The organism is Longirhabdus pacifica (assembly GCF_004115085.1).
Classification (GTDB): domain Bacteria; phylum Bacillota; class Bacilli; order Paenibacillales; family DSM-105158; genus Longirhabdus; species Longirhabdus pacifica.
Map to the genome: position 1 here is coordinate 1 of NZ_QXJP01000022.1, position 57,671 is coordinate 57,671.

At 37.1% G+C, this 57,671-nt stretch carries 63 protein-coding genes and 1 other annotated feature (1 of these 64 running past the window's edge); of the genes, 47 read left to right on the forward strand and 16 right to left on the reverse strand.

Going from position 1 to position 57,671, the window contains the following annotated elements; all coding sequences use genetic code 11:
* The coding region (locus D1Z92_RS13865; protein WP_164931619.1) for a helix-turn-helix domain-containing protein at nucleotides 1-129 on the reverse strand (129 nt) is incomplete at its 3' end.
* A 655-nt stretch (nucleotides 130-784) separates the two neighbouring features.
* On the opposite strand from D1Z92_RS13865, the gene D1Z92_RS13870 reads away from it, so the two are divergent.
* The 5 genes from D1Z92_RS13870 to D1Z92_RS13890 all read left to right on the forward strand — a co-directional run bounded on the left by D1Z92_RS13870 (nucleotide 785) and on the right by D1Z92_RS13890 (nucleotide 3,620).
* The gene (locus tag D1Z92_RS13870) at nucleotides 785-1,165 is read left to right on the forward strand and encodes an O-methyltransferase (RefSeq protein WP_128896274.1); all 381 of its coding nucleotides are present in this window, start codon (nucleotides 785-787) and stop codon (nucleotides 1,163-1,165) included.
* Nucleotides 1,166-1,418: 253 nt separating this feature from the next.
* Nucleotides 1,419-1,808: a hypothetical protein gene (locus D1Z92_RS13875; protein WP_128896275.1), complete on the forward strand. Its 390-nt coding sequence runs from the start codon at nucleotides 1,419-1,421 to the stop codon at nucleotides 1,806-1,808.
* Entirely contained in the window at nucleotides 1,798-1,983 is a 186-nt protein-coding gene (locus D1Z92_RS13880; protein WP_128896276.1) for a hypothetical protein, read from the forward strand. Before D1Z92_RS13875 ends, D1Z92_RS13880 begins: the two co-directional genes overlap by 11 nt.
* 33 nt (nucleotides 1,984-2,016) lie before the next feature.
* Nucleotides 2,017-2,904: an ABC transporter ATP-binding protein gene (locus D1Z92_RS13885; protein ID WP_128896277.1), complete on the forward strand. Its 888-nt coding sequence runs from the start codon at nucleotides 2,017-2,019 to the stop codon at nucleotides 2,902-2,904.
* 11 nt (nucleotides 2,905-2,915) lie between these two features.
* Nucleotides 2,916-3,620: a hypothetical protein gene (locus tag D1Z92_RS13890; protein WP_128896278.1), complete on the forward strand. Its 705-nt coding sequence runs from the start codon at nucleotides 2,916-2,918 to the stop codon at nucleotides 3,618-3,620.
* Nucleotides 3,621-3,643: 23 nt separating this feature from the next.
* On the opposite strand, the gene D1Z92_RS13895 is transcribed toward D1Z92_RS13890, so the two are convergent.
* Nucleotides 3,644-4,846, reverse strand: coding sequence for an iron-containing alcohol dehydrogenase (locus D1Z92_RS13895; RefSeq protein ID WP_128896279.1), 1,203 nt, complete (start codon nucleotides 4,844-4,846; stop codon nucleotides 3,644-3,646).
* Nucleotides 4,847-5,044: 198 nt separating this feature from the next.
* Nucleotides 5,045-5,319, forward strand: a binding site (T-box leader).
* A gap of 45 nt (nucleotides 5,320-5,364) precedes the next feature.
* Between D1Z92_RS13895 and trpS the strand changes: the two genes are divergently transcribed.
* Nucleotides 5,365-6,375: a tryptophan--tRNA ligase gene (gene trpS, locus D1Z92_RS13900; protein ID WP_128896280.1), complete on the forward strand. Its 1,011-nt coding sequence runs from the start codon at nucleotides 5,365-5,367 to the stop codon at nucleotides 6,373-6,375.
* Between the two features lie 46 nt (nucleotides 6,376-6,421).
* On the opposite strand, the gene D1Z92_RS13905 is transcribed toward trpS, so the two are convergent.
* Nucleotides 6,422-6,610, reverse strand: coding sequence for a DUF5325 family protein (locus D1Z92_RS13905; protein ID WP_128896281.1), 189 nt, complete (start codon nucleotides 6,608-6,610; stop codon nucleotides 6,422-6,424).
* Nucleotides 6,611-6,795: 185 nt separating this feature from the next.
* A complete protein-coding gene (locus tag D1Z92_RS13910; RefSeq protein WP_128896282.1) occupies nucleotides 6,796-7,794 on the reverse strand; it encodes a metal-dependent hydrolase in 999 nt (332 codons plus the stop codon).
* 361 nt (nucleotides 7,795-8,155) lie between these two features.
* On the opposite strand from D1Z92_RS13910, the gene D1Z92_RS13915 reads away from it, so the two are divergent.
* The gene (locus D1Z92_RS13915) at nucleotides 8,156-8,458 is read left to right on the forward strand and encodes a hypothetical protein (protein ID WP_128896283.1); all 303 of its coding nucleotides are present in this window, start codon (nucleotides 8,156-8,158) and stop codon (nucleotides 8,456-8,458) included.
* Nucleotides 8,459-8,662: 204 nt separating this feature from the next.
* On the opposite strand, the gene gerQ is transcribed toward D1Z92_RS13915, so the two are convergent.
* Both gerQ and D1Z92_RS13925 read right to left on the reverse strand, forming a co-directional pair.
* Complete coding sequence (gerQ, locus tag D1Z92_RS13920) at nucleotides 8,663-9,157, reverse strand: spore coat protein GerQ (RefSeq protein WP_240666748.1); 495 nt, start codon at nucleotides 9,155-9,157, stop codon at nucleotides 8,663-8,665.
* A gap of 60 nt (nucleotides 9,158-9,217) precedes the next feature.
* Nucleotides 9,218-9,640: a cell wall hydrolase gene (locus D1Z92_RS13925; protein WP_128896284.1), complete on the reverse strand. Its 423-nt coding sequence runs from the start codon at nucleotides 9,638-9,640 to the stop codon at nucleotides 9,218-9,220.
* A gap of 318 nt (nucleotides 9,641-9,958) precedes the next feature.
* Between D1Z92_RS13925 and cyoE the strand changes: the two genes are divergently transcribed.
* Both cyoE and D1Z92_RS13935 read left to right on the forward strand, forming a co-directional pair.
* On the forward strand, nucleotides 9,959-10,888 hold the full coding sequence (gene cyoE, locus D1Z92_RS13930) for a heme o synthase (RefSeq protein ID WP_240666749.1): 930 nt from the start codon (nucleotides 9,959-9,961) through the stop codon (nucleotides 10,886-10,888).
* 10 nt (nucleotides 10,889-10,898) lie between these two features.
* Nucleotides 10,899-11,513, forward strand: coding sequence for an SCO family protein (locus D1Z92_RS13935; RefSeq protein WP_128896285.1), 615 nt, complete (start codon nucleotides 10,899-10,901; stop codon nucleotides 11,511-11,513).
* A 51-nt stretch (nucleotides 11,514-11,564) separates the two neighbouring features.
* Here the strand turns inward: D1Z92_RS13935 and D1Z92_RS13940 are convergent, their stop codons facing one another.
* A complete protein-coding gene (locus D1Z92_RS13940) occupies nucleotides 11,565-11,933 on the reverse strand; it encodes a ribonuclease M5 (protein WP_128896286.1) in 369 nt (122 codons plus the stop codon).
* Nucleotides 11,934-12,236: 303 nt separating this feature from the next.
* Here D1Z92_RS13940 and D1Z92_RS13945 point away from each other — a divergent pair, with 303 nt between their 5' ends.
* The 7 genes from D1Z92_RS13945 to D1Z92_RS13975 all read left to right on the forward strand — a co-directional run bounded on the left by D1Z92_RS13945 (nucleotide 12,237) and on the right by D1Z92_RS13975 (nucleotide 19,464).
* The gene (locus tag D1Z92_RS13945; protein ID WP_128896287.1) at nucleotides 12,237-12,671 is read left to right on the forward strand and encodes a hypothetical protein; all 435 of its coding nucleotides are present in this window, start codon (nucleotides 12,237-12,239) and stop codon (nucleotides 12,669-12,671) included.
* Nucleotides 12,672-12,710: 39 nt separating this feature from the next.
* Nucleotides 12,711-13,409, forward strand: a complete 699-nt coding sequence (locus D1Z92_RS13950) for an HAD-IA family hydrolase (protein WP_128896288.1) — start codon at nucleotides 12,711-12,713, stop codon at nucleotides 13,407-13,409.
* 16 nt (nucleotides 13,410-13,425) lie between these two features.
* Nucleotides 13,426-15,501: a peptidoglycan D,D-transpeptidase FtsI family protein gene (locus tag D1Z92_RS13955; RefSeq protein ID WP_128896289.1), complete on the forward strand. Its 2,076-nt coding sequence runs from the start codon at nucleotides 13,426-13,428 to the stop codon at nucleotides 15,499-15,501.
* Between the two features lie 343 nt (nucleotides 15,502-15,844).
* Nucleotides 15,845-16,822, forward strand: coding sequence for a metal ABC transporter solute-binding protein, Zn/Mn family (locus D1Z92_RS13960; RefSeq protein ID WP_128896290.1), 978 nt, complete (start codon nucleotides 15,845-15,847; stop codon nucleotides 16,820-16,822).
* 18 nt (nucleotides 16,823-16,840) lie between these two features.
* A complete protein-coding gene (locus D1Z92_RS13965) occupies nucleotides 16,841-17,599 on the forward strand; it encodes a metal ABC transporter ATP-binding protein (RefSeq protein ID WP_128896291.1) in 759 nt (252 codons plus the stop codon).
* 24 nt (nucleotides 17,600-17,623) lie between these two features.
* Nucleotides 17,624-18,553 carry a metal ABC transporter permease gene (locus D1Z92_RS13970; protein ID WP_128896292.1) on the forward strand — a complete coding sequence of 310 codons (930 nt, stop codon included), beginning with the start codon at nucleotides 17,624-17,626 and terminating at the stop codon, nucleotides 18,551-18,553.
* Nucleotides 18,554-18,555: 2 nt separating this feature from the next.
* Nucleotides 18,556-19,464, forward strand: a complete 909-nt coding sequence (locus tag D1Z92_RS13975) for a metal ABC transporter permease (protein ID WP_276318878.1) — start codon at nucleotides 18,556-18,558, stop codon at nucleotides 19,462-19,464.
* A 468-nt stretch (nucleotides 19,465-19,932) separates the two neighbouring features.
* Here D1Z92_RS13975 and D1Z92_RS13980 read toward each other — a convergent pair whose 3' ends face one another.
* Nucleotides 19,933-20,262, reverse strand: a complete 330-nt coding sequence (locus D1Z92_RS13980; RefSeq protein WP_128896294.1) for a hypothetical protein — start codon at nucleotides 20,260-20,262, stop codon at nucleotides 19,933-19,935.
* A 208-nt stretch (nucleotides 20,263-20,470) separates the two neighbouring features.
* Between D1Z92_RS13980 and asnB the strand changes: the two genes are divergently transcribed.
* From asnB to D1Z92_RS13995, 3 genes are read left to right on the forward strand one after another with little or no spacing between them, the layout of a single operon-like run.
* Nucleotides 20,471-22,339 carry an asparagine synthase (glutamine-hydrolyzing) gene (gene asnB / locus D1Z92_RS13985; protein ID WP_128896295.1) on the forward strand — a complete coding sequence of 623 codons (1,869 nt, stop codon included), beginning with the start codon at nucleotides 20,471-20,473 and terminating at the stop codon, nucleotides 22,337-22,339.
* Nucleotides 22,339-23,070: a Cof-type HAD-IIB family hydrolase gene (locus tag D1Z92_RS13990; protein ID WP_128896296.1), complete on the forward strand. Its 732-nt coding sequence runs from the start codon at nucleotides 22,339-22,341 to the stop codon at nucleotides 23,068-23,070. The genes asnB and D1Z92_RS13990 overlap by 1 nt, the downstream gene beginning before the upstream one ends.
* A 13-nt stretch (nucleotides 23,071-23,083) precedes the next feature.
* Nucleotides 23,084-24,703: a putative polysaccharide biosynthesis protein gene (locus D1Z92_RS13995; protein ID WP_128896297.1), complete on the forward strand. Its 1,620-nt coding sequence runs from the start codon at nucleotides 23,084-23,086 to the stop codon at nucleotides 24,701-24,703.
* 4 nt (nucleotides 24,704-24,707) lie between these two features.
* Here the strand turns inward: D1Z92_RS13995 and D1Z92_RS14000 are convergent, their stop codons facing one another.
* Nucleotides 24,708-25,934 carry a DUF2515 family protein gene (locus D1Z92_RS14000; protein WP_128896298.1) on the reverse strand — a complete coding sequence of 409 codons (1,227 nt, stop codon included), beginning with the start codon at nucleotides 25,932-25,934 and terminating at the stop codon, nucleotides 24,708-24,710.
* Between the two features lie 140 nt (nucleotides 25,935-26,074).
* Here D1Z92_RS14000 and D1Z92_RS14005 point away from each other — a divergent pair, with 140 nt between their 5' ends.
* From D1Z92_RS14005 to D1Z92_RS14020, 4 genes are all read left to right on the forward strand, one after another.
* Nucleotides 26,075-26,284 (forward strand): stalk domain-containing protein, encoded by a 210-nt coding sequence (locus tag D1Z92_RS14005; protein ID WP_128896299.1) that lies wholly within the window; start codon nucleotides 26,075-26,077, stop codon nucleotides 26,282-26,284.
* A 16-nt stretch (nucleotides 26,285-26,300) separates the two neighbouring features.
* Complete coding sequence (locus D1Z92_RS14010) at nucleotides 26,301-26,642, forward strand: thioredoxin family protein (RefSeq protein ID WP_128896300.1); 342 nt, start codon at nucleotides 26,301-26,303, stop codon at nucleotides 26,640-26,642.
* Nucleotides 26,643-26,874: 232 nt separating this feature from the next.
* Complete coding sequence (locus D1Z92_RS14015; protein ID WP_240666752.1) at nucleotides 26,875-27,192, forward strand: alpha-helical endospore appendage domain-containing protein; 318 nt, start codon at nucleotides 26,875-26,877, stop codon at nucleotides 27,190-27,192.
* Nucleotides 27,193-27,199: 7 nt separating this feature from the next.
* A complete protein-coding gene (locus tag D1Z92_RS14020; RefSeq protein ID WP_128896302.1) occupies nucleotides 27,200-27,691 on the forward strand; it encodes a hypothetical protein in 492 nt (163 codons plus the stop codon).
* A gap of 333 nt (nucleotides 27,692-28,024) precedes the next feature.
* Here D1Z92_RS14020 and D1Z92_RS14025 read toward each other — a convergent pair whose 3' ends face one another.
* The 3 genes from D1Z92_RS14025 to D1Z92_RS14035 all read right to left on the reverse strand — a co-directional run bounded on the left by D1Z92_RS14025 (nucleotide 28,025) and on the right by D1Z92_RS14035 (nucleotide 30,042).
* The gene (locus D1Z92_RS14025; protein WP_128896303.1) at nucleotides 28,025-28,330 is read right to left on the reverse strand and encodes an alpha-helical endospore appendage domain-containing protein; all 306 of its coding nucleotides are present in this window, start codon (nucleotides 28,328-28,330) and stop codon (nucleotides 28,025-28,027) included.
* A 55-nt stretch (nucleotides 28,331-28,385) separates the two neighbouring features.
* Nucleotides 28,386-28,691: an alpha-helical endospore appendage domain-containing protein gene (locus D1Z92_RS14030; protein ID WP_128896304.1), complete on the reverse strand. Its 306-nt coding sequence runs from the start codon at nucleotides 28,689-28,691 to the stop codon at nucleotides 28,386-28,388.
* A gap of 148 nt (nucleotides 28,692-28,839) precedes the next feature.
* A complete protein-coding gene (locus tag D1Z92_RS14035) occupies nucleotides 28,840-30,042 on the reverse strand; it encodes a glycosyltransferase (protein ID WP_240666750.1) in 1,203 nt (400 codons plus the stop codon).
* Between the two features lie 452 nt (nucleotides 30,043-30,494).
* Here D1Z92_RS14035 and D1Z92_RS14040 point away from each other — a divergent pair, with 452 nt between their 5' ends.
* Genes D1Z92_RS14040 through D1Z92_RS14050 form a run of 3 tightly spaced genes read left to right on the forward strand, consistent with a single transcriptional unit; the run spans nucleotide 30,495 to nucleotide 33,888 of the window.
* Nucleotides 30,495-31,424, forward strand: a complete 930-nt coding sequence (locus D1Z92_RS14040) for a COX15/CtaA family protein (RefSeq protein ID WP_128896305.1) — start codon at nucleotides 30,495-30,497, stop codon at nucleotides 31,422-31,424.
* Nucleotides 31,421-33,178: a UbiD family decarboxylase gene (locus tag D1Z92_RS14045; RefSeq protein WP_128896306.1), complete on the forward strand. Its 1,758-nt coding sequence runs from the start codon at nucleotides 31,421-31,423 to the stop codon at nucleotides 33,176-33,178. Before D1Z92_RS14040 ends, D1Z92_RS14045 begins: the two co-directional genes overlap by 4 nt.
* 20 nt (nucleotides 33,179-33,198) lie before the next feature.
* Complete coding sequence (locus tag D1Z92_RS14050) at nucleotides 33,199-33,888, forward strand: Cthe_2314 family HEPN domain-containing protein (protein WP_128896307.1); 690 nt, start codon at nucleotides 33,199-33,201, stop codon at nucleotides 33,886-33,888.
* 65 nt (nucleotides 33,889-33,953) lie between these two features.
* On the opposite strand, the gene D1Z92_RS14055 is transcribed toward D1Z92_RS14050, so the two are convergent.
* Nucleotides 33,954-34,196 (reverse strand): NifU family protein, encoded by a 243-nt coding sequence (locus tag D1Z92_RS14055; protein ID WP_128896308.1) that lies wholly within the window; start codon nucleotides 34,194-34,196, stop codon nucleotides 33,954-33,956.
* A gap of 132 nt (nucleotides 34,197-34,328) precedes the next feature.
* Here D1Z92_RS14055 and D1Z92_RS14060 point away from each other — a divergent pair, with 132 nt between their 5' ends.
* A complete protein-coding gene (locus D1Z92_RS14060; RefSeq protein WP_128896309.1) occupies nucleotides 34,329-34,592 on the forward strand; it encodes a YuzB family protein in 264 nt (87 codons plus the stop codon).
* Nucleotide 34,593: 1 nt separating this feature from the next.
* Here the strand turns inward: D1Z92_RS14060 and D1Z92_RS14065 are convergent, their stop codons facing one another.
* The 3 genes from D1Z92_RS14065 to mqnE (D1Z92_RS14075) all read right to left on the reverse strand — a co-directional run bounded on the left by D1Z92_RS14065 (nucleotide 34,594) and on the right by mqnE (D1Z92_RS14075) (nucleotide 38,148).
* A complete protein-coding gene (locus D1Z92_RS14065; protein WP_128896310.1) occupies nucleotides 34,594-35,658 on the reverse strand; it encodes an NAD(P)/FAD-dependent oxidoreductase in 1,065 nt (354 codons plus the stop codon).
* Nucleotides 35,659-35,839: 181 nt separating this feature from the next.
* A complete protein-coding gene (gene mqnE / locus D1Z92_RS14070) occupies nucleotides 35,840-36,940 on the reverse strand; it encodes an aminofutalosine synthase MqnE (protein ID WP_128896311.1) in 1,101 nt (366 codons plus the stop codon).
* A gap of 101 nt (nucleotides 36,941-37,041) precedes the next feature.
* Nucleotides 37,042-38,148: an aminofutalosine synthase MqnE gene (gene mqnE / locus D1Z92_RS14075; RefSeq protein ID WP_128896312.1), complete on the reverse strand. Its 1,107-nt coding sequence runs from the start codon at nucleotides 38,146-38,148 to the stop codon at nucleotides 37,042-37,044.
* A gap of 407 nt (nucleotides 38,149-38,555) precedes the next feature.
* Here mqnE (D1Z92_RS14075) and D1Z92_RS14080 point away from each other — a divergent pair, with 407 nt between their 5' ends.
* The 20 genes from D1Z92_RS14080 to D1Z92_RS14170 form a co-directional block, all read left to right on the forward strand.
* The gene (locus D1Z92_RS14080; protein WP_128896313.1) at nucleotides 38,556-38,915 is read left to right on the forward strand and encodes a HesB/IscA family protein; all 360 of its coding nucleotides are present in this window, start codon (nucleotides 38,556-38,558) and stop codon (nucleotides 38,913-38,915) included.
* Between the two features lie 284 nt (nucleotides 38,916-39,199).
* Entirely contained in the window at nucleotides 39,200-39,544 is a 345-nt protein-coding gene (locus tag D1Z92_RS14085; protein ID WP_128896314.1) for a hypothetical protein, read from the forward strand.
* Nucleotides 39,545-40,117: 573 nt separating this feature from the next.
* Complete coding sequence (locus tag D1Z92_RS14090) at nucleotides 40,118-40,627, forward strand: hypothetical protein (RefSeq protein WP_128896315.1); 510 nt, start codon at nucleotides 40,118-40,120, stop codon at nucleotides 40,625-40,627.
* A gap of 189 nt (nucleotides 40,628-40,816) precedes the next feature.
* A complete protein-coding gene (locus D1Z92_RS14095) occupies nucleotides 40,817-41,200 on the forward strand; it encodes a DUF134 domain-containing protein (RefSeq protein WP_128896316.1) in 384 nt (127 codons plus the stop codon).
* 302 nt (nucleotides 41,201-41,502) lie between these two features.
* Nucleotides 41,503-41,952: a hypothetical protein gene (locus D1Z92_RS14100; RefSeq protein ID WP_128896317.1), complete on the forward strand. Its 450-nt coding sequence runs from the start codon at nucleotides 41,503-41,505 to the stop codon at nucleotides 41,950-41,952.
* Between the two features lie 3 nt (nucleotides 41,953-41,955).
* Nucleotides 41,956-42,975, forward strand: a complete 1,020-nt coding sequence (locus tag D1Z92_RS14105; protein ID WP_128896318.1) for a phage tail sheath subtilisin-like domain-containing protein — start codon at nucleotides 41,956-41,958, stop codon at nucleotides 42,973-42,975.
* 33 nt (nucleotides 42,976-43,008) lie between these two features.
* Entirely contained in the window at nucleotides 43,009-43,446 is a 438-nt protein-coding gene (locus tag D1Z92_RS14110) for a phage tail tube protein (RefSeq protein ID WP_128896319.1), read from the forward strand.
* Between the two features lie 111 nt (nucleotides 43,447-43,557).
* Nucleotides 43,558-43,950, forward strand: coding sequence for a phage tail assembly chaperone (locus D1Z92_RS14115; RefSeq protein ID WP_128896320.1), 393 nt, complete (start codon nucleotides 43,558-43,560; stop codon nucleotides 43,948-43,950).
* A gap of 26 nt (nucleotides 43,951-43,976) precedes the next feature.
* On the forward strand, nucleotides 43,977-44,138 hold the full coding sequence (locus tag D1Z92_RS17370) for a hypothetical protein (protein ID WP_164931629.1): 162 nt from the start codon (nucleotides 43,977-43,979) through the stop codon (nucleotides 44,136-44,138).
* Nucleotides 44,139-46,196: a phage tail family protein gene (locus D1Z92_RS14120; RefSeq protein ID WP_128896321.1), complete on the forward strand. Its 2,058-nt coding sequence runs from the start codon at nucleotides 44,139-44,141 to the stop codon at nucleotides 46,194-46,196.
* An 11-nt stretch (nucleotides 46,197-46,207) separates the two neighbouring features.
* Complete coding sequence (locus tag D1Z92_RS14125; protein WP_128896322.1) at nucleotides 46,208-46,849, forward strand: LysM peptidoglycan-binding domain-containing protein; 642 nt, start codon at nucleotides 46,208-46,210, stop codon at nucleotides 46,847-46,849.
* The gene (locus D1Z92_RS14130; protein WP_128896323.1) at nucleotides 46,849-47,844 is read left to right on the forward strand and encodes an XkdQ/YqbQ family protein; all 996 of its coding nucleotides are present in this window, start codon (nucleotides 46,849-46,851) and stop codon (nucleotides 47,842-47,844) included. The genes D1Z92_RS14125 and D1Z92_RS14130 overlap by 1 nt, the downstream gene beginning before the upstream one ends.
* Nucleotides 47,845-47,879: 35 nt before the next feature.
* On the forward strand, nucleotides 47,880-48,350 hold the full coding sequence (locus D1Z92_RS14135; protein ID WP_128896324.1) for a DUF2577 domain-containing protein: 471 nt from the start codon (nucleotides 47,880-47,882) through the stop codon (nucleotides 48,348-48,350).
* Nucleotides 48,351-48,764 carry a DUF2634 domain-containing protein gene (locus D1Z92_RS14140; RefSeq protein ID WP_128896325.1) on the forward strand — a complete coding sequence of 138 codons (414 nt, stop codon included), beginning with the start codon at nucleotides 48,351-48,353 and terminating at the stop codon, nucleotides 48,762-48,764.
* Nucleotides 48,764-49,873, forward strand: coding sequence for a baseplate J/gp47 family protein (locus D1Z92_RS14145; RefSeq protein ID WP_128896326.1), 1,110 nt, complete (start codon nucleotides 48,764-48,766; stop codon nucleotides 49,871-49,873). The genes D1Z92_RS14140 and D1Z92_RS14145 overlap by 1 nt, the downstream gene beginning before the upstream one ends.
* Complete coding sequence (locus D1Z92_RS14150; protein WP_128896327.1) at nucleotides 49,870-50,460, forward strand: YmfQ family protein; 591 nt, start codon at nucleotides 49,870-49,872, stop codon at nucleotides 50,458-50,460. The genes D1Z92_RS14145 and D1Z92_RS14150 overlap by 4 nt, the downstream gene beginning before the upstream one ends.
* A complete protein-coding gene (locus D1Z92_RS14155; protein ID WP_128896328.1) occupies nucleotides 50,460-52,073 on the forward strand; it encodes a hypothetical protein in 1,614 nt (537 codons plus the stop codon). Before D1Z92_RS14150 ends, D1Z92_RS14155 begins: the two co-directional genes overlap by 1 nt.
* Nucleotides 52,074-52,317: 244 nt before the next feature.
* Nucleotides 52,318-52,869, forward strand: coding sequence for a YmfQ family protein (locus tag D1Z92_RS14160; RefSeq protein ID WP_276318879.1), 552 nt, complete (start codon nucleotides 52,318-52,320; stop codon nucleotides 52,867-52,869).
* Between the two features lie 288 nt (nucleotides 52,870-53,157).
* The gene (locus D1Z92_RS14165; RefSeq protein ID WP_128896330.1) at nucleotides 53,158-56,088 is read left to right on the forward strand and encodes a hypothetical protein; all 2,931 of its coding nucleotides are present in this window, start codon (nucleotides 53,158-53,160) and stop codon (nucleotides 56,086-56,088) included.
* A 71-nt stretch (nucleotides 56,089-56,159) separates the two neighbouring features.
* Nucleotides 56,160-57,671: the 5' portion of a hypothetical protein gene (locus D1Z92_RS14170; RefSeq protein WP_128896331.1), read on the forward strand. The gene runs 1,218 nt beyond the window's last position; 1,512 of the gene's 2,730 nt are visible here — the first part of the coding sequence; it begins with the start codon at nucleotides 56,160-56,162; its stop codon lies off the right edge, out of view.

Genomic DNA, 57,671 nt, shown 5'->3' on the forward strand with positions numbered 1-57,671 from the left:
GTAAGTATCAATCCAAAGTGCTAAAAACCTATTGAACACAAAACGAGAACAGCCGATTGTTTTGGCAATTAATATTTCTTGTTCTTGATTTGGATAGATACGAAACTTATAGGCTTTGTTGACTAACATTGTTTCCACCTCACTTTCTAGCAATATCTAAATTATACCAAACAATCTTAGGCTACGCCTACCTACATTCATCTCCCACTTACTCATTGGGCTACGCAATTCTCACTCGTTGAAATGGGAGTCTTCTGTCGGAAAAAGATAAATATAAAGAAAATTTCTATTCTCTTTGTTCTTATTTCAAACTAATTTCATATTAATTTCATACTATCGCCATACTTCATGATATGACAAAATTTGAGGCTGTATGCTTTATGAATAAAAAAATAAATGTTAAAAAGTAGTAAATTCTAATTAGAATATTTTCTTTTTTTCATCAAACAAAAATGAAAAGTCATGTTATATACAATATATTGTGATAAGATCGTTTAATTTAATTGGGTCTTTACTACTGTTTTTTTCTAATGATGTCAATCTAATGATGTTGCCATTCCTTTGAAAAAGATAAACAGAAGTAAATAAAATAGGAATTAATTCTTAAATATTTTTAGGAAAGTTAAATTAAAGTTAAGAATATAGTTTGTTCGACAAAATAGAGTGAAAACCAATACTTGAGAACTATGTAAAAAATTGTTGAAATAAGTAAAATTACAACTTATAATGAGCCTTATGAATTATATTTTTATTATTTATAGGTAAAAAGGAGTGTGTCTTAAGAATGATAAATAGGGAATTAGTGTTAAATAAGCAAGTTCAACTCGTATTTAAAGAAATGGTGGAAGAATTATCGCTTATTTCTTCAGGGACATTATTCATGCATATTCGAGATAATAACGTAGGTAAATTTGGTCTTAGTCATACTTTACTAGAGGGTAATGAAGTGGAGAAAGTAGCAAATCATGCTGACGGTTTAACAAGAGAACAACAGACACAGTTTTTACATATGGCTATAGGAACGTTGCATTATAGAAAATGGACACATGGAGAAATTGCTTTTGATTTTAGTGTAATCAATGAAAAATTAGTGATGTCAGCCAGATTTGTCTCAAACTACAACATGTCCAATATATGGAATGGTCAACGTTCCGTAAATGGATGACTGTATCATTTTTCAAGAAATAACACGATGTAAAATACAACAAGATAAATTGGATTGACTAATGTGGGGCAATCGTCACTTTTATCAAAATAGGCAGGCGAATCAAGCGTTGTCCCCATTTAATTTTTATCTTTTTTTTGTTTTGTGTATGATAAATCAGAAAAAAATGATCTTTTTTATGATATAGTATTGCGTAGTAATGCGCTCTAGTTTATATTTTATTCATAACCTACTCGAAGGGTGTTGAAAAATTTTGGAATATCAATTGAATTTATTTGGATATAAAACAAACTGCTTAGTTAATGTACATAACGAATCCATTAGTATTACGCTTCCAGATGAAAATCAGAAGGTTTTACAAAACTATTTGCGTCGTGTGTTAAAAAAATACGGTCAGCATACTGAAAATGACGCTTTAGAAGTTTTAATCAGTAAAGCCATTCAAGTAGAAAATCATTTAGGAACGCACATGAGTGAGCCGAAAGTGAAACTACCGTATGAGGTGCTTCCAGAAATTAAAGAGAAATTAATTGAAGCTGCGACAATACAAGGACTGTCAGCTACTCAATTATTAATAAGAATCATTGAAACACAATGCGAAAGTATTTTAAGTGAGGGAGAGGGAATAGAACATGGGATATAAAAATAAAGTAAAATTCCATTATGACATACCTGTATATGTGAAAGAAGTATTAGCAGAAGCAGCTAGAAAAAAAGGGATGACGGCTACAGAATTACTTTCCAAAATTATTGAGAGCGAATATGTTAGGGTGATGGAAGAACGAAACATTGTACTAACGGAACCGATACAAAAGTAAACTTTTCTGTATAACTACAAATGAGGAGCACGTATGGATACAATATTAGAGCTCAAGCATGTGAAAAAGAATTTCAAGAAAAAAGAAGTGTTAAAGGATATTTCTTTTACATTGCATGCAGGAGAAATCTTAGCCATTACAGGTTCTAATGGAACAGGAAAAAGCACACTGCTTAGAATGATAGCTGGAATTTTAACGCCTACCGAAGGTGAAATCATCACACCTAAAAGTATCAAAAAAGGATTTGTACCCGATCAGTTTCCTTCCTTAAGATTTAATGCTGAAAACTATTTGACTTATATGGCCAGAATAAGCGGCCTTAACGAGAAAACAACACAGCTTAAAATTTCTGAATGGTTAAAATTATTCGGTCTATATTCAGTGAGAAAACAAAAGATGGAGCATTTTTCAAAAGGAATGTTGCAGAAAGTAAATATGATTCAAGGTTTAATAGAGCAGCCGGATCTTTTGATATTAGATGAACCTTGGTCTGGATTAGATGTAACAACGCTTAAAGATTGGCAGCAAGTAATGAAACAATTAAAAAAAGAAAACTGTACTATGATTTTAACTAGTCATCAAAAAGAGCTGTTAGATGCTACTGCGGATCGAATCATCGTATTAGAAGACGGAAAAGTGATTTCTGATAAAAGTAATGAAAGTATAAGGAATGAAACAAACTTTGCCACCATTAAGATTAGCAAGCATGCATCATCTATTGAAAAGTTAAAAAAAATATCTGGAGTCCTATATGTTGAGGAAAGAAATAACCACATACATTTGGTAATAGAGTCAAATCAGAGTAATCCTATACTTTCCGCGTTAATGAAACAGCAATATACGATTTTATCTTTTCAAAACGATAACGATACAGGCAATGAATCTTCTATCCATGACAATGAGCAATATATTTCCAACTAGGAGTGTTCAAATTGTATCATCTTATTTCATATACTTTGAAAGATTATATTCAATCCTATCGCTTCTTTCCACCATTCGTTGTTCTTTTATTGTGTATTATTATCCAATATGGATCTAGTACGAGTCATGTGATGGAAAGTTATGCTGTGACATTAATTTATATGTTTTTTGTATCATCATGGATATGCTATACGTTGTTTGGAAGTGAGAATACCATCCAAAAGCAAATTACACTAGTGCATTGTAAAAATAATACCAGCTTATATTATGCAAGTAAAATACTTTCAGCATGGCTCTTATGTATGGTCATTGGTGTTTTTGTCGTTACATATCCCATTATATTCAATACATTCCATGAACAAGTCACACTTTATGCTCTTACTGTCGCTCTTCTTTCCCATTTTTGTATAGCGCTAATAGCCATTTCTTGTACTATATTTTTTACTTCTACTCTGCTAAATAAGATGAGTTATGGCATTGGAGGAATATTGTTTGTTGCTGTATTATCGTTAGCTCAAGGTGCTTTGTTCGAGCAATTTTCTTTTTATGTTTACGTTTCATGGATCATACCTCCATCTTATACGCTTATGGATGTTGTCATGCATGCAGGGGATACTTCTATGGTTAAGTTTAGCATCACGCTGCTGTTGTCTTTTATTTATTGTGTTTTGTTCATTGTCGTGTACTTGAGCGTGATGAAAAGGAAAATATTATAAATGAAATGGAACCTGTTTATTTTTTAGTTTGGTAGCATTTTTTTAATAATCATTTCACAGTCTTTTTTGTTCATGATTTTAGGAACGGGATAAGAGTGGTTTGCTTCCATCAGTGCTCGTTGTGCAATCAGTGGGATGTCTTCTTCTTTCAATGAAGATACTATGTTCGGAATATTCATTTGTTTATTCATCTGTTTAATGCGTTTAATAAACTTAACCGCTAATGCTGCACTCGATTCACTTGCCTCATGTATTTCAGCAGCAATAGCAAGTTCAGCTAGCTCTTCTTCAATCGTTTCTCCGTAATATTCTAGTATATATGGAAGGACAATGGCATTTGCAAGTCCATGTGGTATATGATAAAGACCACCAAATTGGTGTGCAATGGCATGAACATAACCAATGGATGCTCTAGTAAAAGCCATACCGGCATAATAGGAAGCTCGCAACATTTCTTCTCGTGCTTTTATATCCTCTCCATTGTGGTATACATGTTCTAGATGTTGAAAAACGATGCGTACCGCTTTTTTCGACAGATCTTCTGTATATGGGGTGCTAAAAACACCAATGAAAGACTCTATAGCATGCGTCAACACATCCATCCCTGTGGCTGCCGTAATGTGAGGTGGCAAGCCGATCGTAAGCTCAGGGTCCAGCACAGCTATTTTTGGAGTGAGTTTCACATCGCTGATTGCAAATTTTTCTTGGCGTGCTGGATCTGTTATGACGGCTGCAATCGTTGCTTCTGAACCTGTACCCGCTGTTGTGGGCACCGCATATAATGGAGGAATTTTCTTTCTTACTTTAAAATATCCTTTCATTTTTGTAATAGCAATTTCAGGATTGCTTACTCTAGCCGCTGCAATTTTAGCGCAATCCATTGGTGAACCGCCTCCAAAGGCAATGATGCTATCACATTTATTTTCTATATACATCTTCCTTGCGGCTTCTACATTTTCGATAGTGGGGTTTTGCTGTACTTGATCGAAGATGGTATAGCGTATTCCCGCTTCTTGCAAAGAAGAAAGTAACGAATCTAATAAACGAAGTTCTAGTAGACGCTCATCTGTCACGATGAACACATGCTGTAAATTCCACTTTTGCATTTGTACAGCAAGTTGTCCTACACTTCCCTTTCCTTCAATTAGAGTAGGGTTTTTGTATCGTATTAATTTTGATCCTGCTTTTAGTAAATGTTGTTTTGCTCTTATACTCCAATTCAACATCTTCACATCCTGTCTCTATGGAATGATACATGCTATATGTATAGTATATTTCTACTTTACCATTACATTTCCTTTTCATTTGTTGGTGTAACCTTTATCTTAATGATATGCAATTTAATTTAGTAAGGATGAGTAGAGAAAGGATGAAGTTTCGTTTGACAAAGGAAGATCGCATTCGATAAAATAAATGACATAATATGAAACGCGTCGATAGGAAGTAGTAAACAGGCATCTGTATCTAAAGCGAGCCGATGATGGTGGAAGTTCGGTGATGAGACCTGTGGAATGGATCCTTGAGCTTCAAGCTGAAAAGCACAGTGCTGCTTATTAGGTTAGACGTATTGTCCCACGTTATAGGACAACATGAGGTTTTCTAATGATGATGGTACGTATACATATTGAGGTGCGTATACATTATATTTTTTCGATTAGAAGACGAATAAGGGTGGTACCACGGACTTCTCGTCCCTTTATGGGGATTGGGGAGTTTTTTTATATTTAAGGGAGGTTACAACAAAATGAAGCGAGTTATGTCAGGAATGCAGTCAAGCGGCACATTAACGATGGGTAATTACATCGGAGCCATTTTAAACTATAAGAAATTGCAAGACGATCCAGAGAATGAATGTTTTTTTACGGTAGTGGATTTGCACGCTATTACCACACCACAAGACCCTAAGCTGCTCAAGGAACAGACGGAAGCAGTAGCAGCATTGTATTTCGCTTCCGGCATTGATGCGGATAAGTCTGCGGTATTTTTACAATCCCACGTACCTGCACATGCTGAAATGGGATGGATTATGAATACGTTAAGTTACATGGGTGAGTTGGAACGAATGACCCAGTTTAAAGATAAATCACAGAAACATCAGGAGTCTATTCCATCTGGTTTATTTACGTATCCCACACTAATGGCAGGAGATATGTTGTTGTATCAGGCAGATATTGTCCCTGTAGGTGAAGATCAAAAACAGCACATTGAGTTAACGAGAGACTTAGCGCAGCGATTTAACCAGCGATACGGTGAAACGTTCAAGATTCCTAGCAGTGAAATTCCAGAAGTGGGCGCAAGAATTATGTCATTGCAAGATGCCAAGAAGAAAATGTCCAAAAGCGATGAAAACCAAGGCGGTTTCATTACGATGGTAGATGAACCGAATGTCATTAAGAAGAAAATTATGCGTGCAACGACGGACTCCGGTAATGAAGTTCGCTTTGATAAAGAAGAAAAACCAGAAATATCGAATTTAATGACCATATACAGTTGCTTGTCTGGCATCTCCATAAAAGATATAGAGAAAAAATACGACGGACTCATGTACGGCGCATTTAAAAAAGATTTAGTAGATGTCGTAGTGGAACAATTCAGTCCGATACAGCAAAAATATAAAGAAATTCGGGAAAGTGGAAGCCTATATCATATGTTGCAACAAGGAGCAGAGAAAGCACATGCGGTTGCAGATCGTACGATAGAAGATGTAAAAGAGAAGATGGGATTTGTTTTACCGGTGAACAAATTGAAAAAGTGACGAAAAAGGTGTGTCGGCATGTATGGCCTGCACACCTTTGCACTGTTTAAGCATGTGGATTTTCTTTTTTTCTTCTTATTCGCGCTTTCAATATAAAACCAAATCCAACGATGAAAACATAAGCTATAGTGAGTAGCAAAGCAACCCATAGCGATCTGAAGCTTAACGCTACCGCAATGGAAAGTAGAACCAATAAAGAAAAGACAGAATATAAAAACGCGTACTTTTTGCTCATCGTAAGCTCCTTAACATGCAGTCTAGAGAATGAAAAACTTTCTAATATGTCTATCATATCGCATGTTAACCCATTACACTATGCTCATTTATGAAAACAGAATAAAAACAGATTTCTCCATCCTGTGATTAGAGGTAATAAGTTGGTTGAACAAGTCCATTCAACTTATCTATTGGATGCCTACCTTAGTGGGAGTCCTGCTGTAGGAAATTCATTTTTAATTTGTGTTTTGCTTTATTATTGCTAATCCAACCTACGTAACTATTGAGTTCATTGCCATGATGGTCCAAGTAAAGAATAGCAACAAAGGGGTACTGCTTACGAAAGCGATAGCGAACATCCACCCATTTAACTTCTATTCCCCAATCATGTTCCGTCACTTCCCCGCATGCAAGTGGGCTGAAATAAAGGAATGAAGCCACATCGTTGTTGGATTTAGATTTTTCCAAGGCAGGATGGTTAGAGCACTGTAACATATCGATCCAAAGTAGGTGTCGATGTTTCCACTCTCCTAAGAAGTATGTATCCTTTCCTCTGGTTTTGACTACGTTCCACTGTGAAAATCGAACGGTGGGAATAAGCAAGTACGTATCTCCCTCTTGGTATTGTTTATCCACTGTGGGTATGTATCGCATTAAATGTCGACGGTATAGTGTCCGCCAAATGTAATATACAATGGTCAAACTGTATAACACCACAAACATCGTTGCCGGTGGGAACGAGGTTGTCGCCCATAAGATAATAGCGATGAAGTGAGAAATAAAAATAAAAAGATCAAAAATATGAATGATATCCCATGATATCCACTTCTTTGTAAAAGGTCTGCATGCCTGCGTACCATACGTGTTAAATAAATCAGAAAAAACATGAATAACTACTGCAAGCGCAGTCCAAGCAAATACGTTCAGTAAAGGCAATGGATCAAAAAAGACGGCCAGCATTAATGTAATGGAAATACTCCAGAACAGTAAAGCAGGAATGGAATGCGATGCTCCACGATGATTCCTGATGTACATTGCATTTCCTTTTAGACGTAACAAACCATCTGTATCTGGCGCTTGAGAACCGAGAACAGTTCCTATCATGACGGCTGTCGTCACGGTACCACTTCCACTTACTACGGGATCTATTTGCGCTAAACCTGCTAAACCTATACCAACTACGAAATGAGTTGCACTGTCCACTCTATCCTTCCTCCAGTCCATGTTCGCTATTTAAAGTATACCTATTCTTCCCTTATTTTATCATCAGCAAAACAAGGAATGAAACCGAACTAAATAAGTTGAATGAATTTTTTCATCCAACTTATTACCTTTAACCATAAGTTGGAGAAATCACTACAGCATAACCTTTACGCCTGGCTACTGAGGCGTAAACTTGTATTCCATCATTTCTTCAACTTATATAAATATGATTTTTTAGTAAAGCCATGACGTATTCCACTTTTAGCTATAGCACACTATTCATGGAGAAGGTTTAGCCAGTTTACCTTTCGCTATATTACCCTTAAAATAGGAAAGAACATGAAAAGGTGGTGTAGGATCAATGAAGCATATCGTATTTGTGGAATATAGAATTATGGAACAACATAGACAAGATTATTTCAATTGGGTAGATCAATGCTATGGTGAGCAAGGATTAGTTGAAATCTATGAAGGAAGTGATCAGCGAAATAATTTTGTGGAAATATGGGATAAAGAAAAATTAAATCCTAATCATGTGGAAACATTTAAGCAAATGAGAATGACGACAGAAGAGTCCTCTGCATGGTTTCCTTTACATCATTGGGTAAAAGGGGGATTAGAAAAGCTTCACATATGGGAATTTAATCATATTGATCGTAAGTAAGTGTACGAACATAAAAAACAAAAGAAGCCACTCCTAAAGACGTTCCTCTAACCATAATGTAAGAGGAATGTTTTTTGAATGGCTTTAACGTTAAGTTGAAGTGATGTGTATGATGTGTGCATTAAGCAATGATGTGTAAGTTATGTGTATAAATTAATAATTTGGTTGATATGTGTATAACGTTATAATGTGTGTATAAAAGTACTATCCATTCGTCATGGTCGTTGTATCAGCAGATCCGAATGGGAATGTATACTCGAGTCTCTCGTCAAACTCAATGTAATCTAAATTAATCATTAATAGTAAGTATCTTTTTCCTGTTGCCCTGTCACTAATGATAATGTGATCTCTACCAGCTGCTTCTAACTCGCCGCGAAATACTTTTGCATTCCACTTTTCATTGTTTTCATACGTCATATAAATAGTAGCTACTTTTCCTAGATTTAATCGTAAAATGTTTTCGACATAGGATTGCTCTAACGGTAATTGACCGGGGGTGGCTGGGGTTGGCGGTGTAGCTGCTTGGAATGGAAAAATAGCCCCTCCACTTGGTGTTCCTGGTATGAAACTAGGGCTTACATATTGTTGCATGGACTGCATTGGCATCGTGCCGTAGCCATAGTTCATCGGATAAGTACCCGCTCCCATGCTTTGAGCAGCGTAATTTCCTTTCATTGGGTATTGCTGTTGACGAAACATACAATTCCTCCTTTTAAAAAGTAGTTATTCTATTTATACCAATGTATTCTGTAACCTTTTTTAATATACACTTGGGCAATTAGACAACGTAGGTGAGAAAAAGCAATGCACTTTATATCTTCCTGAGTTGTACTGGTTATACCATTGTACAGGGCAAGCACCACCTGGGCGGAAAAACCATAACGAATTCGTAGCTGGATGGAAACGTTCGCCATTAATGACGCGCTGGGCTAATGCAATGTCCCTCTCTCGTGCTCGTTGATAAAAATAACCTTTTTGTGTCGCCTCAAATCCACCTGGTGTTTGATAAACCATTCTTGGTATGCTGCGAATATCTACAAAATCCAAGCAATTAGCTAATACACGATTGACTCCGACATTCCCTACCATCAGCATGCCCAGCTCACCTTCGCCTTCCGCTTCAGCGCGCATGAGTCTTGCGAGTGTCCTTACATCTTCTGAACTTGCGTTTATGACCGCCATGAGTCTCCTCACATCCTTTCAGAGCAAACAATACGCACCACAGTTCCGACATGATCATTGTATTAAGATGTATGGGCAAACGTGACACTTTTATTTTACTAGGTTGCACCTTTACGCCTATCTACTGAGGCGTAAACATTTGCATAAATGAACATTAAACAAGTGTCAACAAATTGCCATATTTTCTTTTATGTTGTCAAAAAAGATAAGGGTTGTTATGATAATATTATAAATACCTAAAAGGGATCGTGTTCGCATATGCTCAACGGATGAGCATGTTTAGCAGCGAACACGTTTTGTCTGTAGAGGGGGATTGAAGTGAATAAAAATGTGACAACAGTCGATTCGATGTCACCAACAAAGGGAGAGCGAAAATCACTTCAAGCAACTTGGCGAGATTATGTACATGTAACGAAGCCAAGAATTGTAAGAACGAATTTAGTTGCCTCATTTGGTGGATTTTGGGTTGCTTCTGGTTGGTCTATAAATTGGTGGTTGCTATTATTTATGTTACTAGGTAATGGTCTTGTCATGGCATCTGCTTGTGTATTTAACAATTGGTTAGACCGTGATCTGGACACGATGATGGACCGAACGAAAGATAGACCGCTAGCTCAGAATAAAATCTCTCCACGAACGGTCTTTATATACGGCGTCATACTAGGCATAGTCGGTTTGAGCATCTTATACTTTATCAATGCCATCACCGCTTTGCTCGGTATAGTTGGATGGCTAGTATACGTTTTCGTATACACATTGTGGTTAAAACGAACATCCACATGGAGTACATCCATAGGCGGAATTTCAGGTGCAATGCCACCGATGATAGGGTATTGCGCAGTCAGCAACGAGCTGGATGCAGGAGCATGGATACTATTCGGAATATTGTTCTTGTGGCAGCCACCGCACTTTTGGGCATTGGGCATTTTAAGACGTGACGACTATAAAAATGCAGGATTTCCACTGCTTCCTGTTGTAAAAGGGATAACACGTACGAAATATCAAATGATTCCATATGTCATCGCATTAATACCGGTTTCTATATTATTTTATACTTACGGATATGTTGGAATGGTGTATTTGATTACAGCTATTATACTGGGTATCTTGTGGTTGATCATTTCATTATATGGATTAAAAGCAAAAAACACGGAGAAGTGGGCACGATTTAATTTTATTTATTCTCTTAATTATTTGACGATACTTTTTGTTGTCATGATCTTTAATACGACAAATGTAAATGGGTAGGTGATTTGAAATGCGTGAAGTGTTCACGAAGAAGTGTGGATGGATGGTCATCATGACATGCATGCTGGTCATTGCAGGCTGCAGTAGTGGTGAGGATTATGGCTTTCAAAAATTAAAGGAAGCGCCTTCTTTTGCATATACTAACATGGATGGATCTACGGTAACCCTCGACAATACGAACGGTAAGGCGAGACTTGTATATCATTTCTTTGCAAACTGCCCGGATGTGTGTCCACCAACGACGTTTCAGTTATCTCAAATTCAAGATAGTATAAAAGAAAAAGCGCCAGAAGCCTTTGGTGAAGATATTTTATTCCTTTCCATTACTGTTGATCCAGAAAACGATACACTGGAAACGCTACAAGAGTATAGCAAAAGTTATAATCCTGATCTCAATGGATGGTATTTTATGAGAGCAGAACAAGAGTATATGGTGGAGATGGCGACCGCATTCGGTATTGGTGTCGGAAAAACAGATACAGGTGGGGTATATCATCAAAATATTTTTGCTATACTAGATAAAGAAGGAAATGTTGTCAAATATCATCTTGTTAAAGAAAAAGAAATTCAAGACCTCGATATTGAAGGCATTGCGGATGAACTTATTTATTTAGCTGAACAATAAATTTCACTGTGAATAGAAAAGAAGTGAAAAGGATGTTTTTCAGGTGGCGTATTATTCTAAATGCCACCTGATATAGTTTTGGTTATCTGTACTTTCTGGATACAATATATATTCTTGCAGTCCACCTTTTTCTAACCTCTCTATTAAGTACTCTTCAGGTGTTCCTTCCACGCCGCAGTATCCTTTTTTCGTATAGAGATGTGTAGCATCTGGAAACAGATCACTAATCTTTGCTCTTATTTTTTTCCCGGAGGCATCATTATCTGTAAAAATATATACTTCATTGGAACCGACTTGCTTCCTGATTTGGTCTAAGCGATTGCTGCTAGGTGTTCCAAATGTACATATAATATCTATTTGTGGGGTTAATAATTTTTTGAGTCGTTTACGATCGTTTTTCCCTTCCACAACAATGACCATACATGTTCCTCCATCCTATCCATATTTCATCATGGTTACAGTAAATACTTCTACTTAGGTGTTATGTTTATTTTACCGTTCTATTTTTGTATTATCCATGTTTTATCTCTGTTACTCTATATAAGATGAAGAAATGATGTGAAACAAGTTTACGCCTCAGTAGCCAGGCTTATAGGTTTTGATGTAGAGATTTCTCCATCTTATGTATATGTTATGCATCGTGGTTTTGTCATTATTTTGGACTTTGTTATAATAAGTTGTAGAATAAAAGAAAATAGTAAACGCTAGTTAGGGGGTTATATAATGGCAAGTGTAGAACAATGGAGTTCTTTTTTACAGGAACAGTGGTATATTCTTATCCTTGTTTTTGTGTTGTTAGTTGTAGTCGTTAGTATTATTAAAACCGTGCTGAAGTGGGTCGTTATCGTTGCGATTATTTTGGGTACGTTTTATTATGTGTCGGAATATGAGATTGCAGACGATCTTGTAAAGGCTGCTAGTTCGGTTATGGATAATGTTCAACAAGAAGCAGTTGAACTGTTGAAGGGTGAGTTGGCTGAAGCACAATTTACCGCTCAACCTGATGGTTCATTTGAAATAGAGAGTAGTCAAATTAAACTGGAAGGTGCATTGGAATCGGAAGACCTTACGGTTCATTTTCAAGGGCAATCTTTTACGATAAAAAAACCAGAGTGGGTAAAAGATTTTGTACAAGAGCAGCTTGCAAACCAAATATAGAGATAAAAAATTATATCGTATAGAGGGAGAGGACCAATCATGTTGCACCATTATAAGGCGGTATTTTTAGACGCAGGGGACACGTTGATTACGATACCTAAAGTACATCATATTACGGTTCGATTTTTAGAGCAATACGGAATGAAGGTAGAAGAACAACAGATGAAACATGCATTGCAGCAAGCTTTGAACACACATTATTATCAAAGAGAAAAAGATGTACATGCTATTTGCTCACCAGATGAAGATCGACGATTTTGGGTGATGTTATACAAGGAAGTCCTCTCCACGCTTGGGGTAATACATCAATATGACCCAGATAAGATGAATCAAATTTGCCATGCCATGTATGATATGTTTTTACTGCCAGAACACTACCACGTATTTGAAGATGTAGCTCCTAGTATGCAAAAAATGAGAGAAATGGGCTTGCAAGTAGGCATTATTTCAAACTTTGCAGACTCATTACATCATATCTTAGCAGATAAAGGTATTGTAGATTTATTTGACACTGTGATTGTGTCTGCAGAAGTCGGGGTAGAAAAACCAAATCCGAAAATTTTTGAAATTGCCTTAGAACATACAGGACTTTCTCCACATGAGATGTTATATATAGGAGACCACGATATTAATGATGTTTGGGCACCAAAACAATTAGGTATAGACGCGATAAAAATTACCCGTTATCCACATCAAACGGGAGAAGGTATTACTTCATTAAAAGAATTGTTCAAATAAAGGGGTGATACAAGAAATGGTTGCGCATCAAAGAGATGAACAAAAGAAAAAGCAGCGTAAGAAGGTCAATTTTGCGTTTCGGTTGAATGTGTTTTTCTTTTGTATTTTCGTTTTATTTTCTATATTAATTATACGGCTTGCCATATTACAGTTTGTTGAAAGAGAAGAATGGACCGCGTTAAAGACAGAATTCCGAACAACATCCGTACCGATTCCTCCTATACGAGGTAAAATTTTGGACGCAGATGGAGAAGTCGTGGTGTACTCCACTCCAACGCAATCATTGTATTTTCAAATTGAACCAGATCAAAAACAAGAAGATGCTGAAGCTTTAGCAGTGGAGCTGGCTGATGTTTTTAATGCGTATGGTGATGACGATATCATCTGGACAGCTGAAGACATTGTGGAAAAGATGGATTTATTTTTTAGAAAAGATCTGATTAACACTCCACGAAAGTTAAAGACCGATCTGTCAGATCGTGAAATTGCTTACTTTACGGAACATCGTAATCAGTATCAATGGATTGAAATTGTGGAAGAGAGCACAAGACGATACGTAGAGGAAAACAATCAGTTCATCGCACCGCAGTTGATCGGCTATATGCGTCAATATAATATTGCTAAAAATAATGAATCTCCTCTATATGATCTATATCGTGATACAGAGAAAGACTATTTGTCCAAAGAATATGTAGGTTTAGACGGTATTGAGCTCATGTATCAAGAAGAATTAAGAGGAGAAAATGGCAATAAAATTTTCTATACCGATAAACAGCATCGTATTGTCGAGTTGAAAGAAGTCACCGCACCAGTAAAAGGGAGCGACCTTCATTTAACGATAGATAAAGACGTACAAATGGCAGCACAAACCGCAATAAAGGATCACTTGGAATACGTAAAGACGACGAATAATGCGGCATATAGCAGAGGAAGAGAAGCCATTGCAGGTTATGCTGTAGCAATGGAAGTGAAGACTGGTAAAGTTGTGGCCATGGCGAACTATGCAGAATCGCCAGATTATGAAGAAGACATCGTATATGATCCACACGTGTGGAACGATAGTATTAGTCAGGAAGAATATAATAAAATTCAATATTTATATCCTAACGGTTCCATTAAGGATGTACTTGCTAATTATCAAGATGATGCACAGCGGAGGAAACATCCTGGCTCTCTCGTGCCGCTAGGTTCAACAATGAAGCCACTAACGGTGTTAGTAGGATTGAATGAAGGGTTATTCACCCCCGATACGCAATATAGCGATAATGGCAAATTTATATATGGATTAGACGGTTCAAACATTAACAACTCGAATAATAGAGCCAATGGCTTAATAGATCCTGCAGAAGCGCTTCGCACCTCTTCTAATACGTTTATGGCAGAAATGATAGGGGAAAAGCTGTACAACAAACATGGGGGAGCGGAAGCAGTTCAAGTATGGGATAAATATATGAAAATGTTCGGCTTAGGAGACCTTACAGGTAGTGGATTGCCAAATGAAAATAAAGGACTTCGTGGTTATTTAAATACCGAAGCGAGCGGAAGTAATCTAGCAGCACTTGTCTTTGCTTCTTTCGGTCAGAATGCGAGATATACGACGCTCCAACTAGCGCAATATACGGCAACGCTTGCCAATAAAGGTACGAGAATGCAACCACAATTCGTAGAAAAAATTACGAGTTTCGAAGGGGAAGTATTGGAACAGTTTGAGCCAGTCATACTGGAACAAAATGAATTTCCTGAAGCGTATTGGGATGAGATTTATGAAGGGATGAGCAACGTAGCAGCTGGAGGTTTCAGTACGCCATACAATGGGGAGCCGCTTCCTTCCTATACCGTTGCTAGAAAGACGGGTACTTCGGAGCAGGCCGTTTCAGGTTCCATTATTGAAAATGGGGTGTTCATTGCTTTCGCGCCGATAGAAGATCCACAACTTGCTGTTGCTGTTGTTGTTCCAGAAGGTGGATACGGTGCATGGGCGTCAGGACCTATTGCCCGGGCAATATTCGATGCCTACTTTATAGAGCAAGGAGTTATCCCTGATCCTAATGAGCAAACAGAAGAAACACAAGACACTGTGGAAACGGAATAAGCTACAGGTACTGAACAAAATAGAAGCGAATGAACGTAAAGTGTGAACATATATGATGTAATATAATAGGAACATGTTAATACTAGAGATAGATTTCAATCAGTAAACGTATATAAGCTGTTTTATGGTAGTTACAAACGCCACAAAGCAGTTTTTTTGTATGTAAAAATAGACACAAAATAAAAGTTGCACAAGAGCAACTTTTTTGTGTATAATAAATAGTGTGAGTTAAGTGAAAAAAATAGGTACATATGCAAAAGCATAGAACAATGATGATTTTATTCATCAATATGAACAAAAAATATTATATAAGAGGAAGGAACATGGGAGAATGTCAAACGTAATGAAAGTGAAAGTAAATGGATGGAGAAGATTTGGAATAGCATCATTATTTTTAGCAGTGATGATTTTGGTTGTAGCAGGTTGTGGAAGCAATGAAACTAGTGATGAAGAAACAAGTGGAGATGAATCTACCACCGATAAAATAAAAGTAACAGCTACTATTGGAATGATTACAGATGTAACTCGTCATGTTGGAGGAGATCTTACTGAAGTTTCAGGATTAATGAAAGAAGGAACAGATCCTCATTTGTATAAAGCAACACCAGGTGATATTAAAAAATTAGACAACGCAGAAATTATTTTTTATAACGGGCTTTATTTAGAAGCGCAAATGGCGGAAATAATAGAGCAAATGAACAGTGATGAAAAGCCGACAGTAGCGGTTGGTGAAAAACTAGATACAAGCAAGTTGATAGCTGCAGATCCAGAAACAGGAGGGGAATACGATCCTCACGTATGGTTTGATGTAGAATTATGGACTAACGTAACGGAAGAAATTAGAGATGCATTGATTGCATTTGATCCAGACAATAAAGAAGAGTATACAAATAATGCGGAAGCTTATTTAGCAGAATTGCAGGAACTGGATGCGTATGTACAAGAGCAAATTAACACGATTCCAGAAGGGAAACGAGTATTGATTACAGCACATGATGCATTCGGCTATTTTGGTGAAGCATATGGTATTGAAGTTCGTGGGTTGCAAGGTTTAAGTACGGCTTCAGAAGCTGGATCAAAAGACACGGTAGACTTAGTAAACTTTATCGTAGATAACGAGAGCAATGCGGTGTTTGTTGAAACCAGTATATCTGACGAAGCAATCACATCTGTTATTGAAGGTGCTAAGAAAAAAGGACATAACGTAGTGATTGGTGGTTCACTATTCTCTGATGCGATGGGTGCGGAAGGGACAGAAGAAGGAACATATATTGGGATGGTTCGTCACAATGTAGATACCATCGTATCGGCGCTGAAATAAAAAAAGGAGATGTACACAATGAGTCAATCCCCATTAGAAATAAATAATATAAGTGTCGCATATCAGAAGAAGCCAGTGCTTCGTGATATTACCTTTAGTATACCGGAAGGGAAATTGATTGGTATCGTAGGTCCGAACGGAGCAGGGAAGTCTACTTTGATTAAAGCGATACTAGGGCTTATTCCTCGCTTAAGTGGAGAGGTTAAAATATACGGCAAGCCATATAAAGATCAATTGAAAAAGATTGGTTATGTGCCACAAAGAGAATCGGTAGATTGGGATTTTCCTACGAATGCGCTAGATGTCGTAACCATGGGTCGTTATGGTCATCTAGGTTGGTTTAAGCGACCTGGTAAAAAAGAGAAAGAAATTGCAATGGAAAGCTTACGCAAAGTTGGCATGCAGGATTATGCCAATCGACAAATTAGTCAGCTATCTGGTGGACAGCAACAGCGTATTTTCCTGGCACGTGCATTAGCACAAGATGCAACATTATATTTTATGGATGAGCCGTTTGTCGGTGTGGATGCAGCGACGGAAAAGGCGATTATTACGCTGTTGGATGAATTAAAGAAGCAAGGAAAGACTGTTTTGGTCGTGCATCATGATTTAGCTACGGTAAAAGAATACTTTGATTGGGTCATGCTGCTAAATGAAACGTTAAGAGCGATAGGACCTGCGGAAGAAGTATTTACTGCAGACATGCTGCAAGAGACTTACGGAGGAAGATTAGCAGTTTTAGATAAGCAAAAAGAGTCTTCTTTCGTTTTAGCATAAGGTGAAAGTAAGAGGTGAACGTTCATGACGTGGTTTGAAATATTAAAAGAGCCTAATATACAGTGGATATTATGGGCATGTACATTACTAGGTATTGGCAGTGGTGTCATAGGAAGTTTCGCCTATTTGCGTAAGCAAAGTTTGATGGGAGATGCACTTGCTCACGTGGCACTACCAGGAGTGTGTATTGCTTTCTTGTTATCAGGAGTAAAGTCCATTTTCTTATTCATGCTTGGCGCCATGGTGATGGGGATTATATCTACATTTATTATGAGCTATATTACGAGAAAAAGTAGAATTAAACAAGATACAGCGATTGCTATTATTTTATCTGTATTTTTTGGATTAGGTATCGTCTTGCTTACTTACATTCAGCATAATGCAAATGGTAATCAAAGTGGCTTGGATAAATTTTTATTCGGTCAAGCTGCTACGATGATTCGTTCAGATGTGATCGTTATGGCAATCATCTCTGCAATATTGATCGTCATTTGTACGCTGTTTTTCAAAGAATTCAAGTTAGCAAGTTTTGATGCTGGATTTGCCAAAGGTCTTGGCTACCCAGTCGCTTTGATTGAGCAATTAATCATGTTCTTAATTGTCATTGCCGTTGTGGTTGGTATTCAGGCTGTCGGTGTCGTATTAATGTCTGCATTGCTCATTACACCAGCTGTTTCTGCTCGTTATTGGACAGAAAAATTAGGTCTTATGGTTTTCCTTTCCGGTCTTTTTGGGGGAGTAAGTGGTGTAATCGGTACGATCATTAGTGCTAGTGGTAACAATTTACCTTCTGGTCCGCTCGTTGTATTATCTGCAACAGGCATCTTCGTTTTCTCTATTTTGTTCGCACCAAGTCGTGGCGTTGTATCTAAATTTTTATTAAGACAAAGTGTGAAGAGAAAAGTAGAGAAAGAGAAGCAAATGCAGCTAAGAGAAAGGGGTTCGTCAATATGAGTGTGAATGAGCTATGGGTCATTTTGACGGGCATCTTCGTCGCTGCAAGTTGTGGTATTCTCGGTTGTTTTCTTATATTAAGGAAGATGGCGATGGTCGGAGATGCGATTAGTCACTCTGTACTTCCTGGTATCGTTATTGCCTTTTTAATTAGTGGTTCTAGGGATTCTTTAGTAATGACACTAGGTGCTGCAGTATTTGGTTTAGTGACCGTATTCCTGATTCAATTATTCAAAAATAGTGGCGTGCAAACCGATGCTTCTATTGGCGTTGTCTTTACTGCACTATTTGCAGTCGGTATTGTACTCGTTAGTGTATATACAAGACAAATTGATTTAGATTTGGATTGTGTACTATATGGTGAGATTGCTTTTGTGCCATTTGATCGGATTACCCTTTTCGGCATGGATGCTGGACCAAAAGCAATATGGGGTACAGGTATTACGTTTTTTATTACGTTGCTTGTGGTGAGCTTGTTCTACAAACAGTTCAAGATTACATCTTTTGACCCCGCTATGGCAGCATCTGTAGGTATTCCTGTTGCGTTGATTCACTATATGCTAATGGGGTTAGTATCTTTAACGACTGTATCTTCGTTTGAAAGTGTAGGTGCCATTTTGGTTCTTGGTATGCTCGTGGTTCCTGCTGCTACAGCATATTTGTTAACAGAACGCTTAAGTGTAATGATTGTTTATAGTGTGGCAGTTGGTATTGTTAGTACAATTCTTGGATACTATGCTGCGGTATGGTTGGATGCCTCTATCGCAGGTTGTATCGTAACTGTAGCAGGGATTATTTTTGGGCTTACTTTTATCTTTTCTCCCTCTCACGGCATGATTTCGAAGTGGTGGAGAAAACGTAAAATCTTACAAGAAGATCATGCTAAACAAGCGCAGTTAGAAACAGCGTAAGTCATGATGTTTCTCAAAGTGGAGCACAACGTGATGATGGTAGTGAATTCATTTCAATTACAATGAATATGTAAAATGGCGTAAACAAACGATGCTTGTCGTTATGTTTACGCCATTATTATAGTGTTTGAAACTTAGCTAGTTTTTTTTCGTATTTTTGTATTAAAAAAGTCCTTCCATTACGACGAGATTTAGAACCAACAAACTTCACGTTTACAGGAGTTGTAACTCTAACTGTATCGATGACGTTAAAAACAGGTCCTGGTGAGGAGCAGCAAGCTTTTTTACTTGAAATGACGATCTTTAATCTAGGAGCTTCTATCTTCATTTTTATTCTGGATGCATTTACTGTCGTGATTGCTTGTACTTGTATCTACCTCAACTGAAAAAACCTCCAATAACTAGGATGGATTAAAGAAACGATACTTTGTCGTTATGTTTAATCCATTTTTTATTGCATATGAAATGTTAGCTAGCTTTCTTGCGTATTTTTGTAGTTAGATAAGTCCTTCTATTTCGACACGATTTAGCAGCTACATAATTGACAACCACAGGAGTTGTAACTTTAACCTTATCGATGACGTTGAAAGAGGATGTTGGCATAGTGAAGCAACCTTTTTTACTTGAGACGACTAGCTCAATTGCCGCAGCTTTTATTTTCATCTTTATTGTTGAATGCGGTTTAATTAACATGACTTTATTTTTAAGTTTTCCATTTCCGCTTCTCGAAGTATAGGTAGCGATCAATCTAAACGTTGTATTGGAAGTGTTGTTTTTAAATGAAATAAATCCAGACAATGTAATCACCTCACTTTATAACATAAGATGCATTTACTGTCGTCATTGCTTGTACTTGTATCTATCTCAACTGAAAAACCCTCGATTAACTAATGCTTCATTGTTTTTACTACATTTACTACAGCTCCTCAGTAGAATCCTTATTTTACATTGTGTTATAATTGAACATTAGAATGAATGACTTGAATGAGAAGGGATAGGGGTATCCATGTGTGGAATTACTGGTGTTGTAAGATTTGACCAACAGAAGATCTCACCACAACTTTTAACACCGATGATGAACGTCATCCAACATCGAGGTCCAGACGATGCAGGAGTGTGGACAGATCAAGGTGTAGGACTCGGTTTTAGAAGGTTATCCATTATCGATTTAGCAGAGGGTCACCAACCGCTATGTAATGAGGATGAGTCTGTATGGATCGTTTTTAATGGGGAAATCTACAATTATAAAGAGTTAAGACATGATCTCATGCAAAAAGGGCACCAATTTAAAACAGAATCAGATACGGAAACGATTGTTCATCTATACGAACAATACGGAAGCGATTGTGTAAAATATTTACGAGGCATGTTTGGCTTTGCCATTTGGGATAAAAGAAAAAAGCAGCTTTTCGCAGCGCGTGATCACTTTGGTATTAAGCCATTTTACTATACATATAATCAGAAACAATTTGTATTTGGTTCCGAAATAAAAAGCTTACTGCAAATGGAAGGCGTTAAAAATAATATCAATCAGGAATCATTGTATAATTACTTGACTTTTCAATACGTTCCGGAACCGCTAACGATGTTTCAAGGTATACATAAATTACGTCCTGGTCATACGCTTACTGTCACTTATGATGGCAAGGTGCAGATTGCACAGTATTGGGACCCTATGTTTGAACCAGAAGAGAAGCCTTTTGATTATTACGTGGAACAAATTAGAGAAACGTTAAAAGAATCAGTGAAGTTGCACATACAAAGTGATGTCGACAGAGGGTGTTTTTTATCTAGTGGAATTGACTCCACAGCCACTTCTACCCTTATGCGTCAAATAGAAGAAATGAAAACATTCTCCGTTGGTTTTGAAGGTGCGCAAAATGAAACGATTATCGCGAAGCAAACCGCTGAAGCAATTGGAACAGATCATTATGCGAAGCTTATTTCACAGCAAGACTTCTTTAACGTATTGCCTCATGCAGTGTGGCATCAAGATGAGCCTGTAGCAGATCCTTCCGCTATAGCCCTCTACCATGTGGCACAGTTAGCGAAGGAGCACGTGACGGTGGTGTTATCTGGAGAAGGCGCAGATGAATTATTTGGCGGCTATCGAATTTATCGCGAACCGCTAGCGTTGAGACCGCTCAGTTGGCTGCCTCTCCCTATGCGTAGAATGTTAGGATCTCTCGCAGGGATGTTGCCAGCAGGGGTAAAAGGTAGAAATTATTTGCTCCGTGCTTCGAAGACGTTAGAAGAGCGTTTTCTAGGTAATGCGCAGATTTTTAGTGATGATATGAAAGCGCAATTGTTGACGCAGCCTGTTTCGGGAGATTGGAAAGTACCGCATGATTTTGCGAAGCAATTTTACGATAAAACAAAGCATTTAGACGATGTATCCCGCATGCAGTATATTGATTTGAACTTGTGGATGCCTGGGGATATTTTAATGAAGGCAGATAAAATGACGATGGCTCATTCGTTGGAATTACGTGTCCCATTTTTGGACAAAGAGCTGTTTGAAGTGGCAAGAAAAATTCCGATGAAGTACAGAATTGCACAAGGAACGACAAAATATGTTTTCCGCAAAGCGATGGAAGGTATTATTCCAGACTTTATTTTAAATAGACCTAAATTAGGTTTTCCTGTACCACTTCGGGAATGGGTAAAAGGAAATCAAGGTAAAGTGATGTTAGAACAAATGCAAGCTAGTGGTATGGAAGATTATATCAACATGTCAGAAGTGGAAATGATGCTTCGCAATCATCAACAAGGAAATGGTGATTATGCACGGAAATTGTGGACAATCTATATGTTTGGCTTATGGCATCAAACTTATATGGGACAACAATTTGAAGCAAAGGCGGCGGGAATTTAATGGGTAAGTACCGATTGTTAGCGCTCGATATGGACGGCACCTTACTGAATAATGAGCATCGTATTTCAGCAGAAAATGAAAAGTGGATTAAGCAAGCTGTAGATGCAGGGGTTAAAGTTTGCTTCGCCACGGGTCGGAGTATCCGCAGTATGGGAGAATATATTGATCAGTTGCACTACACATCACCGATGGTTACGGTGAATGGAAGTGAATTGTGGGAATCTCCTGTTTCCTTGTTTGCACGATATGAACTGCAAAGGAATGCCGTGGAGAAATTTCATGCATTAGCTGTTCAACAAGACGTATGGTTTTGGGGATATGCTGTGGATGGTCTCTATAATAAAGATAATTGGGACGGTCCAGATCACCGTTGGCTTAAATTTGGTTACTATATCGAGCAACAGGATGTGCGGGAATACATTAGAGAACAAATTCAACAAGAGGGTACTTTCGAAGTGACGAATTCGCATCCATTTAATATTGAAATTAACCCTGAGGGTGTGCATAAAGCGAGTGGATTAGAAAAAGTAGGAGCCATGCTGGATATTTCTATGAAAGAAATGGTAGCAATGGGCGATAGCTTAAACGATGCAACGATGATTCGTAAAGCTGGTCTTGGTATAGCCATGGGTAACGCGCAGCAAGAAGTGAAGGATATGGCTGATCTGGTTACCGTTACGAATGAAGAGAACGGTGTAGCGAAGGTCATACAGGAAATTATATTGGCTTAGAGGGAGAAGGATAGTGAAACGCAAAGACTCATTAATTAAAGGGACCATTATTCTAGCTGTTGCTGCTTTCGTCGCTCGTTTTTTAGGTATTGCGCAAATGGTACCTTTACAAAACATGATGGATGACGATGGTATCAGTTGGTTTAAACAAGCCTACAATATTTACGGTATTTTATTGATGATTGCCACAGCGGGCATTCCAACGGCCATTAGTAAGCTTATTTCAGAGCGAAATGCACTGCGTAACATACAGGAATCATATAAAATTTTTCGTGCCGCAGTGTATTTCGCTATAGTAAGTGGAATTTTGTCTGCCATTTTATTGTTTTTCGGTGCAGAACGTTACACGCAATTTTCTAATAACCCTGATGCGTTATGGGCTGTAAGAGCGATTGCTCCTGCTTTATTTATTTTCCCGCTTATTGCGATTTTGCGAGGGGTATTTCAAGGAAATCAAATGATGCTACCCGGTGCGTTATCACAAATCGTGGAGCAAATTTTGCGTGTGTTTCCTGCGATTATTATCGCTTCACTGCTCTTATATACGTATCAAGTTGACATGAGATGGGTAGCCGCTGGAGCTGCGTTTGGCGGTGTGACAGGTGCAGTCGGAGCGATAGGTGTCATGAGTTATTTTTATTTTAAATACCGTCACCAGTTGTTTCCACCAGATAAGTTAAAATTGCGCAGACAAAAGCCTGTCATGTCATACAAAGATATTTATAAAACGATCTTTAAGACGTCAATTCCGATTACGATTGTATCTATTCTTGTGCCGACGATTTATTTCATAGATTCAACATTGACGATTAGATTGTTATCTGACCAACTTGGTTTACATAAATCGGAAGAAATGTTAGGGATTTTAACGGGACGCGCACAATCTCTTGCTGGTTTGCCTCCAATATTAGCTATCGCACTAAGTTTGTCTATCGTCCCTATTATTTCAACAGCTTATACACAAGGCAAATTAGATGAAGTAAGAGATAAAGCTGCGCAAGCACTTCGTCTTTCTATATTATCTGGCATGCCGCTCATTCTTTGGATCTGTATTTCCGCATTTCCTTTGAACACTTCGTTATTTACAGATGCGGATGGAAGTTACGTCATTATATTAAGTACGATAGCTGCCTTATTTCAAATTGTGATGATGACCGCAGCAGCCATACTAATGGGGCTTGGGAAAACGTATTTATCCGTACGATTTGTAGTATTCGGCATTATCATTAAATTGCTACTCAGCGTACTTCTGTCTCCATTTATCGGAATATATGGTATTGTACTAGCGACTTTATGTTGTTTTCTTGTCGTGATGTGGTTAAATATTCATGCGTTGAAGAAAATAGTGCATTTTCAATTGCTTGGAGCAAGGTGGAAAAACTTTATTGCAGCTTGCAGTATCACCGCGGTCATTGGTTTTATGATATTAGGCTTAGGGTATATGTTTATGGATACCTCGTTACATTATCGTATCGATTATTTTATTCATGCCACGCTAATCGGCGTGTGTATGAGTGTGACGTATGTGATTTCTTTAATAGTATGTAGAGCTATTACACAAGACGACATGGCTTCTTTTCCAGCTATCGCACAAAAAATAACTAGACCTTTATTCCGTCTTGCTGCTCGCTAGACTTTTACTGGTCATCGTTCAGTATCCCGATCTTCTCTCCAGCCAGCACAGATAATTCTAACGCGCTGAACATGAGAGAATGATCGTGGGTCATATCCAACATTTTTGGACGCTTTATGGATTTGAAATAATGCCAAGGATTTGCTTTCGGAAACCAATCAAAACGACGAATCTTTGGTAATCTCATATTATCCCACGCCTCATGCAGGGGTGGACTGTATAATTTTTTGTTTTTGTTGATTAATTTACCTCGATTCATTTTTTTCTCATACAGCAACAAGTTCAGATTTCGCTCAGATTGTACCATGGTGGACTGAAATAACGTAGGCCAGTAATCGCTGCGAGACCCTGAGTGCTGTATTTCATCAGAAAATAGTGCGCACCTTTTATGTACTTCAGGGTAATAGAACAATATAAAATACAACGACTTTCCAAACTCAATTCGTTCATTTATATTGGAGAATTGCTCTAATGTTAATCCGCATACACGATGTTGACTTGGACCTATAGCATACGGAAAAATGACTTGGTTAAATTGAAGTATGGATTGGATTTTAAATGGTAATGTTTCTAGTACGTGTACTTTAAAAAATGGATCTTGCACTACTCTTTCCTCAATATAATGCTGTTCATTAATGACTAGTGCCACCGTTAGCAGCATCGAATCTTTACGCTCCCAAAAGTCATCCCAGAACGGTTTCATGAACGTAGATATATGAAAGGATGGCAAGAGATGAAAAAGATTTTCCTCTCGCTGCCGACTATAATGATACAGCAGTAGCTGTGGATACGCATCTTGAAAAATAAGTGCATTCGCTGTTTCTAAAAATGTAAATATATGTTTTCGGGATACACTTGTGATAAGATGAGGTAAGCATTCCCCTCTTAGATCGGTCATACTCCAGCCCGCATTTCGTGACACCATATGCGCTAAATAAGCCCAATGTAACTCAGGATGTTGATCGTAAATGCGCTTATATGCCATCGTTCGTGTTACGTTGTTTACGTTTTGTTTTACTGTAGTGTCTTTTATATGTTGAATAAGTTCGTGTTGTAAGCACTCATGTTCTAGTTGTTGTTGGGGTAATACTTTTTGTTCTACTTCACTAAGTTCATTTTGGATGCAAGCAATACGTCTGGTGTTGAGAGATAGGCTATTTCTTTTTGAGGATAATGTTAAAGACCATGTTAACTGTTTCCATCGATGATGGAGGTAGGACAAAGGGAACAATTAGAATCACCTTATTTCTATACCGGTTTTGTGTTACTGATTGGTACCTATAGTATATCGATCATTCCGTATTCTCATGTATTTTTTAAACGTTAAATAAAGTTTGTTTGAACTGTTTTCTGCTTGTAGTAAGTTTTTTTATGATGCTACATACTAATCGTGTTATTTCATTCGAAATGGGTTCTAATCAAGCAACGGTGAATGGACAAACGTATACGTTACCGCGTACAATAGAAGATGAATCAGGTGTAGTTTATATTCCCATACGTTTTGTTGCCGAACAACTAGGGACAACGTTGTTGTGGGACGAGTTAGGCTACTCCATTATCATGGTGCAAAAATATAATTAAAGGAGAAGTGACATAGATGCAAAAATTACAAAGCGAACAACAATATGAGCAGTTTATTTCAGAAGATAAGTTGACAATGCTTGTTGTCAAGGCAGATTGGTGTCCGGATTGTCACTTTATTGATCCATTTATGCCAGAATTGATGGAAAAGTATAGTGACTTTACATTTGTAGAAGTGGATCGAGATGAATTTCCAGATCTTTGTGATCGTCTTCATGTCATGGGTATACCTAGCTTTATCGCTTTTAAACAAGGGAAAGAGCTCGTGAGATACGTCAACAAACTCAGAAAGACGAAAGAAGAGATCGAACGCTTCTTTACACAAGCGCGTGCGGTTGCTGAGGAAGTTAGCAAATAAAAGAAGTGAACAACTGAAGAAAATGACCTCATCACAGGGAACTATCGATGAACACATAATATAGCTGCCATTCTTCTTGCAGTATAAAAATATGAAGTAATATAAATGAAAGTCGGCCTCCATTAAAAAAAATGGGCGGTCGATTTTTTTTTTGTAACTTAGCACCAAAAATGGGCGGATGCCATATAGTAAATTGTAAATGTAAATGTAAGGGTGGTGAAGACAATTGAGTATGCCTTCTATTCCTGAATCAAAGTTTCGTCCTTCTTTTAAGGAAGTGATTGTGGATTTATTAGAGTCCATCGCATTAGAGGAAAATGCTTTATCCCATATCATGAATGCAGAAGCGGAGAAAATACAAGCATTTGTAGGAAAAGATTTAGATTTTCCATCAAATCCTTCCATTAAAGAGATTATTGTTTTTAATCAAGCTGTAGACAGTTTGCTGCACACGGTAGTGATGAAAGAGTGGCTTTTATTAAGAAAGTTAGAAAATGTCATGCGTATCGAAGCAGTAGAAGAAATTGTGATAGACGAAGAGGGGGAATAATGGTGAAGTGAAAACGATAGAGAACAAATTAGATCAGATGAATGGCGCTGTAAGTAAAACGATGACTGCTTTTAAAAAAGCGCAAAGAGCACTTGAAAAGATATTGTTATCGATTACAAAATTAATAGACGCTCTTCACAAAAATGGATTGTTCAGACATAGTTATCGTTTTTCTGCTATGATTGCAAAGCAGACTTCGCATTGTATGGAAATGTATCAACTTATACTTAAAATCATTAAAAAATACATCGACTTTTCAGCGGTTTTAAATGTAAAAAAAGAAGTGGTTCTACAGTATGAATACTCAGTAGGATTAAGGAAAATCATGAAAGTGATGCGTGCCAAAGCAACATACTTTGGAGACTACTGGAAAGAAATTCATGCGTCCATTCAGCAAACCATGAATATGGAAAGTAGTATACATCAGGGCCATGATAACCAAGGGTATAAAGGGAATACTACTTCTACCGTTTGGATATCCAATCACAGTCAACAATAGACTTGAGAGGTGAAATTTACTTCTCAAGTCTTTATTTATGTTGTTCATGATGTATGCTGTTAAGCAGCAGCATTCGAGCGTGATAAGTAATGATATGCAGGGTACAAAAAAACCACCACATAAATGTATATGGTGGTTACAATAGATGAATATGATGGAAATGAGGTACATACAACTTACAAGGTTATTCAGAAAATAAGTATGATGCTTTCCTTGATTATTGATTATGTGATAACACTGCAATCATGTTATCCTCTTATCATTTTTATAGTAACAGTAAGGGGGATATGAAGGGGGTGTGTCACCCCCTAGATGGCATTAGCTTTAATAATACTAGGAAATAGGGAAGCTGTTGATGATGTTTTCTAACTTGAATTCGAGCAATAATTCTTTCTTGATGACATCACGCAATGTTCTACGAACACTTTCATTTACAACTAATGTTGTTTGTACGGCTTCTTTTGGATCTTTATGATCTTCTAATAATTTTAAAGCAAACTGAATTTTCTCTGCTTCAGCATTGACGATGTGTGCTAAAGCTAATTCTTCTAAAGCGATGGAAGCAAGTAATAAAGGTACAGTTTGCTCCACAGAAATAGAAATGATAGGGGTAATATTCGGAATATTTGCTTGTGACAAAATCTTCACCTCATTTAATTTTTATCTCTAATGGATCATGTTGATGGAAACGATCTTAAGAGATTGGTAAGCCTGCTATAACATTCTCCAACTTGAATTCAAGCAGTAACTCTTTCTTAATGACGGCACGTAATGTTCTTCTCACATCTTCATTCACTTCAAGTGCAGTTTGAACGGCTTCTTTTGGATCTTTATGGTCTTCTAACAATTTTAAAGCAAACTGAATTTTTTCCGCTTCAGCATTGACAACATGTGCTAATGCCAACTCCTCTAATGCAATGGAAGCAAGTAATAAAGGTACCGTTTGCCCTACAGTAATCGAAATGATAGGAGTGATGTTTGGAATATTTGCCTGTGACAATGTTGTTCACCTCATTCCTTTATATCTACAATGCATCATATTCAACTAATCAAATAACGTTCAGTGTAATTGTCTCTATTCGTCATTTTTTTAAAACATAATGTCCACTTTTATTCTTTTATGGACGTAAGCACAGAAAATAGTCATATCAATTCATTTGCTGTTGAGAAGTTTCTGTTTGCTCTTTTTCATAAGGCAAGGCGGACGGAACAGTATCATGTACTTCTTGTGAATCCTGTTTTTGTTCCAATGCTGTTATTCTTTCTTGTGCACTTGTATAACCTGGATGAAGGGTTAGTGCTTCATGGTATGCTTGAATTGCTTCATCTACTTCGCCCAATTGTTCCAGACATCTTCCTTTGTAATACCAAGCTTGGAAACTGCCTAGTCCTTTGGTAATGAGATACTTTCGATTGTTTTCTCCAAGTTTTATACATTGTTTAAATGAGGCGAGTGCATCTTTAAATTCAGTAGAGGAATACAAAATCATCGCCTTGTAAAAATGAAGATCGACATAATCTGGATACATCTGAATTGCTTTATTGATACCAGGCCATGCTTTATCTGTGGCACCAATGGTGATGAAAATAGAATATTTAAGTTTATATACCATGGAATGTGGCAACTGTTGTGAAACAAGGAATAATAGAATGGAGTCATTCACATATTGCATTGCTTTTTCGTAATCTTTCATTCTGTAATACTCAACAGCAATATGGTACGGGGTCCATGGATTAGAGTCTTCTTCTAACTCTTTTTTTAATAGTTCAATGTTTCGCTCATGTTTATTTCTAGATTCAATGATTTCGTCCAAGTAGCCATAATGAAATAATTTTATAGGGAGTTCACCAGTTAGTTTTAGTTGTTCTGCGTAATCCCTTACCCCGTTAATCTCCAGTGCTTCATGAATGGCATTGTTAAATTTAATATGGCCCTCATTTCGAAAAAATCGTGGTTGGCCGATAGATATCGTTTGATTTTCGTCAACATGATCCCCGTAGTAGTTGATTAACTGCACGTTGAGTAATTTGTACTTCGGGTTATTGAAGAAAGGGTATAATGGTGCCAACTCTTTTTGTTCCAATTCTTCATCTGCATCGAGCCATAAAATCCAATTTCCTTGCGCTTGTTGTATCCCATAATTTCTTGCTGCAGAAAAGTTGTTTTCCCATGGGATTTCTAGCACCTTCGCGTTAAATTGCTTACAGATTTGTATGGTGTTGTCTGTTGAACCAGTGTCGACGATAATCATTTCATCCACGAGTTCTTCTACACTACTTAGGCACTGTGCAATGAATTTCTCTTCGTTTTTTACGATCATACATAATGATATTGATGGTTTATTCTCCAACTCTCCACCTCCAATGGTATAGACTAAAATACAATATATCTTATTACGCGGACGCCCCTTTTTGTGTCTGTTTCATCTGAACATTTTTTAGGAACTTAAGATGCAAACATTTTTTGAAATATTGTTGTACACATAGATTTAAGCATTAATACAAGATATAATGATGAATGATGCCTATTTAAAAGTTTTTATTTTTACGCCTGGCTTCTGAGGTGTAAACTTGAATTTTATTGTTTCTTTATCTTATATATAAGTTGAATTGAACGAACTTGTTCAAGCAACTTATTACAACTAAACATAAGATGGAGAAATTACAATACTACAACCTTTACGCCTGGCTTCTGAGGTGTAAACTTGAATTTTATTATTTCTTTATCTTATATATAAGTTGAATTGAAGAAACAAGTTCAAGCAACTGATATACAGAGTTATTCTACTGAAGAGGTGAACGTATGTACGTAAATATACGACGACTGGCGTTAGCGTCATGTATAGGGATGCTGCTCGTCGTTTTAGCAGGAGTAGTCGTGACCCAGACTGGTTCTGGAGAAGGCTGTGGAGATGATTGGCCGTTATGTGAGGGGAAGTTTGTTCCAGATAATACTAGAGAATCGATTACAGAATACAGCCATCGTTTTGTGACAGGAATCGAAGGGATACTTGTGTTACTTACCACTATATTTGTATTCAAAAGTATTAAATCGTTCCAAGCAAGATTCTACGCTGGTAGTGCACTATTCTTTACTATATTACAAGCTATATTAGGCTTATTAGCGGTCAAAAACGATACGTCTGAACTTGTGATGGCACTGCATTTCGGTATATCTTTGTTGGCATTTGCAAGTACGTTATTGTTAGTCCTTCATTTACGAGAAATGAGTCAGCAGCCGACGACATGGAATCAGAGAGATGATAAAGATCGCATCGTTACTATGCGTTTTATGTATCTGGTATGGGGAGCATTAATTTATACGTATGTTGTGATTTATTTAGGAGCATATGTAAGGCATAGTAATGCGGTATCTGGTTGCGGAGATGATTGGCCCTTATGTAATGGGCAATGGTTCCCAGGTTTTACAGGGGAAACAGGTGCAGCATTTATCCATCGTCTTGGAGCCATTACGCTATTCTTCGTGATCGCTATCGTCGCGCATATTGGGTATCGTCATTATTATAAGATTGCGTCTATTCGCAAGAGTAGTATTTATATTATCGTGTTTATCGTTGTACAAATCTTAAGCGGGGCTTTACTCGTGAAAACACTGTCTTTTCACCAAGTCTATTTATTTACCAGTTTACTGCACTCTATTTTTATTACGGCATTATTTAGTGTCCTTTGTTATTTAAGCATACAAGTATGGTTATGGAGGAAAGTAAAATGATTAAAGATTTGCCAACCTTAATTGAAATCCTAAAAAAAGAAAATGAAATCATAGAAATTAATGCACCAGTTGATCCAAATTTAGAATTGGCTGAAATACATCGTCGCGTTATTGATGAGCAAGGTCCAGCATTATTGTTTACGAATGTGAAGGGAAGTTCATTTCCTGTATTGACGAATATATTTGGTACACCGCGTCGTGTTAATCTGTCTTTCGGAACAAAACCAGAACAATTAATGCAACAATTCGTAGATGCGACTAAAACGTTATTGCCTCCAACTCCAAAAGCACTTTGGGGGCAGCGTTCATTAATTAAAGATGCGCTAAAAATTGGGATGAAGCAATTACCAGCGAGCAAAGCTCCGGTAATGGAAGTGTTGAAAACAGAAGATCCGCTAAAAGGACTTCCTTTTTTGACCAGTTGGCAAGAGGACGGCGGTCCATTTGTTACGTTGCCATTAGTCTATACAGAACACCCAGAAACGAAAGAACATAATTTAGGTATGTATCGCATGCAGGTGTTTGATGATCATACGACGGGGATGCATTGGCAAATACATAAAGGTGGAGGATTCCATCATTATGAAGCGGAGCAGAGAAATGAAGCGTTACCTGCTACGGTTTTCTTAGGTGGTCCTCCAGCATTAATTGCATCTGCTATCGCTCCAGTGCCAGAACATTTACCAGAGCTACTATTGACGTCGCTTATTATGGGTGAAAAGCTTCCTATGGCTAAAGATGAGCGCGGAACACATCGATTAACTGCACATGCAGAATTTGCACTTTGTGGACATGTTCCAGCTCATGAACGACGTTTAGAAGGTCCATTCGGAGATCATTATGGCTATTACTCTTTAGCACATGATTTCCCTGTGTTTAACGTCAGTCATGTGTATCATAGAAAAAATGCTATTTATCCTGCTACTATAGTAGGGAAGCCGAAACAAGAGGATTATTATCTCGGAGAATTTTTACAGCGATTGTTATCTCCAGCTTTTCCAATGGCTATGCCTGGTGTGAAGGATTTATGGACGTATGCAGAATCTGGATTCCATCCACTCGCAGCAGCTATCGTAAGGGAAAGTTATGCTCGAGAAGCGTTAGGAACAGCGTTTAGAATTTTAGGAGAAGGGCAATTAACGTTAACGAAATTTCTAGTCATTACTGACCAATCTGTTGCATTAGATAATTTCACGCCTTTACTTGAAAAAGTGTTAGAGCGTTTCGATCCTAGAAAAGATTTGTTGATTGTAAATAAAACATCGCATGATACGTTAGATTATACGGGTAAACGTTTAAATCGCGGTAGTAAAGCAATCTTACTCGGTATCGGTGATCCCGTTCGCACATTGCCAGGTACGTATAACGAGGGAGAATTGACAACGATAGATCAAATAAAAGTGTATTGTAAGGGATGCTTATTAATATCTGGGAAAAGCTATGAAGAAGATCCTACATTACCTGCAAGATTGTTGGAACAAAACAAAGATAAATTGTCTGCATGGCCGATGGTATGCATTGTGGATGATGTGTCACAAATTAAAGATCAAACGTCGTTCTTATGGACGGTATTCACCCGCTTTAACCCTGCGATGGACATTTATGCTGATTCTAATTTGGTCATGCACCATCTGCAATACACGTTGCCAATCGTTATCGACGCGAGAATGAAACCGGGTTATCCAGATGAGTTATTCCCTAGAGAAGATATTGTGAAAAAAGTCGACGATCGCTGGAAAGAATATTTTGCATAAGGATATAAAAGGAGTATGTGATGCTGAAAAGTTTGTTAGGACTAAAGGAACAAGCTTATTGTACTGAGCAAGTTGAGGCAGATCAGAAAATACGGCAGTTTTGCAATACAGTGAAAAAGATGGAGCAGCCTCCGGAAAAATACTATCGTTTGGAACTATGGGCAAGCGGATTTACGGATGCATTAAATGAATTGGAACAAAGCATATTTTGCTGTCGAACTTTTGGCGTACACATCCATTCTCATACAGAAGCAGCGATGGAAGCAGATGAAAAAACGTATTATCATCGCTACTTGTACTTTTATAAAAACGCTATTATTCGTATTTTTTCTATTCTCGATAAACTAGGATATTTCATGAATGAGCGCTATGATTTATATACGGAAAAAATCAAGCACCGATTTTCATATTACACGGTATTGCGACATATGGAGAAGCAAAAGAGGGTAAAGTACTTGTATCAGCAGCTTTATGCTCATAAGGTAGCGAATATAAATACGATGAAAAGATTGCGTAATCAGCGTAATATTGAAATCCACTATATGAATTTTGATATGATTAATGATCTCATTCGTAGCAAGCAACAACCGAGCATTCATAATGTCGTGGAGGATATTGAACGAGATGTATCCGAACTGCATGATGCATTTAAAATGACGTGTGCTATTTTAATCGATGTGTTCTCCCATGCAAGCAAAGATATGAGATAACATTAAAGAGGCTGCCTATATTACATAGGCAGCCTCTTATGATGAATCATTAGCTAGTCAAATCATTAGAATACTTGTTGTACTTCTTCAATACCTTCTACTTCTTCAACTAGTGCTCTTTCTATACCTGCTTTTAGTGTAATGGTAGAACTAGGGCAGCTTCCGCAAGCACCTACTAATTTCAATTTTACGATACCATCATCTACATCCACTAATTCGCAATCTCCACCGTCTCTTTGTAAAAAAGGGCGTAGTTTATCTAAAACTTCCATGACCTGGTCATATTGTGTTTTTTGATCAATACTCATTTGCGTCATCTCCTTCCTTGTATTATTATATTACAATATATCATAAATTAAAATGGTTATCATTTTGAAATAAGAATACTTCTCATTGGCTAGGACTACAAAAAATTTCAAAACAAAGGTTGTGTCACATAGATGAGAGCAATAATCGAATTTTGCAGCAACAACTTCCATCATGGAACAGATAAAGTGATGGAAAAGTTAGAGGGAAATCCTGAAATCGATACGATCGAATACGGTTGTTTGGATCAATGTGGTCAGTGTAGTTTAGAGCCATTTGCATTAGTAGACGGAAAAGTAATTAGGGCCGCTACAGCAGATGAACTGTATGAAAAAATCATGACCGCCATTGAAGAAACAAGTGATGTATCTTCTCCTTTCGATGAACTTCTCGATTAATTTACCCAAAGTGGCGTTTGGACATCCAAAGCACGCCACTTTTTAATAAACGTGGCACTTTCCCTATCATGACGGTTTTCTTGCCCATCATACCGAAACCGGATTTTTTTCCTAAGGAACCGAGAACACCTTTTAATTTAATTTGTCCTAGTGTAGGCGTTTCGTTTTTCCATAACGCTCGCAGCACTTCTACTACTTGTTTTCCTTGTGCTTCAGCTAGCTGAGCGCTTGGAGCAAAACTGGAACTTGCACAGTCACCAATGATATACGTATCGTCATGTTCAGGAAGTTGGTGGAATTCATTGGTTAAAATACGACCAGTGGGGTCTTTAGGGAAATTCATTTTCTGCACGACTGCAACGGGTTGAATGCCGGCAGTCCATACTGTTAAATGTGTGCTGATTTCTTGATCTTTATTCAATAGGCCATCTTCATACACTTCGGAAATGGAAGCATGAGAGATGATTTCTACCTCATTTTTTATAAACCATTCTGCGACATATTTTTGTAGTTTTTTAGGAAATGGGGATAGAACACAGGAACCACGGTCCATAATACGAACATTTAGGTCTGGGCGTCCTTCACGTAATTCTGCTGCAATCTCTACACCACTTAATCCCCCTCCTACGACCGTTACTTGACTATGGGGACAAAGGTTATTTATTTTTGTGTATGTTTCTCTGGCAGAGTATAAAGATTGAATGCTGCATGTATGCATATCTGCTCCGGGGATTTGATGGTATTTATCTGTACAACCTAAGGCAATAATCAAAATGTCATAGGACAATGCTTCGCCATCTTCAAAAAGAATGGATTTTTGTTGAACATTAATCTCATGCACTTCTCCATAATGTATGTTTAATTCTGAGAAGCTAGGAAATGCATTTCTAATTTCTACATCGGAAACCGTTCCACTTGCTAGTGCATAATATTCTGTTTTCAGGCCTTGGAATGGCATACGATCCACAAGCGTCACTTGATAATCATCTGGGATGTAACCGTCAAAAAGCTCGTTAATGACCGTTACTCCACCATAACCTCCACCTAATACAATGATGTTCTTCATCTCTCCAATCCTTCCTGTACATACTGTATAGACTGAAATAAACGATTTCAATCTATTTGTTTATCCATTAGTATTCATAATTTTTACTGAATGGATGAAGAAACGTGATACGTTATGCTATTTACTATGAAGCAAGCTAGCAAACGTACACCATTTCTCCATCTTGTTCTCATTGATAACGTTAGTACACTTTGATGGTATTGTAGAATGTATCGCGTTCAATTGCTTTCTTATTGGCACCTTGAATTAACCAAACTAACTCGTCTCTTGTTAGTCCTTCTTGTGTTAAAGCACCTGCTGCATGACTAATACGCTCTTTAATTAGCGTACCATGTACATCAGAAGCTCCAAATGTAAGTGCCATTTGAGTTAACTGTGTACCAATATTAATGAAATAAGCTTTAATATGGTCGAAGTTATCCAGCATCAGACGGCTAATCGCTATCGTCTTCATATCTTGAATTGCATAACTTCTACGCTTAATACCTGCAGACTTTTTAATGGGCTGTGCTGCAAGCGGAATAAACACCATAAATCCGTTTGTTTCATCTTGTACTTCTCTAAGTTTGATCATATGTTGCAAACGATCTTCCAGTGATTCAATCAGTCCATACAACATCGTTGCATGTGTTTTCATTCCTAATTGATGTGCTGTTTTATGCACTTCCGTCCATTGATCAGAGCTTGCCTTTGTCACGTTCATTTTTTTACGATAACGATCGGATAAAATTTCTGCTCCACCACCAGGTAACGTTTGCAAACCAGCATCTTGTAATTCTTTCAGCACTTCTATCGTACTTTTAGCGCTAAGACGAGTAAAAAATTCGATTTCAGCTGCGGTATATGCTTTTATCGTTACATTGGGAAAGTGTTCTTTTAACGCTCTTATTGATTCCACATAATAAGAAAAAGGTACGGTATTGTTGTGACCTTGTGCGATATGGAACTCTCTTATCCCTTCATGATAATGCTGATTGACGTAAGCAATCATTTCTTCAGGTGTTAACGTATATGCTCCTTCTTCACCTGGTTTACGTTTGAAATTACAAAAAGCACAATTATCTTCACATACGTTCGTAAAATATAAAGTCATGTTTTCTATAAAATAAACGTTATTATCGTTTTTTCTTCTATTCATTTCATTTGCTAATTGTCCAATCGTCAAAAGATCATCACTTTCGTAAAGAAACATGCCTTCTTCTAGTGACAGTCTTTCTCCGGCAAGTACTTTGTCTACGATGGATTGCATTTTTAAGTTTTCTTGCAATATATGAACCGCCATACTTTATCCTCCAGACGTTAGTTAATAAGCTGTTATTGCTTTAGGCTATTCATGTTAAATGGATATTCCATTACATTGATATCATCGTTACTGACATCACGTTAATATGTCTTGATTTTGCGGTACAGTGTATCTCTTTCAACAGGTTGTCGTCCTGTTTCTTTGATCATGTCGATGAACGTAGCAGCAGGAACCATATGTTTAGATTTGCTTCCAGCGGCATGAATGATTTGCTCTTCCATTACGGTTCCATCTAAATCATCTACACCAAAACTTAATGAAACTTGTGCCATTTTAAGCCCAATCATCATCCAAAAAGCACGAATGTGAGGGAAATTATCCAACATAAGGCGTGCTACAGCAAGTAATTTCAAATCGTATACACCCGTTGTATCTCTCGTTAACTTGTACTCTTCTGCTAGTTTTGTGTTAGCAGGATGAAAAGAGAATGGGAAGAAAGCTTGAAATCCATTCGTTTCATCTTGCAATTCTCGCAAACGAATAAAATGATCAATCACATGTTCAGGAGATTCGATGTGACCATATAAGATAGACGCATTCGATTTCATCCCCATGTCATGGGTAATACGATGAATTTGGAACCAACGATCAGAGTCTGTTTTATGGCCTGAAATAATTTTTCGAATTTCAGGATCAAAAATTTCCGCTCCTCCTCCGAGAATGGAACCAAGACCTGCCTCATGCAATCTGGTGATTGCATCTTCAATCGATAATTTAGCTACTCGAGCAATGTAATCGAGCTCAACAGCAGTAAAAGCTTGAATGTGAATATGCGGTAAGTGCTTCTTAATGATTCGCATCATATCTTCATAATAGGAAAAAGGAAGTTTTGCATTCACACCACCTACAATGTGTATTTCAGCAAAGTCTTTCGAAACCATATCTTTTACTTTTTCCTCAATCTGTTCTAGTGACAAGGTGTATGCGTTAGGGTTATCCGCTTTTAATCCAAAAGCACATAACTTACAATCTAAATAGCATACATTCGTATAATTGAGATGGGTATTAACGATAAAATATACATTATCCCCATGCATTTTTTGTCGAACCATGTCGGCCATTTGCCCGATTTCAAGTAGCTGATTCGACTTTAATAACGTTACACCGTCTTCAAATGTTAGGCGCTCCCCTTGGAGTACCTTTTGTTTAATTGAATCTAAAGAACTTTTCGCAACATGGACACTCATCATATGATTCTCCTTTACGGATTTACGATATCTACATCAACTTCAATATCCATCGAAGATATATAAATAAAATATACAATAGGTTAATAACATAAACGTAACCCAACCTAATATAAGATGAGAAAACATTTTCACACCAATGTACGACTGTACTACTAGTCGTGATCAATAAAGGGTATAATGTTTGGCATCTTCTTGACATGAATCTTGACATGAAAATATAAAATATGACAAATTCATATATAAATTATGAATAAACCATGAATTCGGTTTTGTACTATATAATATTATAAACCTCCATATGAAAGGGAGCAATAAAAACATATTGGACACTGCATAAAGTTTTTACGTCTCTTGAGTAAGTGTGCTTTTCCTTGGTATAATAAAAGTGGAAAGGAGGAGTTTGAATGATTCAAATTTCTATATCGGATCAAGCCGTAAAGCAAATAAGCGACATGTTAGCAGAAGAGGAACATAGCAACATGTTTTTGCGCTTAGGTGTAAATGAAGGTGGTTGCAGCGGTTTTTCTTATAGCCTTGGTTTTGACAATGAGCAAAGCGATGAAGATCTTGAACTTGAAATCAACGGACTTAAAGTGGTCATGGATGAAAAAAGTTCACCGTTAATCAACGGGCTAAGTATTGATTATAAGCAATCTGCCATGGGTGGAGGCTTTACTGTTGAAAATCCAAATGCGACCGCAACATGTGGTTGTGGAAGTTCATTTAGAACAGCAACAGAAGCAGGTAAACCAGAAGAATGTTAAATGGATTTATATAGATGGGATGATCGGGTGAATATTCACCTGATTATTTTTTTCTTACCTACACTGACAAGTTCTGAGCCGTTTTAAATTGGTAAAGGGATACATAAAATGAAAATTATCTAAATTTTCTTACAAATATAATGATTGAAAACACAATGAAGTGGACGTATAATTAGTAAGTGACACGGTATTTCATTCCAAATTGTACAATAATTTATTGCGTATTACTTCGTTACAACACATTTTATTGATCTGGTGTAAAATTTTATTAAGGAGCGATGAGGATGAACAAACAATCTATGTTAGACAGCATGCTACAAGAGGTACCTTCAAAGCGTATGAAAAAACATATTCAGCTAATTACGGATAGCGTAGATAACTTTTATAAAACGATAAATTATAGTTGGCATCAACATGTGGATGATAACAATCGCTATTACCTTGCAATGATTGTAACCGATGTAAGGGAGGCATTCTCTCAATTTCACTTTTACTATATGGATTGTGTGGATCAAAAATATGATGAGTACTCTTATATTTCGATGTCCGTAGAAGATGTGGAAAATTTAATTTTTTGCTCTAAAGAACTATTCACCATGTTTCAACAACAAAATGTTATAAATAATTAGATAAAATAAAAAAGATAAATAATAATAAATATTAATGGTTATTTATACACCTTAGATAAACTATATTTAAAGATAATAAATAATTATTTTCATTAAGCAGCCAAATCTATGTGCTGTTTTCTTCTTTAAGTTTAAAATAAACAATGAATGAATATCCGTCTAGTGTATATTTCATTTACTTTCTATTCTTTACTATCTCATCTATAATTTATATTTATTACTATATATTTTTCCCTACCTACTATCAAATATCTACTTTTTTCTAACTACTCACAACTACCTACTCATAACTACCGCTCATATTTGACTACGCTTACCTGCCTATCCATTACGAAGCTAACTTCCGTCAGCTCCCTTTTACGAAGCTCCCTGTAAACTACCCTCTGTTCTTTACTATCCATTGGAATTATTGTTTTTTTCATTGAACTTTTTATGTTACATTATTTCATCTAGAACTTCATGTCCAGTATTTTATTACATATTGTGCTCATTTCAGGATTTTATTGACTGGAAAAAAATTATGAGGTAGTATATTAGAACAAATGTTCTTATTTTGTTTGTAAACCATAAGGGGTGAAGTATATTATAGTATTAAGTGAACTGTCGGAGTTAATAGCAAAGTTAGAGCGTTGCTTGCGAAAAAACCAACCTTTTGTATATGATGATGTGCATTTTAGTTTAGAAGATCGGGAACAAAGAATAAAGTGCATTACCTATATTTTAAAAGATGTAGATCAAGAAGTTTGCGGAAGTGAGTATCATCTTTGGGTAGAGAAGTTATCGGATCTTATTTTATATGAAGAATTAACAGACCATCATCCATATAAATCGTTTTATGCTGAATATCCTGTATTAAGTAAGTGGCAAATCAGCTCTCGTAAAGATAGGGAATACAATATTGTATTAGCTTACAATATAGATATGAACAAGCAAAAATGCTGCGATCCTGTCAGGAGAAAACGAACAGCAAAAGAAGAGTGGGTTCGTGAGGTGAACGACCAGAAAAAACTAAGGGAACAAAATGCATACTATAAACAGCAATCACAAGATAGTGAAGTTGAAAGTTTTATCATTTATAGCTAATTCCACGTCAACGAACGTGGAATTTTTTTATGATTCTAACCCATTGTATCCAAAAAAAGTATTGACGAAAGAAACAAATGGAATTAAAATGAGAACAAATGTTCCGAACAAGTGTTCTTTCAAACCAATACAAGTTTAAATGTAAAATCAATAAAAATAAAAACTATTATAAAAATGAGGAGACATGCTATGACAATTTTAAATGTAGATATGATGGAGAAAGCACAATTTTATGTTGCTAAATATGCGTTGGATAATGTTGATGGGGTAAAACGATTACTTGCCGACCGTTATATTATAGATGAACGAAGGTTTAAAGGAGATACTGCTGCAAGCGATATTTTAATAGATTTGAGTCGTGCAATAGAAAAAGCAAATCTTAGTGAGAAGCAAGTCGAAGTCATTGCACTTATTTATGGGTACTGGCAATTAACACAGAGAGAAGCATCGGAAGTCATGGGAGTTTCACAGAAGCAAGTATGGAGATATGTACAAGCAGCAGTTGAGAAAATTGCCGATGTATTTGCAGAGTGGAAATACAATGAAATTGAAGTGTGGATGGAAGTCGAATAAAAAAAATAAAAAAAATTGCATTTAGGGGGTATAATTTTTGAAGTTCGTTACCTACTTATATGAACAATCAGAAACATCACCACAAGATGCTTTATTGTTCACTACACTGTAATGTCATCTACTTGGAATAGGTTATAGAATAAAACGTCGTTGATCACAGATCATAACGGCGTTTTTTCTATAGGAAGGAAAGGATTGGGAAGGGACAAGATGAAGACACATGATCAAGACAAAGCTTTGGATGAACAAATGTCGGAACATTTTATTCATCCCTTGTAAGTTGAAAAAAGGAGGTGATGAACATGTCCATTGAAACTAACTTTGCAGCTATGGAACAATTTTTGCAGCAAACCCTTTCAGCCAATCATGTTGTAAGGCATGAGAAGCCGAGTGTGGTGGAGGACGGAACGTTTGTCATACGATTTATGGAAGACAAAAGAGAAATCCAATCCCCCTATCAAATGAAAAGTACAAAACAATTTGCTATCGATTACTACGAGCAAAACATGAACAACGTACTAAAGCAAATGGACATGTTAAGTGACGCCTTATATGAGGCAAAGAGCATCGCACTACCTAACGCTAAACCTGCGATGAGAGTCCAATCGTTCACTTACTCTATTCCAGAAGATAACGTTGACATACAGTGTACAGGGGTACTAGCTGTTACCGAAATGCTTCCTTTCCAACAAGGAACGTACAGCAAAATCAAAAATGTTTATGCAACATATCAAAACAATGAGGAGGAATAAAACATGGCAGGAGGATCTTGGGATTCAACAGCATTACCAAAGCGTCCAGGTTTATATTTAAATTTTGTAGAGGCTGCAACAGCACAAATTCAAGGAGGTGCTCGTGGCATTATCGCTATGCCGATCATGACTTCATCCGGAACAGCAGTAGCGAAAACAATGTACACCGTTTCCAAAGAAAGTGAAGCAGCAACATTATTCGGAGAAGGGAACATTCAATCCATCAAATTTGCATTACAAGGTGGTGCAAAAGAAGTACTCGCTTATGCTATGGAAACTACGCCAGATTATGCTGCAATGCGTGATGAATTTGATAAGTACGAATTCAACGTATTCGTGTTTGACGGTACAGCAGATACAAGCGAGCAAGCAAGTGTAAAAACATGGATTGAAACAAACCGTTCCGAAGGGAAACACTTCATGGCTGTGCTCGGCCGCTCAGATGATAGCGCTGTTCCAGCAACAAAAGAATTCGATGAGGATTATATCATTCATCTCATTAATGGTGTCAAAATTGAGGATGAAACGCATCATTCAGCAGCTTTTGCACCATATATTGCAGGACTTATTGCAGGTACAGCGATTAATAAATCGATTACGTACAACCAAGTATTTGTAGATGATGTCAATGTAAGATTCAAGCACAGTGACATCAAAACAGCACTAGGCAACGGTGCCCTTGTACTTGTACATGACGGTGGAAGAGTGAAAATCGAACAAGGTATTTCATCTTCAACGAAAAAAATCCGTGCAATCAGAGCAAGACAAGCAGTTGCAACGGACATCACCAAAGCAGCAGCAGAAGCTTATATCGGTAAGTTGAATAATAATGAGGATGGTCAAAAAGCATTAATTGGTGTCATTAAAGCTTATTTAGAAACGTTAGAGAATGCGAATGTGCTTTCTGACATTACAGTGGAATTAGATGCAAACCAAGTATCCGAGGGAGACTCTGTATTCCTAATTGTAGGGTATAAAGAAGTAGATTCCATGGAACGTATATTCTTAAACATTAATGTATAAACAAAATAAAATTAACTGAGGAAGGTGATTGATGTGGCATTAGATGCATCACGTACAATTAACGGAACATTTGGAGAAGTTTGGTATGATGGAGAATGGTTAACAAATATAAAAAGTGCAGAAGCTGCTGTAGAGATAAACAAAGAAGAAATACAACGTGCTGGGACTCGTTGGGTAGCTCATAAGGTTACTAGTTTAACCGGCAGTGGTACAATGACCGGGTATAAGATTACTACAGAATTTATTGAGCGAATAGGACAAGTAGCAGATGATACAAAGGGGCCATTTGTAACAAGTATTATGATGAAGTTAGCTGATCCTGAATCATTTGGTGCATACCGTGTTCGTCTAAAAGGCGTTCAATTCGATAGTATTCCGCTAATGAACTATGAAGTTGGTTCAATAGTAGAGGAAGAGCTACCATTTACATTCACTGGATATGAATTAGAAGATAAGATACAAGCTCAATAAAGAGATTTTAGTAGCGGTTTATTTCCTTATTAGAAATAAACCGCTTTTTACTTTTATTCATGCAAGTATTTCATAGCATTATTCTATTTTATACATTGGAGGAAAAATAAAATGAGTAACCAACGACAGGAAGAAATTTTAAATGCATTATTAGATACGGAAATCAAACCACAAAAAGAATTATATATGAAACGATTTGGTGTTAATTTCTCCATCGAAGCATTAGATGGAAAAACAATACATCGAATTCGTGAACAGGCAAGTTACCCAGTGAAGAATGGAAAACAGCTTGATGAAGAGAAGTTTGGAGCATTAATCATTGAAAAATCTTGTAAACAACCAAATTGGTCTGATGATAAGCTAGTGAATGCCTTCGGCCCTACACCAGTTGATGTTATTCAAAAGCGTTTATTAGCAGGAGAAATCGCAAGATTAACAACCGAAATTTTAAATCTTTCTGGATTTGGTGATGAGGAAGAACAAATTGAAGAAATAAAAAACTAATAAAGTCAGGTGGCATACCTTATTTAATGCATGAAATATTTCAAAGACAAGGGATACCACCTGACGAAATCTTCTCCAAACCTAGAATAGTCCAGCAATTTATGCTTTCTTCTATGATATTAGTACTTGAAGAAGAAGAGCGTGAAAGAAAGCGTACAACAAGGTTAAATCAGAAAGGAGGGAGATAGGTGGATCAGGATTTAAGTAAGACGATAAAAAAAATAAATACTTTTTCAGACAGCTTAAAAGAAGCCCTAGATCGGCTAGATGCTTTTAATAAGTCTTTAAAAAAGATGAGTGAAGTTAGCAAAGTAGCAGCTAAAAAATTGAAAAAAACCACAAAAGAAACCAGAAAGTTAACGGACCAAACAAATATGCTAGCCGCATCTATGAAACAGACATCCTCTGCTTCAAGCAAACTTAAGAAGACAATGAAAACTATCCCTTCTATCTCAAATAAAGCGTGGAACATGATGAATAAAACAAAGATCATCAAATCTTTCACAAAAACTGCAACTCATGGATTTCAGTCCTTCATAAATAAGACGAATCAAGCCAAAGGAAAACTAAGTGCTTTTTTTAATAAGATGAAGTACGCAGGATTAATAAAAAAGTCGTTTGGTAAACTGGGTTCAGTTTTCACATCTACATTCGGAGGATTGAAATCAGGTGCTGGAAAAGCATTTGGAGCAATGAAGTCTACATCCTCTAAAGCTTTTGCAGGAATGAAAAGCGGATTGTTAATGGTTGCTGATTTAGCTGTAAAAGCCGCAACTGCTGTATTTAGTCTAGCTTCAACAGCTTTGAAATCGGCTGCAAAGCGGGAAACGCAAGTTATACCTATCCAAGCGGCTATACACGCAAAACTTGGTGGTGGTGAAGATGCAAAGGCAAAAGCTGCTCAATTAACATCAGACCTAGTTAACGAAATGAAAAAGAAGGCAGATGGTTCAAGGCTTTCCACAGATAATTTTCTTGCCTCTGCCAATTCGTTTACTCCTATAACAACGGATCAAAGTGAATTAAATCAATTAGTCGATTTTGCGAATAGAATGGATGCTGCTACTGGTAAAGGCATGTCATCTTTATCAGATGAACTAATGCAAGTCATGCAGGGTAATACGGATGCATTTGCACAAAAGTATGACATTGCTGATCAATTTGTAGGGTTTGATCAACTACAAACAAACGCAGAAAAGATCCAACGACTAGATGAAATATTAGAAGGTATTGGTCATTCCACTTATGCGGTGGAGTTAATGGACAATAGTGCAATGGGAGAATATTTGCAATTTACTACACGATTTAAAGAAGGTTTGGCTCAGGTTGGATTAATGGCCTTAGACAAACTAAAACCACTACTATCACTGATGAATGAAATATTTAGTGCTGATAAAATGCAACCTTTCATTCAAATGGGAGGTAACTTATTTGCTGGTCTAATAGAGGGGGTAATGTATCTAATTCAGTTTATACAATTAAACTGGCCAAAGATTCAGCAATATTTTGCTAATGGTGTAGCGCTATTAACACCAGTATTTAATGCGTTTAAAGATGCTATGATTACCATCATTGAAGCCGTGAAACCGTATTGGGGCTCATTTATAGAAACTATACTCTCCGTTCAAACCGCAGTAAAGCCCGTTTTCACATTAATTGCTAGTTTAATTCGAGCGATTGGATCTGTGGTAGAAGCTGTAATGCCTACTGTTATGGATATTTTTAATACCGTTTTTCCTATGGCAGCGGACCTAGCAGGTACTTTGGCAGAAGGAATTAACTGGCTCGTGACTGAAATAGTTGAACCACTAATTCCTCTCATTGGAGATGTTATTAGCATAATGTGGGGAATAGTTGAGCCTATAATTGGTTCTCTCAAGTCTGCGTTTGACTTCCTTGCAGATAGTATTGGTAGTGTTGTAGGGAATGTAACGGACTTCTTTAAATCTGTAGGAGATGTTGGTGGAGAACTTATTGGCAATGCTATTAATTTCGTTACAGGTGGAGATAGCGTGGATGGTTCTCATTCTAGCGGCCTTTCTTACGTTCCAAGAGATGGATATATTGCCCGTTTGCACAAAGGGGAAAGGGTATTAACATCTGAGGAAAATAAAGCTTACGGTAGCAATAGCATGCACATTGCTAAATTAGCGGATCAGATTGTTGTTAGAGAAGATGCAGATATTGATCGTATTGCTAGTGTTTTAGTTTCTAGAATGAGTGAAGCAGGCATGTCTTATGCTTAGGAGGTGATAAAGTGCAATTTTGGTTAAGTTACAATAACGAAGCGGAAACTTTTCAACTTCCAGTGAATCCACAAAACATCAGCATATCTTCTGGTCATAACTTTAACGATGTACAAGTTTCCAAACTTGGTGAGTTTACCATCATCGGAGAAGAGCAACTCAAACAGTATGATTTCTCATCTTTTTTTCCAAAAGACTATCAGCCGATGTATTGTGAATATGATGGCTTTCCAGAACCTTGGCAGGCAGTAAAGAAAATAGAAGAGTGGCAAAAGTCAGGTAACCCCGTTAGCTTTAAAATTACAAGTCATGATGAAACCCAAAAAGTAAATACCGCAGCAACCATCCGCTCATTCAATTACGAAGAAAAAGCGGGTAGCCCTGGAGATATTTACTTTACGATTAGTTTGAAGGAATTTAAATTCCTAGAATTTCAAAAAGTAGAAGGTCCCGATGACTTGCAAAAAGTAAGACCAAATAACCAAGAGAAAGTAACAACTTACATTGTAAAAAGCGGAGATTCATTATGGAAAATTGCGCAAAAAACATTGGGAAATGGAAGTGAGTGGCGCAAAATTTATGATGCAAACGTCGATGTCATCGGACCGAATGAAAACTTGATTTACCCGAAACAAAAGTTGGTGATTCCATAATGAATTTACAAATAGCATATAACGGAGACTTTTATATTGATCCTATCGTGACTTCTGTTACATGGTCGGGAGATATTAAACAGGCATTCCGCAAACTAGAACTTAGTATTTCCAATACGGAAAATGGGGATAATCCTATCATTACGTTTGAAAAAGGGAAACCACTAGTCCTTTCAAAAGACGATAAAGAACTATTTCGCGGTGTTATTTTTTCTCATTCTATGGAATTAGATGGGACGATGAAACTAACGGCATACGATGAAAATATATATTTAACAAAAAACATGGATACGAAAAAATTTGTCAACATGACAGCTTCTGAAATTATCGGGCAGCTATGTAGTGAGTATGATATTCTCGTTGGATCGATTCAAGATACAGGCTATGTGCTGCCAAAATTAATTTTACGAGACAAAACATTATGGGATATGATGATTACCGCCTTAACGGAAACGAAGAAACAAACCGGAAGGCGCTTTTTTATTTATTCTGAACAAGGAAAACTATTTGTTAAAGAACGCAAAGAAAGAGTAGTAGAGTGGGTTTTACAAAACGGATTTAACATATTAGGCGCATCCTATTCTGAATCTATCGAAGACTTACGCAATCAAGTGAAGGTATACAGTGGAGATATTAATAAGGGTCCCTACGATGAAGAGATTGAGCATGACGATCAGTCTATTGAAAAATATGGTTTAATGCAGCATTTGGAAACGGCAAGCAACGATCAAAAACAGTCTCAACTAAAACAATTAGCAAAACAGTTATTAAAAGACTTGAACAAAGTGTCGGAAGAAGCAAGCATCGAAGCATTAGGTCACGATGGCGTTATTTCTGGAACATCCGTGGATGTCACCGAAGCCATGACAGGCATGAAAGGTGCTTACTATGTCGTAACAGATAGTCATACTTTCGAGAACAATATGCATCGCATGCAAGTGACATTATCTGAAAAAGAAGAGCTTCCTACACTAGAATATACAGAGCAAGAGTAGCATTGTAGTTTTCACCTGCTTAGGAGGAGGTAAAAATGAAAGTGAATGAAGAAAAGCCAGAAGGCGGCTCCTATAGCAAGCTCATACAAATGATGCAAACATTCGGCTATAACAAAGATGTAGATGTCGAATTAGCAACCGTACTGTCTGTTGAACCTCTGAAAATTAAAGTGGACAATATGAACATTGAATTAGAGGGTACGGATTTAATTGTAGCGGAGCAATTGTTGGAACATAAACGTACGTTAAACATAAATCAGCAGCCTATGACGGTGCAAGCAGATGTATCCCAACATGATATTAGCGCCACCAGTTCATGTACTGCTGGGGGTTCTACTATCCCCAATAATAACGTTACGTTTACAACATTAGGCTTGGATGCCGAAGTTTCAGGAGAAAATATCGAAGTGACGATCATGTCTAAACTTGAAGTTGGAGACCGTGTTATTGTCGCCTCGATACAAGATAATCAAATTTTTGTCGTATTAGATAAGGCGGTGATTTAATTGGCTTTAAGCCCAATACAACAAGCGCCAAATGTAGAGATAAAAGAGAGTAGAAAGCAAATAGCATCGTCAAAGACATACCATTTTAATTTTGATACAGGCGAAATGAAAGGATTTGTAGATAGTTTACAAGCGATCAAACAATATATTCGTAAAGCACTATGTACGCCTAGATTTCGCTATTTAATATATGATGACCAATACGGAAGTGAATTGGAAGAACTTATCGGCAAAGACGTTTCTAATGAGTTCATTTTTGCCGAAATTCCTCGTCTCGTAAGAGAAGCACTCATTTACGATGATCGAATTACAGACGTTAAAGATGTAAAAGTAAAGCGACAAGACGATGCTATCTACGTATCGTTTCAAGTAGAAACTTACCTAGGTAGCATACAAGAGGAGGTGAAGTTGTAATGGCATATGAGAACGTAACAAAAGATGTTATTTTAGAGCGTATGTTAGGACAAGTGCCAGATGACATTGATAAGCGACAAGGGTCTATCACGCATGATCTCTTATCGCCAGCAGCGATTGAACTAGCACAAACTTACATTCACTTAGATCAAGTACTTCGTTTTGGCTTTGCTGATACGACTTACGGTGAATATCTGGATTTACGCTGTGCAGAAATGGGTTTAACACGAAAAGCGGTAACGGAAGCAGAAGGACAAGTCACGTTTACCGGACCTGATGGAACCGTCATCCCTGTTGGAACACAAGTTTCCTCATCCCCACTCATCGACAGTGATACCCTATATTACGTGACAACGGAAGAAGGTAAGGTTTTAAATGGCAGTGCGGCCGTGAACATTAAAGCTGTTACTGGAGGTGCACAAGGTAATGTGGAAGCACATTTCATTACTACCGTGATAGGAGATTTAAGCAGCGTATTGAGTGTGACAAATGATAAACAGACCGAAGGCGGAACAGACGAAGAATCAGATAAAGAATTGCTCGACAGATATTTAGAACATGTACAGCAGTCTGGTACGAGTGGCAACGCCAACCATTACTTGCAATGGGCAAAAGAAGTCCCGGGTATATCTGAAGCGTTGGTCAAACCGCTTGCCAATGGACCAGGTACTGTAAAAGTGATCATTCTAGGTGATGATAAAAAAGCACCTTCTACCGAAATAACGGAAGATGTGGACAAGCATATTGAAAAAGTACGTCCCATTGGAGCAGATGTTACCGTAGAAGCAGCAACAGAAATTCCAATTACTATATCCGTAAAAATAGAATGGTTAGATGGCTACAAAGGACAACGGACATTAGAACAGTTACAGCAAAAAATTACAGAAGATATTACGCAATATTTAGCTTCATTAGCTTTTGCTGATCCTATCGTACGCCGCTCACAAATAGGAAATGTCATACTCGATTTAGAAGCAGTCAAAGACTACGATGAACTATATATTAATGGACAAGCAACAGGTAATGTAGAAATTGCTATCCAAGATGGACAAGTAGCCGTACTGTCTGAAAACGGTGTGACCGTAACAGAGAAGGAGGGAAGTGCATGAACAACAAAAACACCACTTCTCTAGAAAAAGTGACCCAAGATATGTTGGACTACTTGCCAAGTTACTATCAGGACAATCGTATCGTTAACAATGTCATGAAGTTAGAAGCAAGTGAAGTAAAAGCATTAAATGATGCAGTACAAGATGTACTGCATCAATTTTTTGTAGACAAAGCAACATGGGGCTTAGACAATTGGGAACGCATTTGTGGTATTACTCCAGATTACACTAAAACACATGAAGAGCGACGTGCTGTCGTGCGTTCAAAACTAAGGGGCATTGGTACTGTGAATATCGAGTTGATGAAAGAAGTGGCAGAATCTTATAACTACGGGGAAGTAGACGTAGAAGAATTACCTGCTCAATATCAGATTAACGTTAGATTTGTTGGGAAACTTGGTATTCCCTCTAACCTCGATGATATCAAACAATCGCTGCAAGAAATTATCCCAGCGCATTTGAACATTAGCTTTGAATTTACGTTCATCATTTGGAACGATATGGACGCTAACCAGTTTACATGGGATGAATTGGATGGTGAAAATATCATTTGGAGCGAATTTGAAGCTTACGAGGAGGCTTTATAATGCCTGACTTAACGTCAAAATTAGGAATCAAAAAACCGCATGGGAATGAGTATGTGAAGCGGGAAATGTTTAATGAAAATTGGGATATTATTGATGAAAATAGCGCTTCCCAATCGCAGCTAGACACGCATGAAAGTGACACCACTGTTCACATCACACAGCAGGAAAGAGAGCAATGGAACGAAACAGAAGCAAATGCTAAAGCATACACCGACCAACTTAGCGATACAATGCACTTCCAACGTAACTGCCTCATACTAGGTAATAACGACTGGACGTCACTAGTATATGACACAGATATGAGTAAAATTGCTTATGATCCAGAACAACAAGGGGGAATCGTGAAAGATGAAACCGCTGTTCTCATTCGCACACGTATACCTATTGATCCTGAAAGTACGTACTACGCTAGGGTAAAGGTGAAGAAGTTAAGTGGAAATGGTACGTTTTATTGTGGTGCTGCTTCATTAGATAGTGATTTTAATGCAATTATGAAAGATCAAGCAACTAATTATAATTATTTTGCAGCTTTAGCAGCTACACCACCTGTTAACAACACAATGACCTATGAAGGCACAATCAAGGGATACAATATTGAGAATGAAGCTGATCACCATAAATTTGATCCCAATGCAGCCTATTTTGATGTTGTTATAGTCTGTAATTACTTAAATGATGGTACTGGAACAGGACAAACTTTAATCGAATCGTTGGAAGTGTATAAAGCACCTAATACTTTATATGTAGGTGATGCAAGAGTACAAACAAAGAAAACGATAGACTTTGTTGTAGAAGGCGATGCCAACACGTACTATCCCGTTGTGTTTGAGGGGGTAGAGTTTACTGAAAATACAAGAAAGCATCGATTAGATATTTATCGTTCATACGGTTGGCAGGCACCATCAAGTTGGTATCCTGATTCCACAAATCATTTTGCTGGATTAAATCTCATCATAGATCAAATGTTAATAGGTTGGTCTGGTGCTTCGTATGAGATGGATGTTACGATCGGTCAAACTTTTGAAACAACGGTAGCTGACATTATATGCTCTAGACCTGATACCTCTGTAGTGATTGTTTGGATGCGAGGTGGAGGTGCGGCATATCAAATAAGCTCAACTTCACCAAACATAAAAGTGGAAATATATTACGATAAATATGAACGAAATCCAAGAACAGATTTACCTGAGTATAATACAACTTATTATCCTAAAACTGAGGTTAATGATAGATTGAAAATATCTGAAGATGGAATATCGACAGGAATACTAACACGGTTTAATTCTTCTGCTAATCATTATATTGGAGGGGGAATTCGTGCACCGTTAAAAGGTAATAAAGTATTAACCCAAGCTGACATGGGCGAATGGGGATTCTCACCAAATAAAGACTTTCAATACTTTGGTAAAAATGCTTTAGCTGTCAAAGATTTAGCTGTGGAAGAAAAACTAGTAATTAACCAAAACAATGATTTTTCCCATGGCGTTGAAGTTGAAGGAACCTTAACAAACAACGGAGACAAAGTGTTAACAGAAGGAACATTAAAAATAGATAGTGACGGTAACCTAAAATTCTATAACGGACAAAACTGGAAAACCGTTCGCTACTATTAACATAGATAGTATGAAAAGAAACAACATTTGATCTACCTGCAACATACCAATCAGCAAAAGATGTGGATGGGTAGCGACCTTTGCGGTTTATGCAAGAGGAGCACCCAGCCACATCTTTTGCGTTTCAACTAGCAAAATACATGTATGCATCGCGACTTTTGTGAACTACGCAAGTGGAGCAAGCAGGCATATATTTTACCTCGGGAGGCTGAATACCATACTAACTCGAAAATATAAACAAGAAATGCTAGATTACTTGCCACGTTATTACCAAGATGCACGCATCCCACAAAACATCGTAAATTTAGAAGCTGAAGAAGTACAGCAACTAAATGATGCCGTACAAGATGTACTGGATCAATTTTTTGTATCTACCGCCACATGGGGGTTAGAACACTGGGAGCGTATTTGTGACATCCCAACAGATAATTTTAAGCCCGTCCAAGAAAGACGCTCTGTCATTGAATCCAAGCTAAGAGGGGTCGGTACCGTTAATGCTGATCTCATCAAGACAGTAGCTAAAGCATACGTCAATGGTGAAGTAGAAATTACGGAAAATCAAAAGTTATACCAGATTAACATCACATTTGTGGGTCAGCGCGGCGTGCCATCTAACTTAGCAGACATACAAAATGCCATTAATGAAATCGTCCCAGCACACTTACAAACGACATTTACATTCACGTACTTACCGTGGAGTGAATTAGAAGGTTATAAAACAACCTATAACGATATAAAAGCCTATCAGTGGGGCGAATTACAAACTATGTTTCTAAATGATAGCAATTCAACATAGTTAAAACTCAACGATGCGATGCTTAACTGAACAAAGAAAGTAAGTGAAAAGTGACTTTTGCTATTTTTGCAAAAGAAGTGTTCACTCACTTTCTTTACGCCTACCTAGCAGAATATATGTCTGTGCCGCGACTTTTGTGACCTATGCAAGTGGAGCAAACAGACATATGTTTTGCCCCCTATGTTCCATCTCTACTATCGTTCTTTTTTAAGCGAATTAAGAGCGTACGATAGTAGAGATGTTTTTATATACAGTAAAGTTGCAAGATGAAAGGAGAGGAAATAATAGATGAGCAATAACAAAACCAACCATTTGAATCTGAATGTATGGGAATCATCAGATTACGTACTACACGAAGAATTCAATGAAAATTTTCAAACAATAGATCTTGAAGTAGCAGACGCAAAAGAACACCTAACAAATTTACAAGATGAAGTGAATGATTTAGAAGAGAATGTTGAGCATATTAAGCAAAAACTAGCGGATACATCGGCAACGACCATCTCTTTACAGCGAGGACAAAACATTGTAACTACCGAACAAGCATCTGGTGTTCGTATGACAGAGATAATAGGGAGGACAATGGTTAACTTGTTAGGTAGCGATGGCAACTGTGAGGACACAAGTAAATTTTCCGTGCAAATTGCTTTAAAAGCGGATACATTCCAGCTAAGTAAAGCGGATGCAGTGTATGGTGGACATGGGATTCGTGCTACTTTCTCCTTAGTAGATGATTTGGAATATGGAACTAGTTTTTATGGTATACGGAATTACAACATCAAACAAGGGAAACACTATTTAGCTGCGGCACATATTAAAGATAGTAGTTCATCAATTAAAGGAAATGTTGCTGTAAGAAAATTTAATACGGAATATCATATTCAAAGTACAGATAGTAAATTAACATCGACATTAGACTATGTCACTTTCACAGCAGATGGAACAGAAGAGAGTGTAGGGATATATTTTAATGTTTTAGCTAATGAGCAATGGTGTGCTTTTGATGGCTTAAGGCTATACGAAATAATAGAAAGTGAAAAAACCTACATCGACTCACTTAGTATCATAGAAGCGGAAAAATACATTGCAACGCGATATCCATATGTTGAAGGTTTACGTTCTTTAACAAATCCATATGTCATTCGTTATGGTAGAAATGTCATCCCTCCCTTTTCTGATTGGAATTTGTCGGAGGAAACTACGATAGATAAAGATTATAAACTTACATTACGTGCTACAGAACATGAGCGATGGAGCATCAGTCCGCCTATTTCAGTAGTTGCTGGTGAAGCCTATGCTTTTAGTGCTGACACTATGGACGGTAACGCCATCTATCAGTCGTGGAATGATGAAGGTGAGATCATAGAGGAAGAAGTCTTAGAAAATAACAGCTCACTTACCATTTCTGATGAAGCAGTGAAGATGACCATAAAAATAGGCAATACAGTGGAAAAAGGTACAGGTACATTCGGTTTTGAAAATTTAATGTTGGCGTTAGGCACAGCAAAAGTCAATTTTGAACCGCAAAACAATGATGAAATGTATGTCGAAACCGTCCTGCGATCAAGTATGGACGGTGAAGTATATGATTCGATCACTGAGCGAGACGGGATATTATACAAGAATAAGCGCATGGATCATATTGAGTTAACTGGAAAAATAATTTATAGATTAGTTGAAGATGTGTCAGGGGTAAAGAAAATAAGGCTTTCTAATGAATTTTTAGATAATTTCTTTAAGACATTTAAGAAAAAACCAAACAAGCACCTATTAATAAAATATAACAATCAATTATTGGAACAAAGTATAGATGAAACAATAAAAGCAGATGCCTTTACTATATCGGAAGAAAAAGCTGTATTTATTTTTCTCTCCGACGAGGATACAGGCTGGGAAAATTATAATCCTTCTGAATGGGATATTTGTAGATATTTTAACGGTTGGAAATACATTGATGGTGAGAAGTGGGAAAGCATTACAGGAAATAATGAAATTACAAATAGCTTACAATCACAAAAATCAATGCCTTCTAACTACACGCCTTATCAACTTCAATATGAACTTGAAGAACCCATAGAAGAAGTAATTGAAGGTCAGTTAGGACTATCGTTTCTTACAGGGAAGAACCAAGTAGAGGTTGGTGAAGGAATTATTGTACAGGAGGAAGTTAGACCGAGAATTTTCAACTCTCAATACTGGATTAACGCTGCATTTGCAGAAAATCTTGGTGAACAATTGCCAAAGAAAAATTCAAAAATTTCATGTGTGTATCGGGACGGAAGGAAGGATGCTAATTGGAGTATTGCACCACATAATACTGATCTTGTATCTATGTATGGTAAAGAATACGCAGTTATTTCTGAATATGACTATCATTCCGATTCAACTTACACCGTTACCTATCAAATGATAAATTCGTTAACTCCACCAATGTCTACAATGCATTTAGAATATGAGGGTAGTTTGCATACTGTAGTGGAATCTTTAGTGCAAAAAACAGCCGATCTGTCCAAGGAACTTACTTCTGTAACGAATAAAATAGATAGTGCTAAACAATATTCCAACAAGTTAGAAAAAGAGATGCTGCATACCAAAGATACATTGTTGCTCGGTAATAATGATTGGTCCCCTTTAATATACGACTATAATAGTGAAGGATCTGTTGCATATCGTGCAGAGCATCAAGGTATTGTATTCACAGACGAGTGCTGGACAAAGGTTAGAATGAGAATGCCTGTTGACCCAGATAGTACGTATTTTGTAAAGGCAAAAGTGAAGAAATTAGAAGGGGAAGAAGATACTAAATTTTGGTTGGGTGCGATCTCTCTTGATAACAATTATAACGAACTGCTTTATGATACAGCCCATGTATACAATTATTTTGGAGCGGAGTTTCAAAATATATCGGCAGGAGAAACTGCATTTTTTGAGAGTGCAATTTCGGGTTATAACACACCAGAGGAGAATTCCCATAATAAATTTGATCCAGATGCAAAATACTGGGATTTAGTGGTTATATGTAATTATGTAAATAGTTTAGACATTGTCGGAAAAGGTGAAACACTCATAGAATGGATTGAAGTAAGAAAAGCCCCATCCACTTTTTATGTAGGAGATAATAAAGTACTGGATGAAAGCACAATCCAAATCTCAAGCGACGGTAAGTTGCATTATAAATATAACGACAATTGGTATGAACTAAGTGGGATTCAAAAATAGAGTAATTAGTTGTAAACATCGGCGTTAGTTCTTATCTAATTTTAGTAATGTGAAAGGAGAGGAAATAATAGATGAGCAAGAAAACAGAAAATCTCGAGCTTCATACATGGGAATCATCAGATTATGTACTACACGAAGAATTTAATGAGAATTTTGAAACGATAGATACAACCGTGCAAGAAGTAAAGGATAGTGTAAACGATTTGCAAAGTGATTTAGGAGAAATACAGGGGAAATTAGCAGATTCAACAAACAAAATAGTAACATTAAAACGAGGACACAATAAAGTCACGACTAATCAAGCTACCAATGTAACCTTTGATCAAATACGTGGGCGTACATTGATTAATTTATTAGGAAGAGAAGGGAATTGTGAGGAAGAAAGTAAATTTTCCGTTCAAATTGGTCAAGTAGCCAGTTCTTTTCAATCGAATAAGGAAAATGATTTTAACGGTAAATACGGTATAAAAGTATACTTTGACTTAGCAGATCAATATCCTGCTTCAAGTTACTATGGTATTCCTACTCAACATATTATAAGCGGTAGAAACTATCTATTTGCATCAGTTATAAAAGATGGAAGTAGTTCTATTACTGGAACAGTAGCGGTAAGAAAGTCAGGAGGGTACCATAAACTAAGTAACAAGAATAACAGTGCTTCATTTATTTTAGATTATGTAACATTCACCGCTGATGGTACAGAAAACAATGTTGGAATTCATTTTAAAATTGATTCAAATAATCAGTGGGTTGCTTTCGATAGTTTGCGTTTATATGAAATTTCTGACGAAGAAAAGACCTATATCGATTCTCTCACGCTTGAGGAAGCAACAAGTTATATCACAGTAGCTTATTCGTATGTAGATAGTGTGCAATCAATACAATGTCCTTATATCATTCGACATGGAAAAAACATGATACCTCCATTTCATGCATGGGAATTAAGTAATGATATGATGATCCATGAAGACTACAGTGCAACATTAAATGCAACAGCATCTTCCACATTTAGTTATAGTCCAAAAATCCCGATAGTACCTGAAGAAAATTATACTCTGAGCATGGATAAAGTAGAGGGGCAGCTGATATATCAGCTGTGGGACGATCAAGATGATCTTGTGATGGAGTCAGAGGTGATTGGTGAAGTAACTTTCTCTCCTCCACCCAATGCTGTTAGTTTGAGCTTGAAATTAGGTATTACTTCATTTGAGACACCAGAGATGTATGTATTTGAGAATCCAATGCTTAGCATAGGATCAAAAGTGATGAAATTCGAACCGAAAAATGATGATTTAGTATTTTTTAATACTAGCCTATGTTCGAGTATGGATAACGAGAAAGCAGATACAATAACAGAGCGTGAAAATAAATTGTACAAAACAACATGGTTTGAGAAGAAAGAATTGGATGGGTCGATGAATTGGCAATTACATGAAGAGGGATCTGGATACAAAATAGTAAAACTCTTAAACTTTGCAATAAATAAATCAATAGATATGAGTAATCTTGTTCTTATTTCTTATAACGGTCAAATTGTTGAAAATGAAGACTTTATATTAGAGAACGGAAGTTTACACATTAAG

What these genes read in the sequence shown, in the direction of transcription:
- D1Z92_RS13960 (WP_128896290.1), top strand. Translation starts at nt 15,845, where the DNA reads ATGAAAGTGAAAGTAAATGGATGGAGAAGATTTGGAATAGCATCATTA.
- D1Z92_RS14135 (WP_128896324.1), top strand. Translation starts at nt 47,880, where the DNA reads ATGAAAGTGAATGAAGAAAAGCCAGAAGGCGGCTCCTATAGCAAGCTC.
- D1Z92_RS14105 (WP_128896318.1), top strand. Translation starts at nt 41,956, where the DNA reads ATGGCAGGAGGATCTTGGGATTCAACAGCATTACCAAAGCGTCCAGGT.
- gerQ (WP_240666748.1), bottom strand. Translation starts at nt 9,157, where the DNA reads ATGTTTCGTCAACAGCAATACCCAATGAAAGGAAATTACGCTGCTCAA.
- D1Z92_RS13970 (WP_128896292.1), top strand. Translation starts at nt 17,624, where the DNA reads ATGACGTGGTTTGAAATATTAAAAGAGCCTAATATACAGTGGATATTA.
- D1Z92_RS14160 (WP_276318879.1), top strand. Translation starts at nt 52,318, where the DNA reads ATGCTAGATTACTTGCCACGTTATTACCAAGATGCACGCATCCCACAA.
- D1Z92_RS13885 (WP_128896277.1), top strand. Translation starts at nt 2,017, where the DNA reads ATGGATACAATATTAGAGCTCAAGCATGTGAAAAAGAATTTCAAGAAA.
- D1Z92_RS14050 (WP_128896307.1), top strand. Translation starts at nt 33,199, where the DNA reads ATGCTGAAAAGTTTGTTAGGACTAAAGGAACAAGCTTATTGTACTGAG.
- D1Z92_RS14150 (WP_128896327.1), top strand. Translation starts at nt 49,870, where the DNA reads ATGAACAACAAAAACACCACTTCTCTAGAAAAAGTGACCCAAGATATG.
- D1Z92_RS14130 (WP_128896323.1), top strand. Translation starts at nt 46,849, where the DNA reads ATGAATTTACAAATAGCATATAACGGAGACTTTTATATTGATCCTATC.
- D1Z92_RS13925 (WP_128896284.1), bottom strand. Translation starts at nt 9,640, where the DNA reads ATGGCGGTCATAAACGCAAGTTCAGAAGATGTAAGGACACTCGCAAGA.
- D1Z92_RS14055 (WP_128896308.1), bottom strand. Translation starts at nt 34,196, where the DNA reads ATGAGTATTGATCAAAAAACACAATATGACCAGGTCATGGAAGTTTTA.
- D1Z92_RS13945 (WP_128896287.1), top strand. Translation starts at nt 12,237, where the DNA reads ATGGCAAGTGTAGAACAATGGAGTTCTTTTTTACAGGAACAGTGGTAT.
- D1Z92_RS13880 (WP_128896276.1), top strand. Translation starts at nt 1,798, where the DNA reads ATGGGATATAAAAATAAAGTAAAATTCCATTATGACATACCTGTATAT.
- D1Z92_RS14095 (WP_128896316.1), top strand. Translation starts at nt 40,817, where the DNA reads ATGACAATTTTAAATGTAGATATGATGGAGAAAGCACAATTTTATGTT.
- D1Z92_RS14100 (WP_128896317.1), top strand. Translation starts at nt 41,503, where the DNA reads ATGTCCATTGAAACTAACTTTGCAGCTATGGAACAATTTTTGCAGCAA.
- D1Z92_RS13895 (WP_128896279.1), bottom strand. Translation starts at nt 4,846, where the DNA reads ATGTTGAATTGGAGTATAAGAGCAAAACAACATTTACTAAAAGCAGGA.
- trpS (WP_128896280.1), top strand. Translation starts at nt 5,365, where the DNA reads ATGAAGCGAGTTATGTCAGGAATGCAGTCAAGCGGCACATTAACGATG.
- D1Z92_RS13990 (WP_128896296.1), top strand. Translation starts at nt 22,339, where the DNA reads ATGGGTAAGTACCGATTGTTAGCGCTCGATATGGACGGCACCTTACTG.
- D1Z92_RS13955 (WP_128896289.1), top strand. Translation starts at nt 13,426, where the DNA reads ATGGTTGCGCATCAAAGAGATGAACAAAAGAAAAAGCAGCGTAAGAAG.
- D1Z92_RS13940 (WP_128896286.1), bottom strand. Translation starts at nt 11,933, where the DNA reads ATGGTCATTGTTGTGGAAGGGAAAAACGATCGTAAACGACTCAAAAAA.
- D1Z92_RS14040 (WP_128896305.1), top strand. Translation starts at nt 30,495, where the DNA reads ATGTACGTAAATATACGACGACTGGCGTTAGCGTCATGTATAGGGATG.
- D1Z92_RS13905 (WP_128896281.1), bottom strand. Translation starts at nt 6,610, where the DNA reads ATGAGCAAAAAGTACGCGTTTTTATATTCTGTCTTTTCTTTATTGGTT.
- D1Z92_RS17370 (WP_164931629.1), top strand. Translation starts at nt 43,977, where the DNA reads ATGCATGAAATATTTCAAAGACAAGGGATACCACCTGACGAAATCTTC.
- D1Z92_RS14010 (WP_128896300.1), top strand. Translation starts at nt 26,301, where the DNA reads ATGCAAAAATTACAAAGCGAACAACAATATGAGCAGTTTATTTCAGAA.
- D1Z92_RS14015 (WP_240666752.1), top strand. Translation starts at nt 26,875, where the DNA reads ATGCCTTCTATTCCTGAATCAAAGTTTCGTCCTTCTTTTAAGGAAGTG.
- D1Z92_RS14065 (WP_128896310.1), bottom strand. Translation starts at nt 35,658, where the DNA reads ATGAAGAACATCATTGTATTAGGTGGAGGTTATGGTGGAGTAACGGTC.
- D1Z92_RS14155 (WP_128896328.1), top strand. Translation starts at nt 50,460, where the DNA reads ATGCCTGACTTAACGTCAAAATTAGGAATCAAAAAACCGCATGGGAAT.
- D1Z92_RS14085 (WP_128896314.1), top strand. Translation starts at nt 39,200, where the DNA reads ATGAACAAACAATCTATGTTAGACAGCATGCTACAAGAGGTACCTTCA.
- D1Z92_RS14005 (WP_128896299.1), top strand. Translation starts at nt 26,075, where the DNA reads ATGATGCTACATACTAATCGTGTTATTTCATTCGAAATGGGTTCTAAT.
- D1Z92_RS14145 (WP_128896326.1), top strand. Translation starts at nt 48,764, where the DNA reads ATGGCATATGAGAACGTAACAAAAGATGTTATTTTAGAGCGTATGTTA.
- D1Z92_RS14080 (WP_128896313.1), top strand. Translation starts at nt 38,556, where the DNA reads ATGATTCAAATTTCTATATCGGATCAAGCCGTAAAGCAAATAAGCGAC.
- D1Z92_RS14165 (WP_128896330.1), top strand. Translation starts at nt 53,158, where the DNA reads ATGAGCAATAACAAAACCAACCATTTGAATCTGAATGTATGGGAATCA.
- D1Z92_RS14115 (WP_128896320.1), top strand. Translation starts at nt 43,558, where the DNA reads ATGAGTAACCAACGACAGGAAGAAATTTTAAATGCATTATTAGATACG.
- D1Z92_RS13950 (WP_128896288.1), top strand. Translation starts at nt 12,711, where the DNA reads ATGTTGCACCATTATAAGGCGGTATTTTTAGACGCAGGGGACACGTTG.
- mqnE (WP_128896312.1), bottom strand. Translation starts at nt 38,148, where the DNA reads ATGAGTGTCCATGTTGCGAAAAGTTCTTTAGATTCAATTAAACAAAAG.
- D1Z92_RS14045 (WP_128896306.1), top strand. Translation starts at nt 31,421, where the DNA reads ATGATTAAAGATTTGCCAACCTTAATTGAAATCCTAAAAAAAGAAAAT.
- D1Z92_RS13965 (WP_128896291.1), top strand. Translation starts at nt 16,841, where the DNA reads ATGAGTCAATCCCCATTAGAAATAAATAATATAAGTGTCGCATATCAG.
- D1Z92_RS13870 (WP_128896274.1), top strand. Translation starts at nt 785, where the DNA reads ATGATAAATAGGGAATTAGTGTTAAATAAGCAAGTTCAACTCGTATTT.
- mqnE (WP_128896311.1), bottom strand. Translation starts at nt 36,940, where the DNA reads ATGGCGGTTCATATATTGCAAGAAAACTTAAAAATGCAATCCATCGTA.
- asnB (WP_128896295.1), top strand. Translation starts at nt 20,471, where the DNA reads ATGTGTGGAATTACTGGTGTTGTAAGATTTGACCAACAGAAGATCTCA.
- D1Z92_RS13915 (WP_128896283.1), top strand. Translation starts at nt 8,156, where the DNA reads ATGAAGCATATCGTATTTGTGGAATATAGAATTATGGAACAACATAGA.
- D1Z92_RS14060 (WP_128896309.1), top strand. Translation starts at nt 34,329, where the DNA reads ATGAGAGCAATAATCGAATTTTGCAGCAACAACTTCCATCATGGAACA.
- D1Z92_RS13935 (WP_128896285.1), top strand. Translation starts at nt 10,899, where the DNA reads ATGCGTGAAGTGTTCACGAAGAAGTGTGGATGGATGGTCATCATGACA.